Source organism: Pseudomonas sp., from assembly GCF_050739775.1.
GTDB lineage: Bacteria > Pseudomonadota > Gammaproteobacteria > Pseudomonadales > Pseudomonadaceae > Aquipseudomonas.
In genome coordinates this window covers 1-41039 of record NZ_JBOICA010000041.1, presented here as the reverse complement: position 1 = coordinate 41039, position 41039 = coordinate 1, and the positions used below count along the sequence as shown (strand labels likewise).

37 protein-coding genes and 1 pseudogene are annotated in these 41039 nt (G+C 61.7%); 21 read left to right on the top strand and 17 right to left on the bottom strand.

Translation table 11 applies throughout. The features are described 5' to 3' along the window. Positions 1–351: 351 nt before the first annotated feature. On the top strand, positions 352–954 hold the full coding sequence (locus ACRESH_RS19715; protein WP_431743547.1) for a hypothetical protein: 603 nt from the start codon (positions 352–354) through the stop codon (positions 952–954). 62 nt (positions 955–1016) lie between these two features. Here ACRESH_RS19715 and ACRESH_RS19710 read toward each other — a convergent pair whose 3' ends face one another. Next, positions 1017–1793, bottom strand: coding sequence for a TatD family hydrolase (locus ACRESH_RS19710; RefSeq protein WP_431743546.1), 777 nt, complete (start codon positions 1791–1793; stop codon positions 1017–1019). 2 nt (positions 1794–1795) lie between these two features. After that, a complete protein-coding gene (gene cra, locus ACRESH_RS19705) occupies positions 1796–2791 on the bottom strand; it encodes a catabolite repressor/activator (protein ID WP_431743545.1) in 996 nt (331 codons plus the stop codon). Between the two features lie 283 nt (positions 2792–3074). Here cra and ptsP point away from each other — a divergent pair, with 283 nt between their 5' ends. From ptsP to ACRESH_RS19690, 3 genes are read left to right on the top strand one after another with little or no spacing between them, the layout of a single operon-like run. Next, positions 3075–5933 carry a phosphoenolpyruvate--protein phosphotransferase gene (ptsP, locus tag ACRESH_RS19700; protein ID WP_431743544.1) on the top strand — a complete coding sequence of 953 codons (2859 nt, stop codon included), beginning with the start codon at positions 3075–3077 and terminating at the stop codon, positions 5931–5933. Beyond that, entirely contained in the window at positions 5934–6884 is a 951-nt protein-coding gene (pfkB, locus tag ACRESH_RS19695) for a 1-phosphofructokinase (RefSeq protein ID WP_431743543.1), read from the top strand. It abuts the gene before it with no gap. After that, a complete protein-coding gene (locus ACRESH_RS19690; RefSeq protein ID WP_431743542.1) occupies positions 6881–8617 on the top strand; it encodes a PTS fructose-like transporter subunit IIB in 1737 nt (578 codons plus the stop codon). Before pfkB ends, ACRESH_RS19690 begins: the two co-directional genes overlap by 4 nt. Here ACRESH_RS19690 and ACRESH_RS19685 read toward each other — a convergent pair whose 3' ends face one another. The 4 genes from ACRESH_RS19685 to ACRESH_RS19670 all read right to left on the bottom strand — a co-directional run bounded on the left by ACRESH_RS19685 (position 8618) and on the right by ACRESH_RS19670 (position 12413). Then, positions 8618–8848, bottom strand: a complete 231-nt coding sequence (locus ACRESH_RS19685; protein WP_157191170.1) for a DUF3820 family protein — start codon at positions 8846–8848, stop codon at positions 8618–8620. Positions 8849–8998: 150 nt separating this feature from the next. Next, entirely contained in the window at positions 8999–10492 is a 1494-nt protein-coding gene (locus tag ACRESH_RS19680) for a diguanylate cyclase (protein WP_431743552.1), read from the bottom strand. A 155-nt stretch (positions 10493–10647) separates the two neighbouring features. Further along, positions 10648–11982 (bottom strand): OprD family porin, encoded by a 1335-nt coding sequence (locus ACRESH_RS19675; RefSeq protein WP_431743541.1) that lies wholly within the window; start codon positions 11980–11982, stop codon positions 10648–10650. A gap of 206 nt (positions 11983–12188) precedes the next feature. Next, a complete protein-coding gene (locus ACRESH_RS19670) occupies positions 12189–12413 on the bottom strand; it encodes a hypothetical protein (RefSeq protein WP_431743540.1) in 225 nt (74 codons plus the stop codon). A 281-nt stretch (positions 12414–12694) separates the two neighbouring features. Here ACRESH_RS19670 and ACRESH_RS19665 point away from each other — a divergent pair. Both ACRESH_RS19665 and ACRESH_RS19660 read left to right on the top strand, forming a co-directional pair. Beyond that, positions 12695–12976: pseudogene (locus ACRESH_RS19665) on the top strand (PAS domain-containing protein); the annotation flags it as partial. Between the two features lie 237 nt (positions 12977–13213). Then, entirely contained in the window at positions 13214–14278 is a 1065-nt protein-coding gene (locus ACRESH_RS19660) for a methyl-accepting chemotaxis protein (RefSeq protein WP_431743551.1), read from the top strand. A 6-nt stretch (positions 14279–14284) separates the two neighbouring features. Here ACRESH_RS19660 and ACRESH_RS19655 read toward each other — a convergent pair whose 3' ends face one another. From ACRESH_RS19655 to norR, 4 genes are all read right to left on the bottom strand, one after another. Further along, positions 14285–15025, bottom strand: coding sequence for a YkgJ family cysteine cluster protein (locus ACRESH_RS19655; RefSeq protein WP_431743550.1), 741 nt, complete (start codon positions 15023–15025; stop codon positions 14285–14287). A 5-nt stretch (positions 15026–15030) separates the two neighbouring features. Next, positions 15031–15342: a hypothetical protein gene (locus tag ACRESH_RS19650; RefSeq protein ID WP_431743539.1), complete on the bottom strand. Its 312-nt coding sequence runs from the start codon at positions 15340–15342 to the stop codon at positions 15031–15033. A 79-nt stretch (positions 15343–15421) separates the two neighbouring features. After that, positions 15422–16321, bottom strand: coding sequence for a chemotaxis protein (locus ACRESH_RS19645; protein ID WP_431743538.1), 900 nt, complete (start codon positions 16319–16321; stop codon positions 15422–15424). A gap of 80 nt (positions 16322–16401) precedes the next feature. Further along, positions 16402–17955 (bottom strand): nitric oxide reductase transcriptional regulator NorR, encoded by a 1554-nt coding sequence (gene norR / locus ACRESH_RS19640; RefSeq protein WP_431743537.1) that lies wholly within the window; start codon positions 17953–17955, stop codon positions 16402–16404. Positions 17956–18108: 153 nt separating this feature from the next. On the opposite strand from norR, the gene hmpA reads away from it, so the two are divergent. From hmpA to ACRESH_RS19610, 6 genes are all read left to right on the top strand, one after another. Further along, positions 18109–19290 (top strand): NO-inducible flavohemoprotein, encoded by a 1182-nt coding sequence (hmpA, locus tag ACRESH_RS19635; RefSeq protein WP_431743549.1) that lies wholly within the window; start codon positions 18109–18111, stop codon positions 19288–19290. Positions 19291–19461: 171 nt separating this feature from the next. Next, on the top strand, positions 19462–19932 hold the full coding sequence (locus ACRESH_RS19630) for a phosphate-starvation-inducible protein PsiE (RefSeq protein ID WP_431743536.1): 471 nt from the start codon (positions 19462–19464) through the stop codon (positions 19930–19932). Positions 19933–20151: 219 nt separating this feature from the next. After that, entirely contained in the window at positions 20152–20652 is a 501-nt protein-coding gene (locus tag ACRESH_RS19625) for a hypothetical protein (RefSeq protein ID WP_431743535.1), read from the top strand. A 9-nt stretch (positions 20653–20661) separates the two neighbouring features. Next, entirely contained in the window at positions 20662–22077 is a 1416-nt protein-coding gene (locus ACRESH_RS19620; RefSeq protein ID WP_431743548.1) for a PAAR domain-containing protein, read from the top strand. Continuing rightward, a complete protein-coding gene (locus ACRESH_RS19615; RefSeq protein WP_431743534.1) occupies positions 22074–22469 on the top strand; it encodes a hypothetical protein in 396 nt (131 codons plus the stop codon). The genes ACRESH_RS19620 and ACRESH_RS19615 overlap by 4 nt, the downstream gene beginning before the upstream one ends. 216 nt (positions 22470–22685) lie before the next feature. Next, a complete protein-coding gene (locus ACRESH_RS19610; protein ID WP_431743533.1) occupies positions 22686–23078 on the top strand; it encodes a hypothetical protein in 393 nt (130 codons plus the stop codon). A 65-nt stretch (positions 23079–23143) separates the two neighbouring features. On the opposite strand, the gene ACRESH_RS19605 is transcribed toward ACRESH_RS19610, so the two are convergent. From ACRESH_RS19605 to ACRESH_RS19590, 4 genes are all read right to left on the bottom strand, one after another. Beyond that, on the bottom strand, positions 23144–23551 hold the full coding sequence (locus ACRESH_RS19605) for an HPF/RaiA family ribosome-associated protein (RefSeq protein ID WP_431743532.1): 408 nt from the start codon (positions 23549–23551) through the stop codon (positions 23144–23146). A gap of 178 nt (positions 23552–23729) precedes the next feature. After that, a complete protein-coding gene (fecA, locus tag ACRESH_RS19600; protein WP_431743531.1) occupies positions 23730–26069 on the bottom strand; it encodes a TonB-dependent Fe(3+) dicitrate receptor FecA in 2340 nt (779 codons plus the stop codon). Positions 26070–26157: 88 nt separating this feature from the next. After that, on the bottom strand, positions 26158–27084 hold the full coding sequence (locus ACRESH_RS19595) for a DUF4880 domain-containing protein (protein ID WP_431743530.1): 927 nt from the start codon (positions 27082–27084) through the stop codon (positions 26158–26160). Positions 27085–27089: 5 nt separating this feature from the next. Then, the gene (locus ACRESH_RS19590; RefSeq protein WP_431743529.1) at positions 27090–27584 is read right to left on the bottom strand and encodes a sigma-70 family RNA polymerase sigma factor; all 495 of its coding nucleotides are present in this window, start codon (positions 27582–27584) and stop codon (positions 27090–27092) included. Positions 27585–27800: 216 nt separating this feature from the next. Here ACRESH_RS19590 and ACRESH_RS19585 point away from each other — a divergent pair, with 216 nt between their 5' ends. The 4 genes from ACRESH_RS19585 to ACRESH_RS19570 all read left to right on the top strand — a co-directional run bounded on the left by ACRESH_RS19585 (position 27801) and on the right by ACRESH_RS19570 (position 32056). Next, complete coding sequence (locus tag ACRESH_RS19585; protein ID WP_431743528.1) at positions 27801–29771, top strand: ligand-gated channel protein; 1971 nt, start codon at positions 27801–27803, stop codon at positions 29769–29771. 73 nt (positions 29772–29844) lie between these two features. After that, positions 29845–30147, top strand: a complete 303-nt coding sequence (locus tag ACRESH_RS19580) for a DUF3649 domain-containing protein (protein WP_431743527.1) — start codon at positions 29845–29847, stop codon at positions 30145–30147. Further along, entirely contained in the window at positions 30147–31730 is a 1584-nt protein-coding gene (locus ACRESH_RS19575) for a PepSY-associated TM helix domain-containing protein (protein WP_431743526.1), read from the top strand. The genes ACRESH_RS19580 and ACRESH_RS19575 overlap by 1 nt, the downstream gene beginning before the upstream one ends. Further along, a complete protein-coding gene (locus ACRESH_RS19570) occupies positions 31730–32056 on the top strand; it encodes a DUF3325 domain-containing protein (RefSeq protein WP_431743525.1) in 327 nt (108 codons plus the stop codon). The genes ACRESH_RS19575 and ACRESH_RS19570 overlap by 1 nt, the downstream gene beginning before the upstream one ends. Positions 32057–32062: 6 nt before the next feature. On the opposite strand, the gene ACRESH_RS19565 is transcribed toward ACRESH_RS19570, so the two are convergent. Continuing rightward, positions 32063–32938 (bottom strand): helix-turn-helix domain-containing protein, encoded by an 876-nt coding sequence (locus tag ACRESH_RS19565; protein ID WP_431743524.1) that lies wholly within the window; start codon positions 32936–32938, stop codon positions 32063–32065. Positions 32939–33075: 137 nt separating this feature from the next. On the opposite strand from ACRESH_RS19565, the gene ACRESH_RS19560 reads away from it, so the two are divergent. Then, on the top strand, positions 33076–33978 hold the full coding sequence (locus tag ACRESH_RS19560; RefSeq protein ID WP_431743523.1) for a DMT family transporter: 903 nt from the start codon (positions 33076–33078) through the stop codon (positions 33976–33978). An 89-nt stretch (positions 33979–34067) separates the two neighbouring features. Here ACRESH_RS19560 and ACRESH_RS19555 read toward each other — a convergent pair whose 3' ends face one another. Further along, complete coding sequence (locus ACRESH_RS19555) at positions 34068–35039, bottom strand: 2-hydroxyacid dehydrogenase (RefSeq protein WP_431743522.1); 972 nt, start codon at positions 35037–35039, stop codon at positions 34068–34070. A 73-nt stretch (positions 35040–35112) separates the two neighbouring features. Continuing rightward, entirely contained in the window at positions 35113–36060 is a 948-nt protein-coding gene (locus ACRESH_RS19550) for a LysR family transcriptional regulator (protein ID WP_431743521.1), read from the bottom strand. A 186-nt stretch (positions 36061–36246) separates the two neighbouring features. Between ACRESH_RS19550 and ACRESH_RS19545 the strand changes: the two genes are divergently transcribed. The 4 genes from ACRESH_RS19545 to ACRESH_RS19530 form a co-directional block, all read left to right on the top strand. After that, on the top strand, positions 36247–37773 hold the full coding sequence (locus ACRESH_RS19545; protein ID WP_431743520.1) for an efflux transporter outer membrane subunit: 1527 nt from the start codon (positions 36247–36249) through the stop codon (positions 37771–37773). Continuing rightward, the gene (locus tag ACRESH_RS19540) at positions 37770–39956 is read left to right on the top strand and encodes an FUSC family protein (RefSeq protein WP_431743519.1); all 2187 of its coding nucleotides are present in this window, start codon (positions 37770–37772) and stop codon (positions 39954–39956) included. Before ACRESH_RS19545 ends, ACRESH_RS19540 begins: the two co-directional genes overlap by 4 nt. Next, positions 39946–40146 (top strand): DUF1656 domain-containing protein, encoded by a 201-nt coding sequence (locus tag ACRESH_RS19535; protein ID WP_431743518.1) that lies wholly within the window; start codon positions 39946–39948, stop codon positions 40144–40146. Before ACRESH_RS19540 ends, ACRESH_RS19535 begins: the two co-directional genes overlap by 11 nt. A gap of 10 nt (positions 40147–40156) precedes the next feature. Further along, positions 40157–41039, top strand: an 883-nt coding sequence (locus tag ACRESH_RS19530; RefSeq protein WP_431743517.1) for an efflux RND transporter periplasmic adaptor subunit, incomplete at its 3' end; no start/stop codon positions are given.

The window sequence follows — 41039 nt, the reverse complement described above, 5'->3', positions numbered from 1 at the left end:
TCGGAGCGTCCGAAGCGCCCTACCGATAGCGCTACGCAGAGGAACAATGCACAGGCCGGCGCTGGAAAGGAAACTGTCGGGATGGTGTTTGTCGTCGACAGCTGTTTGTACGTTGTAGCCAACCGTTTCGGTGCCACAGCCGCTCGTTGCTCTGATGCAGCCTCTTTGCTTATAAATCGAGCACACTGCAACAGACCCAGCGCCGAGCGCTGGTTACAAATCAACCGCGCTGCACAGGTGACCCTGCCAAGGCGCAGGCCATCATAGATCATCAGCAGAGCCTGCTCCGTTCAGGTTCTGCGCTACATACGAAGGGCAACTGATGCCCTCATTTTTTTGCTGGGGCGATGGATGAAACAAGGGCGGGTTTTGGCTCTGATGCTGATGTACGTGATCTTGACTGGCTGCGCCACCGCGCCACCCAGGGATCAGAACAATCTCTGCAATATCTTCCGCGAATACCCTGACTGGTACGAAGAGTCGCTGCAGATGCAGCAGAAGTTCGGCACGCCGCAACACGTGGCGATGGCGATCATGAAGCAGGAAAGCAGTTTCGTTCATGATGCGCTGCCACCCCGTGATTACTTGCTGTGGGTGATTCCCTGGGGGCGCGTCAGTTCGGCCTATGGCTATGCGCAAGCCCAGGACCCGGTCTGGGGTGAGTACAAAGACGGCACCGGTAATGGCGGCTCGCGGGACAACTTTGATGACGCGATGATGTTCATTGGCTGGTACACCGATGGCACCCAGAAGCAGCTTGGGATCTCCAAGTGGGACGTCTACAACCAGTACCTGGCTTACCACGAGGGGCGCGGTGGTTTCAGTCGCGGCACTTATCGCAGCAAGCCCTGGCTGATGCAGGTGGCGCGCAAAGTCGAGCAGCAGTCGAAGATCTACAGTGCGCAGCTCAAGCAGTGCCGGGCAGAGCTGGAGGACGATCGCGGCTGGTTTTAATCCGGCGTGACCCTGTGGGGAATTGTGTAGGGCTGCGGCAAGTTACGAGCTGAGACAGGTGGCTACCAGCCAAACAGCTCACAAGCATTGCGCGTACTCACCTCAGCCAACCGATCCACTTCAATCCCGATCACCTCTGCCAGCGCGGTAGCAATCTGCGGCAAATGCTCGGGACTGTTGCGCAGCCCGGCATACATCACCGGCGCCATATCCGGTGCATCGGTTTCCAGAACCAAACTTTCCAGCGGCAACTGTGGCAGCACCTTGTGCAAGCGCAGTGCTTGCGGCCAGGTCGCGGCACCGCCCAACCCCAGTTTGAACCCGAGCTTGTGATACTCGCGCGCCTCTTCAAAGCTCCCCGCGAATGCGTGAATGATGCCGCCGCGCTGGAGTTTGTAACGCTTGAGCGTGGCAATCACCGCGGCATGACTGCGGCGCACATGCAGCAGGGCGGGCAGGTTGAAATCGACAGCCAGTTGCAGCTGGGCTTCGAACCAGTGCTGCTGGCGCTCGCGGTCCAGTTCCGGCAGGTAGTAGTCCAGGCCGAATTCGCCTACGGCACACAACTGACGCTCGCCGCGCAGGCGGCTCAACCAGTCGCCCAGTTCATGCAGATGTTCCGGGCGGTGCTGGCCGAGGTAGACCGGGTGCAGGCCGAAGGCGGCGTACAAGTGCGGGTCGCTACACACCAGGTCCCAGATCCGCTGCCAGTTGTCCTGATACACCCCCAGCACCACCATGCGTTCGACACCCGCCGCCCTGGCGTTGGCCAGCAGGGCCGTACGGTCAGGGTCGAAATCCGGAAAATCCAGATGGGTGTGGGTGTCGATCAGGCGCATGGTCAGGCCTTGATGATTCGCTGTTTGAAGGTTCGACTTACGGCATGCACGCCCGATTCGTAGTGTTTCTCTTCAACCGCGGCCAGGGCCAGTTTCAGGGCTATCTCGGCCATCACACCGTGTTGCTGGGCCATGGCGTTGACCGGCAGCGGCAAAAAGTCGAGCAGCTGGTTGTCACCGAAGGTGCCCAGCTGCAGGCTGCGCGAGTCGGCCGGACGCGCCTGCAGCACGTCGAACACCCCTTGCAGCAGTACGTAGGAGGTGGTGACCAGGGCATCAGGAAGACCGCCTAGCTCGGCGAGCAGTTCGTTCATCAGGCGCTGGCCGCACTCGCGGCTGAAGGCTTCGCCCTGGTAGCGGCTGATTTTGCCGCTAAAGCCCAGTAGGGCTTCATCGAAACCACCGGCGCGGGCCTGGCTGACGCTGAGCTCCGGGCGTGCGCCGATCAGGGCGATGTGCGCGGGCTTGGTGGCGAGCAGGCTGCGGGTCAGTTGCAGGCTGGCGTTGCGGTCGTCGCTGACTACCGAGCAGAAGTGCGCCGGGTCCAGGCTACGGTCGATGGCAATGATCGGCAGGCCCTTGGCCTGCAACTGGCGGTAGCTGTCGTCACCGGCAGGCAGGCAACTGGCGACAAACAGTGCATCGCAACGGCGGGCACGGAACAGCTGCTGCAACTGGCGCTCGCTCTCGGGCTGGTCGTCGCTGCTGGCAATCAGCAGTTGGTAACCTTTGGCCCGGGCGCCTTGTTCCAGTTGCTTGGCGATGCGTGCGTAGCTGGGGTTTTCCAGGTCCGGGAGAATGAACCCCAGGGTCTTGGTGTGGCGGCTACGCAAGCCGGCAGCCTGCGGGTTGGGGGTGAAGCCATGGGCTTCGACCACCGCACGCACACGCTCCACTGTGCTGTTGCTGATGCGTTGCTGTTCGGCCTTGCCATTGATGACATAGCTGGCAGTGGTCACGGACACACCGGCCAGACGGGCGATATCGCTGAGTTTCACCGCAAATTCCTTGTTATACCGGGGCTGCTTGCACAGCCTGACCGGGGATTGTCGCCGATTCTGTGATCGAGGCGCAGACGACCATTGTCGCAATTGTCCGACAAGATGGGGCTTCATTGATCGAAGATTATCGAGTAACGTGTTCTCAATTATAGATTAAACGTTTCAGCAGGCGAATTTTCTGCCGAACCAACGCCTGCTGAGGGCCGAGAGCAACTGGCCCTGTGCTGAAACATTCACAACAATACCTCAGCACCCACCTGGTGCTGCAAAGGAGAAGGTCATGCTCGAGCTCACTGTAGAGCAGATATCCATGGGCCAGTCGGCTGTGGATAAGTCGGCGGCGCTGCAGCTTTTAGCCGAGCACCTGGTCAGTGACGGCCTGGTTGCCGAGGGCTATCTGGCCGGCCTGCAAGCCCGCGAGGCACAAGGTTCGACCTTTCTTGGCCAGGGTATTGCGATCCCCCATGGCACCCCGCAAACCCGCGACCAGGTGTTCACCACTGGCGTGCGCCTGCTGCAGTTTCCCGAAGGCGTGGACTGGGGCGATGGCCAGCGGGTGTACCTGGCCATCGGCATCGCTGCGCGCTCCGATGAACACCTGCGTTTGCTGCAACTGCTGACTCGCGCCCTGGGCGAAACCGACTTGGCCGAGGCGTTGCGCCGGGCCAGTTCTGCCGAGGCTTTGCTCAAGTTACTGCAAGGCGCTCCGCAGGAGCTGGCGCTGGATGCGCAAATGATCGGCCTGGGTGTGGCGGCCGAAGATTTCGACGAGTTGGTCTGGCGTGCAGCCCGCCTGTTGCACCGTGCCGACTGTGTCGGCGGCGGTTTTGCCGGGGTGCTGCAGCAGGTCGAGCCACTGCCGCTGGGCGAAGGCCTGTGGTGGCTGCACAGCGAGCAGGCCGTGCGTCAGCCAGGGCTGGCCTTTGTCACCCCACAGCAACCGTTGCGTTATCGCGACCAGCCCTTGCACGGTGTGTTCTGTCTGGCCAGCCTGGGCGCGGCCCATCAGGCCTTGCTCGAACGCTTGTGCACGCTGCTGATAGAAGGCCGCGGCCAGGAGCTGTGCCGCGCCACCAGCAGCCGCGTGGTGCTCGAAGTGCTGGGTGGCGAGGTGCCGGCCGATTGGCCCAGCGCGCGCATCGCTCTGGCCAATGCCCATGGCCTGCATGCGCGTCCGGCCAAGGAGCTGGCGCAACTGGCCAAGGCCTTTGACGGTGAAATTCGCCTGCGTCTGGTCGACAGTGGCCAGGCGGCAGTCTCGGCCAAGAGCCTGAGCAAGTTGCTCAGCCTCGGTGCCCGGCGCGGCCAGGTGCTGGAGATCATTGCCGAACCCAGGGTCGCCGCCGATGCGCTGCCGGCCTTGCTGGCGGCGATCGAGGAAGGTCTGGGCGAGGAAGTCGAAGCCCTGGCCTCGGTGGTGGAAGCCGCACCTGAAGTGCTACCGGAGCCTGAGCTTGTTGCCCCTGTAGCCGGTGCGGTGATCCAGGGCGTGGCCGCCGCGCCAGGGATCGCCAGCGGCCCGGCGCACATTCAGGTGGTGCGTGAGTTCGACTATCCGCTACGCGGTGAGTCGCTGCCGATCGAGCGTCAGCGTCTGCAGCAGGCGCTGGCGACGGTCAATGCCGACATCGGGGCGCTGATCCAGCGTAGCCAGGCCAAGGCCATCGGCGAAATATTCATCACCCACCAGGAAATGCTCGCCGATCCCGACCTGGCCGACGAAGTCGATCAGCGTTTGCGCCAAGGCGAAAGCGCCCCGGCGGCCTGGATGGCGGTGATCGACAACGCCGCGCGCCAGCAAGAGGCTTTGCACGATGCCTTGCTCGCCGAGCGCGCTGCCGACTTGCGCGACATCGGCCGACGGGTGCTGGCCCAGCTCTGTGGCGAGACCGACATCCCGGCGCCCGAGCAACCCTATGTGCTGGTGATGGAGGAGGTTGGCCCCTCGGATGTGGCGCGCCTGGACCCGACACGGGTCGCCGGCATTCTCACTGCTCGTGGCGGTGCCACGGCCCACAGCGCCATTGTCGCCCGCGCCCTGGGCATTCCTGCGGTGGTCGGTGCGGGCGATGCGGTGCTGCTGATTGCTTCGGGTACCTCGCTGTTGCTTGATGGCCAGCGCGGCCGCCTGCACGTGGCGCCGCCCGCCGATGAGCTGCAGCGCGCCCTGGCCGAACGTGAACGCCGCGAGCAACGCCTGCAACTGGCCCGCGCTCATCGCCTGGAGCCGGCTGTGACCCGCGATGGGCATGCCATCGAAGTGTTCGCCAACATTGGTGATAGCAAAGGCATCGAGGTGGTGGTCGATCACGGCGCCGAAGGGGTCGGTCTGTTGCGCACCGAACTGATTTTCATGGCCCATCAGCAGGCCCCGGACGAAGCGCTGCAGGAGGCCGAGTACCGCCGTGTCCTCGACGGTCTCGGCGGCCGGCCCCTGGTGGTGCGGACCCTGGATGTGGGCGGCGATAAGCCGCTACCTTACTGGCCGATTGCCAAGGAAGAGAACCCCTTCCTTGGTGTGCGTGGCATTCGCCTGACCCTGCAACGTCCGCAGGTGATGGAGAGCCAGTTGCGTGCCTTGTTGCGTGCAGCGGGTGATCGTCCATTGCGGATCATGTTTCCCATGGTCGGTCAGCTTGAGGAATGGCAACAGGCACGGGCCATGGTCGAGCGCCTGCGCGAAGAGATCAGCGTCAGCGACCTGCAGCTGGGGATCATGATCGAAGTGCCTTCGGCGGCCTTGCTGGCCCCGGTACTGGCCCGTGAAGTGGATTTCTTCAGCATCGGTACCAACGACCTGACCCAATACACCCTGGCCATCGACCGTGGCCACCCGAGCCTGTCGGCCCAGGCCGACGGCCTGCACCCGGCAGTGCTGCAGTTGGTCGACATGACCGTGCGTGCCGCCCATGCCCATGGCAAGTGGGTGGGCGTGTGCGGCGAGCTGGCGGCTGATCCGCAGGCGGTCGCCGTGCTGTTGGGGCTGGGCGTCGATGAACTGAGCGTGGCGGCGCGCAGCATTGCCGAGGTCAAGGCCATGGTCCGCGAACTGAACTATGAACACGCCCGGCAGCTTGCTCAACAAGCGCTGCTGCAGGGCAGTGCCAGCGCCGTACGGGCGCTGGTGGAGAACGATTGAATGGCCAAGATACTCACTCTGACCCTCAACCCGGCGCTGGACCTGACCGTCAGCCTTGATGCACTACACAGCGGTGCGGTCAACCGCAGCCAGGCCCAGCACAGCCATGCAGCGGGCAAGGGCCTGAATGTCGCACAGGTGCTGGCTGACCTTGGCCATAGCGTCACCGTCGGTGGTTTCCTCGGGACCGACAATTTGCAGCCCTTCGAGGCCCTGATCGCCCGGCGTGGCTTTGCCGATTGCTTTGTCCGTGTGCCGGGTGAGACCCGTTGCAACATCAAGCTGGTGGAAGCCGATGGCCGTGTCACTGACATCAACGGGCCGGGCCCGCAGGTCGATGCGCACGCCTGTGAACAACTGCTGGCCAAGCTGACGCAGATTGCTCCGGGCCATGATGCGGTGGTGGTGGCGGGCAGTCTGCCGCGAGGCCTCAGTCCGCAATGGCTGCGGCAACTGCTGGAAACGCTCAAGGCCATGGGCCTGAAGGTTGCTCTGGACAGCAGCGGTGAAGCCCTGCGTGCCGGGCTGCAAAGTGCTCCCTGGCTGGTCAAGCCCAACACCGATGAGCTGGGCGAAGTGCTCGGCAGCACGGTGCACAGCTTTGCCGAACAACAGCTGGCCGCCCGCCAACTGATCGCCCAGGGCATCGAGCATGTGGTGGTGTCTCAGGGCGAGCAAGGGGTCAATTGGTTCCAACAGGGGCGTGTGCTCACCGCCGTACCGCCAACGGTCAAGGTAGCCAGTACGGTTGGCGCCGGTGACTCGTTGCTGGCAGGCATGGTCCATGGCCTGCTCAGCGCGGATGCACCGGAGCAGACCTTGCGCCTGGCCACCGCGATTGCCGCCCAGGCGGTGACCCAGATCGGTTTTGGCATCAACGACCGGGCCCAGCTGGCGCAACTGGAGCACGACGTGCGCCTGCGCGAAGAACAACAAGAGGGTTGCAGATGAACATTGCCATCGTCACCGCCTGCCCCAACGGCCAGGTCTCCAGTGTGCTCAGTGCGCGTCTGCTGGAAGCCGCCGCGCAGCGTCTGGGCTGGAGCACCAGCGTTGAGGTGCATGATCCTCAGCAACCGCAGGGGCAATTGTCTGCGGCGGTAATCGCTGCTGCCGACTGGGTACTGGTGGTCAACAGCGGCCCGCTGGACTTGCAGCGCTTTGCCGGTAAGCGCCTGTTTCAGAGCACCCCGGCTCAGGCCTTGAGCGATGTCCAGCGCTTTCTCTGTCAGGCGGCGGAGCTGGCTGAAGTCTATCAGCAGGTCACCGATACGCTGTCGACGCCTGCCGAGCGCAGCGCACAAATCGTCGCTATCACTGCCTGCCCGACCGGCGTTGCGCACACCTTTATGGCTGCCGAAGCCTTGCAACAGGCCGCGCAGCAATTGGGTTACCAACTGACGGTCGAGACCCAGGGCTCGGTCGGTGCGCGCAATCCGCTGCCGCCTGCCGCGATTGCCGAGGCCGATGTAGTGCTGTTGGCCGCCGATATCGAGGTGCCCACCGAACGTTTTGCCGGCAAGCGCATCTATCGCTGCGGCACCGGCGTGGCTTTGAAACAGGCCCAGGCCACGTTGAACAAAGCCCTGGCTGAAGGCCGCGAGGAATCCGCCGGACAAAGCGCCAATGCCAGTGCGACGCGAAGCGAGAAAGCCGGGGTGTACAAGCACCTGCTCACAGGTGTCTCGTTCATGCTGCCGATGGTGGTGGCGGGCGGGCTGCTGATCGCCTTGTCGTTTGTTTTCGGGATTGAAGCCTACAAAGAGCCCGGCACCTTGGCGGCCGCGCTGATGCAGATTGGTGGCGAGGCGGCGTTCAAACTCATGGTGCCGTTGCTCGCCGGTTACATCGCCTACTCGATTGCCGACCGTCCGGGGCTGGCGCCGGGGATGATCGGTGGCCTGTTGGCCGGCACCCTGGGTGCCGGCTTCATCGGCGGCATCGTCGCCGGTTTTCTCGCCGGTTACAGCGCCAAGGCGATCAGCCGCTGGGTGCGTTTGCCCAGCAGCCTGGACGCGCTCAAGCCGATCCTGATCATTCCTTTGCTGGCCAGCTTGTTCACCGGCCTGGTGATGATCTATGTGGTCGGCACGCCAGTGGCCGGGATGCTTGAAGGGCTGACGCATTTTCTCGACAGCATGGGCACCACTAATGCGATTCTGCTTGGTGTGCTGCTGGGCGGGATGATGTGCGTGGACCTGGGCGGGCCGATCAACAAGGCCGCCTACGCTTTTTCGGTGGGCCTGCTGGCGTCGCAGAGCTATGCACCGATGGCCGCAACCATGGCCGCCGGGATGGTGCCGCCGATTGGCCTGGGCATCGCCAGTTTCATCGCCCGGCGCAAGTTCGCCCAGAGCGAGCGTGAAGCGGGTAAGGCTGCTTTTGTGCTGGGCTTGTGCTTCATCTCGGAGGGGGCGATACCCTTTGCCGCCAAGGATCCGCTACGGGTGATTCCGGCGAGTATCGCGGGCGGCGCGCTGACCGGGGCACTGTCGATGTACTTCGGCTGCAAGCTAATGGCGCCCCATGGCGGGCTGTTCGTCATGCTCATTCCCAACGCCATCAACCATGCGTTGCTGTACCTGCTGGCGATCCTGGCCGGCAGCCTGCTGACCGCAGTGGTCTATGCCGTGCTCAAGCGCAGTGAAGTGGTGGAGCTGGCGGTGCAGCCGGTCAAGGCCTGATCAGGGACGGCGGCGTGGGTGCTTTTTGCGCAGGGGCACCAGCAGCTCGCCCAGGCCGTTGTGATCGATCTCGTGCATCAAGGCCAGCAGCCCGCCGAGTTCACCTTTGGGAAAGCCCTGGCGGGCAAACCAGGCCAGGTAATGACCGGGCAGGTCGGCGATCAGCCGGCCCTGGTACTTGCCGAACGGCATTTCGCGGGTGACCAGCAGTTCGAGCGTTTCGGGATTCATGCAATGTGGTTCTGAAAGGGATGCGTCGAACATACCTGCAATCTGCATGAAGGCCAATGAGGACGGAGAAGAAACCGTGCTCAATGAAGGGGAGCGCGGCGAAGACCATGCCCTGGTCGAGGCGCTACGCAACAGGGCCTGGAGCCGTTCCTAGGTCGCGGTTTCGACGCGGTTGCGACCGTTGCGCTTGGCGCAGTACAGCGCATCGTCTGCACAGCCCAGCAAGGTCGCCAGATCTTGCTGGGCGCCTGGTGTGTAGCAGCCGATACCGATACTCACGGTCACCGAGGTGGTGTCTTCACCGAAAGGCGGCAGCGCCTCGATGCTGCGGCGAATGCGCTCGGCCAGGACCTGGGCACCATGACGTTCGGTTTCGGGCAAGACCACCAGGAACTCTTCGCCACCGTAGCGCGCCGCCAGATCTGCCGGGCGGCGGATGCTGCGGGCAATGGCCGCCGCCACCTTGCGCAAGGCTTCGTCACCGCCCTGGTGGCCATGGCGTTCATTGAAGGCCTTGAAGTGATCCACATCCACCATCAGCACCGCCAGCGGACGGTGGTTGCGCTGGGCCCGTGACCATTCCCGGCGCAACACCTGGTCGAGCTGTCGGCGGTTGGCCAGGCCCGTGAGGCTGTCGGTGGCGGCCAGTTCCGCCAGGTCTTGCTCGGCGCAGTGGCGGCGGCGCAGTTCGCGGCCCAGCAGCAAGGTCAGCCAGAGGATGCCGATGCACAGCACCCCGGTTGCGCAACTGACCAGCAAGGCCGTACGCCGCCAGGACTCGAAGACTTCATCGCCCGAACGTGCCACTACGACGATCAATGGCAGATCGGCAACCCGGGCAAAGGTATACAAGCGTGACTTGCCGTTGGTTGCGGAGTAGCCGCTGAAGCTGCCATTGCCATCGGCCAGCAAGCGTTTGAAATTGGGTCGGTCGGCGAAGTTGGCACCGATCGGCGTGTCATCCGGGTTACTCGACTGACGGGCCAGCAGGACGCCGTTGGTGTTTATCAGGTTGATGCTGCTGTCACTGCCGATATCCAGACGCTTGAACAGATCGGTGAAGTACGACAGGCGCAGGGCGCCGGCGGCCACCCCGGCAAACTCGCCGTTGGGGCCATCAATACGTCGGCTGAAGCTGATGCACCAGTCGAGGTTGCCCAGACGTGCCTTGAACGGCGGGCTGATCACCAGCTCCGTGCTGGCATTCTGGCGATGGGCGAGGAATACCTCGCTGTCGGCGAAATTGGCTTGGCGAGGAATCACGCTGGTGGAGTCGGCAACCACATTGCCCTGGGCGTCGAGCCAGAGGATGTGGCTTCGCACCGGCGTGGTGAAGGCCTGATTGAACAAGACCTGTTGGCGCAGTTCGGCGGGTAGCGCGCGCAGTTGCGGCTGCTTCACCGCCCAGATCAGGCCGCGCAGGGACAGGTCGTAGAGTTCGACATTGCGCACGATGTCGCTTTCGATCAGATGGAGGATATTGCTCGCCGAGCGGGTGGCGCTCTGTTCGATGTTGCTGCGCTCGCGCATCAACAGGTAGCTGACGATGGTCACGATGGCGAGCACTGCAAGGCAACTGCCCAGGTTCAGGATCAGCTCCGGATGAGACTTGTACAGGGCGGATCGCTGGGATCGGGAGGGCAAAGTCATGGTCGCTGCAGCTGAAGACCGTCAGAAGAGTCGCGGCGTGGTTACGCGGCGGCAGTATTCTAGGGGGCGCGGGATTGTCGAACAAGAACTTTGGCGGCGAACCGACAGAAAGAGCTGGCTAGAATGCCAGCTCTTGTTCCCGGGCGGGATCAGAAAATGTTCAGGGGGTAGTCGACAATCACCCGGTATTCGTCAACGTTGCGGTCGATCTGCGAGTAACCCTGGCTGCCACGGTGACTGGCCCAGCGCAGCAGGACCGAGAGGTCTTTGAGGTTGCCTTGCTGGAACACGTACTGCAGGTCGATGTCGCGCTCCCAGTGACGGGCGTTCTCGCCATCGGCGTTGTACCAGTGCTCGCCGTAGCCGACGCTGTTGGGGTCGACCTTGGTCAGGTCCAGTTCACCGCGTGAGTAGGAGACGATCGAGGTCAGGCCGGGAATGCCCTGGCCGCTGAAGTCGTAGGCATATTTGAGCTTCCACGAGCGCTCGTTGGGGCCGTTGAAGTCCGAATAGATCTGTGAGTTGTCCAGATAGATGCTGTCGCCCTGGTTGATGTAGTCGAACGGGGTGTTGCCGTTGACCCGTTGGTACACTGCGGTGAGGCTGTTGTAGCCGACATTGACGCTGAAGTGCAGGCTGTAGGTGTTGTTGTCGATGTTGCCGAGCAGCGCCTGGCCGGTGTCCTGGGTGTGGTAGAAGTGCAGGCCCGGGTTGAGGCTGACCAGGTCGTTCACCTGGTAGGTGTAGTCGAGGTCGAAGTAGTACTGGCTCCAGATGTCCTTGAGCTCGGAGGCGTACAGGCTCGACGTCAGGTTCGGCACGCCGCTCCAGGCCATGCCGGCCCAGTTCAGGTGGCGGCTTTGGCGATCATCCGGCAAGGCGCCGTAGTAAGTGTCGATACGGCGGTGGCCGCTCTGGTTGTAGGGCTTGGTGAAGCTGGCCTGGCCGGCTTCGAGCATCAGCCCTTCGACGCTGTTGTTGGTCAGGCTGACGCCACGGAAGGTCTGCGGCAGCATGCGCGACTCACCGCCGGCAATCACCGGGTTGCTCAGAAACAGGTCGCCGGCCTTGAGTTCGGTGTCGAAGGCCTTGAGTTTCACGGCGGCACCGGCGCTCGAGAAGGAATCGTGGGCCTTGCCCGGTTCCCCGTCCCCCTTGGTGTTGATCGGCAGGATGCTGGTACCGGACGTACCGCCACCGCCATCGAGTTTCAGGCCGAGCATGGCATGGGCATCCAGGCCGAAACCGAGCGTACCCTGGGTGTAGCCCGATTCGAACTTACCGAGAAAACCCTGTCCCCATTCCCGATTGTCACGCACGCCGCGGTCCAGCTGATTGCGGTTGAGGTAGTAGTTGCGTGCATGCACGTTGAGGCTGGAGCCTTCGATAAAGCCTTCGGCTTTTTCCTCGTCGGCCTGGGCATTGAAGGGGATCGTTGCAACCAGTGCAACGAACAGGGGGGTGAAGCGTAAAGCAGTGTTCACCGGGGTGGACTCCTTGAGGTGAAGGTAAGGCATTTTTTATTGTGCGAAAGATGATCGTGTTATGAACAAACGGGCCAGCAGGCTGGCACTTTTCGACACACCAAAAAAAAGCCGCTGATCATTGGCGGCTTTGAAAGACAACCGCACTGGTGCTCAAGTCACCTGTGCGGTCATCTAGGGAGTCGAAGGGAGAAACGGGGGGGCGATCAGCTCTCTGCGGCGTCACTCGAGGAAACCTGGGAAGCGGTCTGTTCTGTAGGTTTTGACGATAGCTCTGGCTGGGCGGCAAGGGCTTGGCGAGCCTGATCGTGGACGGCGGAAAGCTCAGCATTGCGAGCGACGAACGCCTGGGATTCCTCGGCCATGGCCAGGGGGGACAATAACAGGGAAGACAGGACGAATACGCTGGCAACACCCATACTGTTGGACATTTACAACAACCTTCTTGCGGAGCAAGTGTTAAGTAGGTCCGAGTAAATTAGTCGGAAATACCCGCAAGAAACAGTGACTTTTTCGAGAAGTACTATTGCGTTAAAGGTAATAGTCGCTGGGCAAGCCGGCGCTTACAGACTGGCCCGCTTTGTAGCCGCTGCTGTCAGGCTACGGGGTGGTGGCCAATTGCCAATATCCTGAGCTGGATCAAGGAATCGGGCCAATTTGTCACTAGAGTCGTACGCCCTGCCGATTCTCCCAATAACAACGAGTGCCTCCGATGAAGAGCAATATGCCTGTGACCGGTCGCAATGTGGATTATCCCGATGACGCCAATATCCTTTCCACCACTGACCTCTCCAGTGCGATCACCTACGCCAATGACGATTTCGTCAAGATCAGCGGATTCAGCCATGAAGAACTGATGGGCAGTGCCCACCATATCGTGCGCCATCCCGATATGCCGCCACAGGCATTCGAGCAGATGTGGCAGACCCTCAAGAGCGGCCGCTCGTGGATGGGGCTGGTGAAGAATCGATGCAAGAATGGCGATCATTACTGGGTCAGTGCCTTCGTTTCGCCAATCGCCAGCCAGGGCCATATGGTGGAGTACCAGTCGGTACGGACCAAGCCTAGCGCCGAGCAGATCGAAGCCGCCGAGCGTTGTTATGCACGGTTGCGTAGCGGTCGAAAGTCCTGGTGGCAGCGCTTGCCGGTGCTGGGGCTTGGCTGGCAACTGTGGGCAGGGGTAACCCTTGGGCTGGTGCTGGTGTCGGCGCTTAGTCGGCTGTTGTTGCCGGTGTTGCCCTGGCAAGGCGTACTGGAGCTGCTGTTGGCCAGTGGCTTGAGTGCGTTGGTTATTCTTGCCGTGCTCAAGCCTTTCCAGCGCCTGTGTGCCGAGGCCCTGGCCATTGCCGATAACCCGTTGAGCCAGCAGCTGTGCACCGGCAGGCGTGATGGCATTGGTCAGATCGATTTCGCCTTGCGCATGCTCAAGGGCCAGCTCGGCGCAGTGGTCGGGCGCATCGGTGATGCTTCCCGGCGCCTGGCCGGGCACAGCGGTTCCCTGGCGCAGTCACTGCAAAGCAGTCACAGCAACAGCTTGGAGCAGCAGGGTGAAGCCGACCAGATTGCCACCGCGATCAACCAGATGGCCGCCAGTGTCGCCCAGGTTGCCAGCAATGCCCAGCAAGCATCCCGGGCGGCCGATCAGGCCGAAGGTGAAACCCAGGCCGGACATCAGTTGGTGGACCTCAACCGCTGTGCGATCCAGGAACTGGCCAATTCGCTGGATGCTGCCACTGAGGTTATCCACAACCTGCAGAACCACAGCAGTGAGATTACCGGGGTAGTGGAGGTGATTCGCGCGATTGCCGAGCAGACCAATCTGCTGGCACTTAACGCCGCCATCGAGGCCGCCCGGGCGGGTGACCAGGGCCGCGGCTTTGCCGTGGTCGCCGATGAAGTGCGCGGCCTGGCGCAGCGCACGGCACAATCGACCCACGAGATTCAGCGGATGATCAGCGTCCTGCAGAACGGCGCGCGCGATGCCGTGCAGGTGATGCAGCAGAGCAGCGAACATGCCGGGCACAGTGTCGATCAGGCCAGGCACGCCGCCGGTGCGCTGGACGGCATCAGCCTGCGGGTCAAGCAGATCAGCGAGATGAGTGTGCAGATCGCCGTGGCGGTGGAACAGCAGAGCCAGGTCAGCGAGAGCATCAACCGCAACATCATCAGCATTCGCCAGGCCAGCGAATCAACGGTGCAGGTCGGTCAGCAGAGCCACCTCAGCGCTACCGACGTGGCCGCACTTGCCGAAGACCTGCGTCGCCTGGCCGCCGAGTTCTGGCGGCGTTGCCATTGAGTTTGCTCAGAAGCCGATGAAGCTGTAATGGGCGGCGGCTTCGCTGCGGACCCGGGCACCGCAGGCCTGGAGTTGTTCGCACAATTGCGGGTCGAGCACGTGCAGGGTCCAGGGGGTGATCTGGCTCTCTGTGCGCGCCTGCTGTAATGCCTGGGCCAGGGCCTGGGTGTCAGGCAGGTAGGCGGTGAAACCGTTGCCCTTCAAGGCGCTGGTGTCGATGCCCAGTGCCTGGCAGATGGCGACCTTGCCACGGATGTCGTCGCGGTCGGCCTGACGCGAGCGTTCGATCAGCTCGGCCAGGCGCCGGTCGACCGGATGTTGGCCGTGAATCAAGGGTGGGCCGCTTTGCCAGGCCTCGCTAGGGCAATCCTTGGTTTCGGGGCGCAAGGGGATGTGCGGGTTGATTTCCATCGGGTAGATGCGGCAGACCAGCGGCCGGATTTCGTAGATGGTGCAGCGGTCTTCGGCATCCAGGTTGCGGCAGCGCTCAGGGTTGAAGGCGGCGAAGGTGATCGCCACATGGGCCTCGGTGCTGCCGCAGGGCACAGGCCAGGAGCGACGCAAGGCGTGTTCACGCTGATCGGCAGGCAAGCCCAGGCCGTTGGCCAGGAAGGCTTCGATCAGGACGATGACCTGTCCGCCAGTGCCCGCCCACTGGCGGGCCTCGCTCAGGGTCAGGGGGACGTGATGGCCGGTGCAGCATTTGCCGCAGCCGGTGCAGTCGAAGCGGATATCGTGGGTTTGCACAATGTTCACGGTTTAGAGGGGGCCCATTCGGTGACGAAGGCGGCCTGGCGTTGCCGTTCGTACAGGCACAGCTCGGTGCCCTTGCGGTTGTTCATGTGTTTCTGCGGGTAGCGACCTTCGAGCAGCAGCGCGCTGTAGCCGACGCGGTCGTCGAACTCGGCGGGCTTGCCCAGTACCTTGACGTTTTTCAGGGCACTGGCGGCAATGCAGTGCTCATTCATCTGTGCGTAGTACTCATTCCAGGCCTGATCGCTGGAGGCCTGGACGAGGGTACTGAATGCAGCGCAGCCGAGCAGAGTGCAAAGGAAGGCTTTCATGACAGGTACTCGATCGACAATGGGCTCGATTGTGCCTGAGGTTCAGGCACTTGCAAGCACCGCGGTCATCGGTTGTGTGTCAGTTTTCTGCGAAGGCCATGGCCCGCGCTGCGACGATCAGGCAGTCGGTCAGCTCCGGCGAGGAGAACTTGGTCAGCACCGCGTTGGCCCCGGCGAGCCTGGCTTTTTCGCTGTTCATCGCGCTGTCCAGAGAGGTATGCAGCAGCACGTAGAGGTGCTGAAAGTCCGGGGTGTCGCGCAGGGTGCGGGTAAAGGCGTAGCCGTCCATCTCGGACATTTCGATATCCGAGACCACCACATTGATTTCCTGCGCGGTGCCTTGCAGCTCCAGCAGGGTGTTGATCGCATCCTTGGCGCTGCGCGCGGTGTGACATTCGATGCCGAGGTTGCGCAGGGTATGCACCGACTGCTGCAGGGCAACCTGGCTGTCATCGACCACCAGGATGTTAGTGGCAGCGAGCACGGCGGCATCCTCCGCGCTCAGTTCGCTGGTGATCACTTCGTGGGCGGGCGGGGCGATGCCATGAATGACTTTTTCGATGTCCAGCACCTGGACCAGGGTGTTGTCGACCCGGGTGACACCGGTGATGAACGACTTGCTGCCTGAACCATAGGGCGGCGGCTTGATGTCGGTGCTCAGACAATGAACGATCTTGCTGACCGCCTGCACATGCAGGCCCTGCTTGGAGCGGCTGATATCGGTGACGATCAGGCAGCCGCCTTGGGGATCTTCCAGTGGCCGTTCGCCAATGGCGCGGGACAGGTCGATCACCGCCAGTGAGTTGCCGCGCAGGGTGGCCACGCCTTTGACGTGGGGGTGCGACTCCGGCAGTTTGGTCAGCGCTGGGCAGGGGATGATTTCACTGACCTTGAGCAGGTTGATCGCCATCAGCTTGCCGCTGCGCAGGGTGAACAGCAGCAGCGACAGTGAGTCCGCGCGGGCATTGTGCGAGGCCATAGGCACCTTCAGGACAGATTGAATGGGGGAGATGCCGGGTTATCGACCCGCCAGCCCCTGGCTTTAATCACTTGCTCGAATCAGCGTAGACCCAGTCGCTTGGCCAAGCGACCGAGATTAGCCCGGTCCAGGCCCAATTCGCGGGCGCTGCCGGCCCAATTGTGCTGATGGCGTTCAAGACACGCCTGGATCAGCTGACGCTGGTAATCATCGAGGGCCTGGCGCAGGTCGCCGCCAGGCAGGGGCGCGTCGGTAGGTTGCGACCCCGGGTTATGGCTGAGGACCGCCTCGACGGGTCTGAGGTCCAGGTCTGTGGCGTCAAGGGTCAGGATCTTCGGACGCTGACGGTGCTGACCCAGGGCCTTGAGCGCCGAGCGGCCGATCAGGTGTTCCAGTTCACGCACGTTGCCCGGCCAGTCGTAGGCCAGCAGGGCAGCCTGGGCTTCGGCACTCAGGCGCAGGCTGCCCAGGCCCATGCGTGAGCGATTGTGTTCGAGAAAGTAGCCGCTGAGCAGCAGCACATCACGCCCGCGTTCGCGCAGCGGCGGCACCAGTAACGGGTAGACACTCAAACGGTGATAGAAATCGGCGCGATAGCGGCCGGCACGCACTTCATCGGCCAGGTCGCGGTTGGTGGCGGCGATCAGGCGCACATCGACCCGGTGCTCCTGATCCGAACCCAGTCGCTGTAATTGCCCGCTCTGCAGCACACGCAGCAGCTTGGCCTGTACCGCCAGGGACAACTCGCCGACTTCGTCGAGGAACAGCGTACCGCCGTTGGCCAGCTCGAACTTGCCGCGCCGTTCGCCGACGGCGCCGGTAAAGGCGCCGCGCACATGGCCGAACAGCTCGCTCTCCACCAGGGTGTCGGGCAAGGCCGCGCAGTTGAGGCTGATCATCGGTTTGTCGGCACGGCTCGAGGTCTGGTGGATGGCCTGGGCCACCAGCTCCTTGCCGACCCCGGTTTCGCCGGTGATCAGCACCGTCAGGTCGCTGCTGCCGACCAGCTGGATTTCCTCCAGCAGGCGCTTATGCGTTTTACTCTGACCGATCAGTTCCTTGTGTTGCTGGCCGCTGGCCTGGCGATACACCTCGGCGCGTTCGTGCTCATCCTCGGCACGCAACGCCAGGCGCTCGATGCGTTCGGCAACATTGACCGTGGCGGCAGCCAGGCTGGCAAAAGCTTGCAGGGCATCGGGCTCGACCTGCTGGAACTGTTCCGGGTCCAGTGCATCGAGGGTGATCAGGCCCCAGGGCTGTTCATCGACGAACAGCGGGCAGCCCATGCAGTCGTGGACTTCCAGGTGCTGGTGCAGGCCTTCGACCAGTCCATCGTAGGGGTCGGGCAGTTCACTGTCGCTGGCAAAGCGGGTGGGGGCACTGTTGTTGAGGATGGCCTCGAAGCGTGGGTGCTCGTTGACCTTGAAGCGTCGCCCCAGGGTGTCGGTGCTCAAGCCATCGACTGCCAGCGGTACCAGCCAATCGCCGTCCAGGCGCAGCAGCGCGGCAGCGTCGCAGGGCAGCAGGCTGCGCATGGCTTCGAGCAGGCGTCGGTAGCGTTCGCGCTCGGGCAAGTCGCGGGCCAGGTCACTGACCAATGGTAGCAAGGCAGTGAGCAGGGATTTTGCGGTCATAAAGACTCCTATTAGTCTAATTGACTATATCGCAGCTGTAGTCGTTATGACTCATTAATTTATAACCAATTGATTTATAACGATTTTAAAGTTGGCATGGAAACTGAATTAGCCAAGGCATTCATCAAGAAGCCACAGGCTCAGGAGTCATTTATGCTCAATGCCCAGGATCGTGCGATCGTCAAAGCCACTGTTCCCCTGCTGGAAAGCGGCGGTGAGGCGCTGACCACTCACTTCTACAAGCTGATGCTCAGCGAATACCCGCAGGTGCGTCCGCTGTTCAACCAGGCTCACCAGGCCAGCGGCGACCAGCCTCGGGCCTTGGCCAACGGTGTGCTGATGTATGCCCGGCACATCGACCAGCTTGAACAGCTGGGTGGCCTGGTCGGCCAGATCATCAACAAGCATGTGGCCTTGCAGATCCTTCCGGAGCATTACCCGATTGTCGGTAGCTGCCTGCTGCGTGCCATCGAAGAAGTGCTCGGCAAGGAAATCGCTACCCCTGAAGTGATTGCAGCGTGGGGCGCCGCCTACCAGCAACTGGCCGACATTCTTATCGGTGCGGAGGCCGATATCTATGCCCAGAAACAAGCCGCCCCCGGTGGCTGGCGTGGTGCGCGGGATTTCAAACTGGTGCAGCGCGTCGATGAAAGCTGCGAGATCGTTTCCTTCTACTTCGCCCCGGTCGATGGTGGCGCGATTCTCCAGGCTGAACCGGGTCAGTACATCGGCCTGCAGCTGTTCATCGACGGTGTGGAACAGCGTCGCAACTATTCGCTGTCGGCCCTGAGCAATGCCGGTCGGTACCGCATCAGCGTCAAGCGCGAAGCCGGTGGCAAAGTATCCAACTACCTGCATGAGCAACTGGCCGTGGGCGACAGCCTGAAACTGTTCCCGCCATCGGGCGAATTCACCTTGAGCGCCAGCGACAAACCACTGGTGCTGATCAGCGGCGGCGTCGGCATCACCCCGACCTTGCCGATGCTTGAAGCGGCGCTGGCAAGTGGTCGCCTGGTGCACTTTATCCATTGTGCACGCAACGGCGCGGTGCACGCGTTCCGCGATTGGGTAGATGGCTTGGCGGCGCGTCACCCGCAGGTCAAGCGCTTCTACTGCTACGCCGAAGATGATGGTGTCAGCGAACCTGGCGATGCTGTTGGCTTGCTGACTGCCGATCAGTTGAACGAATGGCTGCCCCTGGAGCGTGACCTGGATGCCTACTTCCTCGGCCCCAAAGGCTTCATGGCAACCATCAAGGGTCACCTCAAGGGCCTGGGTGTCCCTGAGAAGCAGAGCCGCTACGAGTTCTTCGGCCCCGCCTCGGCGCTGGAATAACGCGGTTTCCCGATCCTACGGTTGAAAGTGCAAGGCACAGCCAGTGATGGCTGTGCCTTGCGACGTTTGGTCGCCTTCTCAAACAGGGCGCCTGGCCTTTTTACTGCATGCAGAAAAAGCGTCATGCGTGTGGCGCATCATCCTTCCAGCCGTATCAAGGGATCCGAAATCGTGAACATCAAATGGGCAGACAAACTGCGTAAAGGCCTGCATGGCTCGGCCGACTCGCTGGGCAACCTCTGCGTCGAAGCGTTTCACTACCTGGCCTTGTTCGGCATCGGTGCGATCACCGCCTATGCGGCGGTGGCGACCTTCATCGATATGCTCAACAAGGGCGGTATCAGCGTCGATGACATCCTGCTGTTGTTCATCTACCTCGAGCTGGGGGCGATGGTGGGGATCTATTTCAAGACCAACCACATGCCGATCCGCTTCCTGCTCTATGTGGCGATCACCGCGTTGACCCGTCTGCTGATCGGCGATGTCTCGCACCATAAAGCGCCGGATGTCGGCTTGCTGTATGTGTGTGGCGGTATCTTGCTGTTGGCGTTTGCGATTCTGGTGGTGCGTTACGCCTCGTACCAGTACCCGTCGACCAAGGCTATCGATGCGAGTGGCAAGGAGATCGAGGAGAGTAAGTAACACCTGGTTAATACATGTAGTGATTGACCGGGGGATTGCGGGGTGGGTTCAAGGGAGGCGCCGAATGGAGTTTGCTAACCCGGTTCCGCTCACCCCGCCCCTTCAGGCTTCAGTGATTTCCGAGAGTGTTGTGAGACATTTCTCTATCGTTCTCGGTCGCGCTTTTATCTTTAAGTGCCGTGCTAGGTTCCGGGCTCTACTTGCCCAAGGAACCAGTACATGCCAAGGAAAGATCTCCCCGCGATCTGTTTTACCAATGCCCTGACATCACAGCTCTTGGCAGAGCTGAGTGAGCTTCCCTTTACCGATGAGCCGACATCCGCGTTCAGCCCCCAGGCGTTGGTGTTGGTCAACGAGCTTGAATGCTTCGCCCAGAACCACCCGATAGCGGCCATTTATCGGGTAGCGGTACAAGGCAGCCAGAGCCGCGATGGTGGCACCATCCGGCACGCAAGTTCTCCCTTGGAAATAACCCTTCAAGACGGCAACGTCGCATGTGTGGCGCTGGTTGGCGATGAGGTCGAATACCCAGATGGCAGCCAGGCGCGAATCGTCAGTGGCGCCGGACAGCACGCCAATTGGAACGACCGAGGCTTTGCCTTGGTTGGCAGCGTGCTGAGTAATGGTGATGAAATTATCAACACCCCCCAAGACTCGATGTTGCTCACCCAATTGACGGGCGTGCCGATGTCGGACGACTTCCTGACGGTCGAGGGGTGAAGTATGGGCATGCGCTCCAACATGTTCGGCCGGGGTGAGGGGCTTCACGGCGACAAGACCACCACAGGTGCAACCTGCCTGAGCAGCTTGCCGCAAGCTGCACATTGCCAGCGTGGCATCCTGCGCAAAGGGGATGTCACCACGCTTTGCCCGAAATGCGGTAAGTCCGGAAAGATAATCGAAGGAGATTCACGCTTCACCTTCTACGGCATTCCGGTGGCCGTGGACGGCATGATCGTGCTCTGCGGCTGTCCGCCCGGCACCAATCGGCTGGTTGCCCCCTTGGGGGAATGGATCGGCCCGGGCGGACCGGCGGCGTCCCGATCTGCTCAAACTGCTAATCGTGCGGCGGCTTCACCTACCTCGGATACTTCCCGCTTCGCGCCTGCCGCCCGCGCCGCGCCAGGCATGTCTGCAGCACCGGGGACGCTGGAACCTGGTTTCTATGTAGTGCCGCGCAGCATGTCCGGCCAGCAAGTGCTGATTGAGCTTGGCGGAGAAAGCCGCTACCTGTCGGCTCGGCTGCACCGGCTTAATCCGACCTTTGCCCAAGGCTACAAGGCGGGTGAGCTGTTCGTCATCGGTGATCCGAACAACGGCACCGCCTGTACGCGTGAGGAAGCCCAGTTGATGGCCGCTGCCGCTCAGGTCCGCGAGGCGCTGACGCCGCTCAATGAGGACGAGGCCAACTTCATGGTCCGCTACCAGGGTGTGATTGCCGGGTTGCTCAGTGGCGCGAGCCTGTCGATGGGGGTTGGCAAAGATATGCTCGACCAGGGGTTGCGGCAGGTCCAAGGCAGCTTGCGTGCGCTTGAGCAACTGCACCAACGCATGTTCAGCACCTTTGGGCATCTGAATAGCCCGGAGTTCTTCGCCTCACGTCAGCAGTTGTACCGCCAGCTGGATGCTCAGTTGAAGAGCGCGTTCCTCAACAAGCTGTTGAATCTGGGCAGTTACGACACTTTGCGGCGCGACCTGGGTATTTCCACCAAGAGCCTGGTGCACCACTGGAGCCGCGCCGGTGCGCCGGGTGAGATTCCGGGGTATGCCACGCATCTGGATCAGGTGTCGAAGACGGCGAAGTACCTTAAGTACGGCGGCTTTGTCGGGATTGCGTTAGGTGGCGGTGCATCAGTACTCAAGGTACAGGAAGTGTGTCGAGCCGGGGAAACTGAAGCGTGCAAGAAGGTCCGCTTTACTGAGGCGGGGAGTTTCTCTGGAGGATTAGGTGGTGGTATGGCTGGCGCCTATTTAGGAGGAAAGACTGCCGTGGCCGTATGTGGTGGCGCGGCCGTGGCTGGTGGAGTTGGTGTAGCCGTTTGTGGAATTGTATTCGTCGGAGGTGGAGCGCTTGCGGGCGGACTGGGCACTGGCGCTGGTGGCGAATGGCTTGGGGAATTTTTATACGAAAAGATCAATCCATGAGCGGTTTCTGGAGTACTTGGTGGGCATTCACCTTCATGTTGGCCCCGTTTGTGATCGGGTTAGCGGGCGTGGTCATGGAAACCTATTTAGCCCGCAGCCGTGACTTCGACATCATCATTGCAAGTCTTCCAAACAGCGTTTGGCTAAAGTTGCAAATACCTTTCTGGGGGACGACAAGGTTGAAATCCCGCTGCTACTTACTCAGTACAATCTGTGGCGCAATGCTCTATCCAAAGTTAAGTGTTCGCTTGGGAATGATGGACGCAGAGGATTTGCGCAACTTTCCACCACGACTGCGGCGTCGAATGTTGATCGCTTCCTGGCTGCTAATCATTGCTGCTGTCTGGCTTGCGATAGGCCTTGTCTTGATCAAGCTTTCCCCAACAAGGTGAGAGGCTGGGAGTTTTGCTGGTGCTAGGCGGTGGCGCTCTTGGTTTTTTGGCTGGGCAGGCTGGCGTTACTTATGTTTGTGGCGCGGTTCTAGCCCTGACAGGGCCAGTGGGCGGGGCTGTGTGCGGAATAGTTGGGGGCGGATCACTTGCGGGTGGGCTAGGAGGGGGAGCAGATGGCGAATGGCTTGGGGAACTCTTCTATGAGAAGGTCAATCCATGACCGGGTTCTGGAGTTCTTGGTGGGCATTCGCCTTCATGCTTGCTCCTTTTGTGATCGGCTTGAGCGGAGTAGCAATGGGCGCTTACATAGCCTGCAGCCGTGATTTCAACATCATGCTTGCAGCTCTCCCCAATTGCCTCTGGCTCAAGCAACAGATTCCTTTATGGGGCACTACAGGCCTGAAATCACGTTGCTATCTGGTAAACACCGTTTGCGCCGCGATGGTTTATCCATCGATTGGGATTCGTAGGGGGTTGTTCGATGCCGATGAGATTAGAAATTTTCCGAGATCGCTTAAGTATCGAATGATCGCATCTGTCTGGTTGACGACCATCGGATTCGTTTGGCTGTTCGTGGGGCTCGGCTTGATTAAACTTTCGGAAGGCTAAAACTTAACAGCCATAAAAAAGGCGAGCCCACCGGGCTCGCCTTTTTACCGTCTGCGTTATGTCATTCAGCTGATACTGCGAGCTTGCTCGTTCTCCAGGAACTCTGCCTGTAGCAGGCCGTCATTCTGGGCGCTGTCGACGCTCTGCTGAGCAACGGCGCGTTTGCTGCGCAGCTTGCCGTAGAAGTGCTCCAGGGCATGATTGAGCTTGATTGCGGCACCTTCGACAGCCTGGTCGAGGGATGCGCAGGTATGGCTTACGGAAATCGGTTGATGGCCTTTTGGGCGTGCCTCCATCTGGCAGCGTTTGTCATGCGGACCTGGCTTGTCGCCATTCTCGTCGCGCAGGTGGACCTCGACGCGGGTGAGGTCTTCTTCAAAACGTTCGAGCGTGCTTTCTACCGTGCCGCGGACCCACTCTTCCAGTCGGATGTTGCCTTGAATATGGTTGTCGCTATTGACTTGGATTTGCATAGTTCAATCCCTTATTCAGCTAGCTCGCAAGAGAATCGATGGGGCCTTTGCGGCCTGTGGAAACCATCGCCTCTTGACTACAAGGTCAGGCACTTGGGGCAACAATTCAAGTCCTTTTGAAAGATAAATTTCTTGTTGCAAAAAGCCCGGCGTCGGCCGGGCTTTTGCATGCGCTGGATCAGAACGCGACAGAGGTCTGCAGGTATACCGTACGAGGTTCACCGACATACTTGCCCTTGTTGTTGTCATCGAAGGAGCGTGTGTAGTACTGGTGATTGAAGATGTTCTTCACCCCGACGGCGACGTTCAGGTTCGACAGTTGCGGGCCGAAATCATAGGCCGCGCGGCTGCTGAACAGCATGTAGCCCGGGATGCGCCCGGTGCTGCCATCGGCACTTTCGCTGGAGGTATTGGCGTTGTCGGCAAACTGGTCGCTCTGGTAGGTGCTGTCCAGATTCAGCTGCCACTGGCCTTCCGTGTAGCCAACGCCGAGAGTGCCCTTGTGACGAGAGGAGAAGGGCACACGATTGCCCTTGTTAGGCCCGTCTTCACGGATTTTAGCGTCGACAAAGGCATAGGTTGCATACACATCGAAACCGGCCAGTGCAGGGTTCAGACCCTCGAGGGCGTATTTGACGCTGGTCTCGATACCCTGGTGGCGGGTTTCGCCGCGGGCAATCACTGAGTCGTTGGTCTGGTTGCTTTCGTACTGGTTGTCGAAGTTGATCAGGAACGCACCGATCTCAGCCTGCAGCAGGCCATCGTCATAGCGCGTACCCAGCTCCCAGGTGCGGGCTTTTTCCGGTTTGACTTCGCCGCTGCTGACCCGGTTGGGCATCTGGCTGTACTGCACACTACCGAAGGAGCCTTCGGTGTTGGCATACAGATTCCAGCTGTCGGTCAGGTGATACATTACGTTCAACGCCGGCAGGGCGGTGTTGTAGTCGCCCTGGTAACGCTGGCCAGTGAGCTTGTTGCTCTGCTCGGAATCGATCATCTCGTAGCGGATGCCCGGGGTGATGGTCCACTGGCCGATATCGATGCGGTCGTCGAGGAAGATTGCATGGGCTTCGGTGCTGCCGCGGGTGTCGCGGTCGTTGCGGCTGGCGGTGGTCGGCAGCTGGTTGGCGCTGATCGGCTCGCGAAAGCGCAGCTCGTGGCCCGCTTCGTTGATGTAGCGGTAGCCGACACCGACTTCATGCCAGCTCTCAGCGAGGGCGAAGCCCTGGGAGAAGCGGGTTTCGATGCCGCGTACCCAGTATTCGCGGGGCGACAGCGAGACGAAGCTGCCCTGGTTCAGGTAGCCGCTGCGCAGGGTCTTGGTGAAGAAGCTGTTGACGCTGAACTGGCGGGCATCTTCCTTGTAGTCGTAACCGAAGTTGAACATCGTCCGGCGGCCCCAGAACTTGTCCTGCAGGCGGGTCGACTGGTACGGGTCGGCATCGTAGTCGGCCACGCTCAGGCCACCGGGCATCTGCGCTTCACCCTCGTAGTACTGGGCCATGGCGTGCAGGCTGTTGGCTTCGTCGAGCTGCAACTTGCCCTTGAGGATCAGGTCGTCGATCTGCGTATCACTGTGCTCGCGCCAGTCGCCGCCGCGGGTCCCGGAGTAGAGCAGGGCGCCGCCCAGGCCGTTGTCGTTGGTGCCGCCAGCGAGCAGGTTGGCGCTGGTCTTGAAGCCGTCGTGACTGGAGGACGGGCTGGTCTGGGTCTGGAAGCCGGCTTTGACCGTCGGCTCGTCAGGAATGGCCCGGGTCACGAAGTTGACGATGCCGCCGACGTTTTGCGGGCCGTAGCGCACCGCGCCGCCGCCACGCACCACATCCACCGCGTCCATGTTGCCCATGCTGATCGGAGCAAACGACAGCTGTGGCTGGCCATAGGGTGCGAAGGGCACCGGAATGCCGTCCATCAGTACTGTGGAGCGCGATGCCAGGCGCGGGTTGAGGCCGCGGATGCCGAAGTTCAGCGCCATGTCGTGGCTGCCGGTGCCATTGTTTTCTGGCGCGTTGACCCCGGGAATGCGGTTGAGCACTTCGCGGGCGGTGGTAGCGCCGCTGCGTTCGAACTCCTCGCGGCGGATCACGTCACGGGCGCCAGCGTGTTCGAAGACGTTGTCCTGCTGGGCCGCACCCAGCCAGTCACCGACTACCGTCGAGGTGCCCAGCTCCACCGGGGCACTGGCTGCTGCCTGCGGTTGCAGGCTGAAGGCGTTTTCACCTTCGGCACGGGCTTGCAGGCCGCTGCCCTGGAGCAGGATATCGAGGGCCTGCTGCGGGCTGTACTGGCCGTCCAGGCCCGGACTCTGCACACCGCTGGTGAGCTGGGAGCCGAACGAGATCAGCACACCGCTTTCCCGACCGAACTGGTTCAAGGCGCTTTCCAGCGACATGGGGGCGATGTGGTAGCTGCGGGCTGCCGACTCTTGCGCCAGGGCAGGGACGACGGCAACGCTCAGGCCGGCACCGAACAACAGGGCGCGAAGGGCTTGGGCAAGTGGGCTCGGGCGAAGGGGCATGCAAGGGTCCTTGAGCAGGTCAAAGCAAAGGGTTCTGCCCTCTCTGTCACGCGAGATGAAAAAACGGCTCAGGTATTTTGAGCATTTTTCAGGCCCGCGCTTCGACCGTCACCCAGTAGCGTGTAAAGCGCCGAACCTGTACCGGTAAGGCGATCTCCAGCAGGTCGAGAATGCGCTCGCTGTCGGCCAGTGGATAACTGCCGGAAATCAGCAACTCGGCGACTTCGGGAGCACAGTTGAGCTGGCCGCGTCGATAGCGACCGAGTTCGCCGAGAAAGTCACCAAGGCGCATGTGTGCGGCCACCAGCATGCCATCGACCCATGCGCCGGCATTGCTGTCGAGTAACTGGGTGGCTTGCCACTGCGGACCATTGAAACGTGCTTGCAGGCCGGCAGCCAGGGTGTTGCCGGCAAGGCTGGCACTGCCCTGATGGACGCTGAGCTGGCTGTAGCGCTCGAACTGACGCAAGTTGTAACGACCCGCGTTGAGCTGCAGCAGTCCGAAATCGCTGAGCAAGCGCAGGGGACGGGCATCCTCGGCGACGGTGAGTTGTATTTCACCTTCGAGCAGGCGCACCAGGCGCTGCTGGGTATCGAAACGCACATCGGCGGCGCTACGGGTGTTCAGGTGTAGCTGGCTACCGTCGTCCAGTGCCTGGCGACGACGCTCGCCCACTGGGCTGTGGTAGTCGGCAAGCAGGGTTGGCAACGGGTTGTGCTGTTGCAGGGTCAAGCCGGCGGCGCCACCCACCCCCAGAATCAACAGGGTCTTGAGGGCCCGACGGCGACTGGCCGAACGCGGTGCCTGCAACGCCGCATGGGCCAGCGGCGAAGACAACCCACGCAGGCGCAGGTTGACCCGCTGGATATGCTCCCAGGCCCGGCGGTGCTCTTCATGGGCTTGCAGCCATTGCTGCATGGCCTGCTGCTGGCGCGGATCGAGTGCGCCACCCTGCAGTTCGATCAGCCAGTGCACGGCCTGTTCGGCCACCTGAGGCGAAAATTCCTGATGCAAGTTGTTCACCGGGCAAAGTAACAGCGCATGGCTGCCTTATTCAGGTAGCGCTTGACCGTGGCCAGGGAGATGTCCAACTGCGTGGCGATCTCGCCGTAACCAAGGCCGTCGACCTGGGCCAGCAGAAAGGCACGCTTGACCAGCGGGGCCAGGCCGTCGAGCAAGCGGTCAAGTTCCAGCAAGGTTTCGAAGATGATCGCCCGGTGTTCCTCCGAGGGCGCCAGTGCTTCCGGCAACTGCGCCAGCGCCTGACAGTAGGCGCGCTCCAGATCCTGACGCCGGTAGTGGTTGCACAGCACTCGCTTGGCCACGGTGGTGAGGAACGCCCGTGGTTCATTGAGCACTGGCGTTTCGCGGGCCTGCAGCAGGCGCATGAAGGTGTCCTGGGCCAGGTCCGCGGCGTTATCCGGGCAGCCCAGGCGTTGGCGCAACCAACCGGTCAGCCAGTTGTGATGGGCGTGGTAGAGGACTTCGAGCGAAGAAGAGGGGGCACTGGGCACCGTGAACACTCCGGCGCCAGGATGCGCAACAGAATAATAATTGTTCTCATTGTATTGTTATCGAAGGCTGCGCGGCAATCAGGCGCTGACTGGCGGTAAAAACGCAGACCGGAGAATGTAAATAACGTAAATACGCTTTACTCTCATTTGAGAGTCAATAGCATTCGCACCCTGAATGGTTTACCAAACCTTTACATTTCTCAGGGAGAGCTCCACGTGTCCCCGCTTTTCACCCGATCCTGCCTCGCGCTTACCCTCTGCTCGATTTATACCTCCCAGGCCAGTGCCGACCCCCAGAAGCCAATGGAGCTGGACAATGTGGTGGTCACCGCCTCTGGTTTCTCCCAGCAAATCAAAGACGCACCCGCGTCGATTTCGGTGATTACCCGCGAGCAGATCGAGAATAAATCCTACCGGGATGTGACCGATGCCCTGAAAGATGTACCGGGTGTAGTGGTCACCGGTGGGGCCAGCTCCAGCGACATCAGCATCCGTGGCATGGCTTCCAAGTACACGCTGATGCTGGTCGATGGCAAGCGCCAGGACTCGCGTGCAACCCGCCCCAACAGTGACGGTGCTGGTATCGAGCAAGGCTGGATGCCGCCACTTGAGGCAATCGAGCGTATCGAAGTGGTCCGTGGGCCAATGTCGTCGCTGTATGGCTCCGACGCCATGGGCGGGGTGATCAACATCATCACCCGCAAGGTGACCCCGACCTGGTACGGCGGTGTGCGCAGCGAAGCAACCTTCCAGGATCGCTCCGACTCGGGCGACTACAACAGCACCAGTGCCTTCGTGTCCGGGCCGCTGATCGAAAACCTGGTCGGCTTGCAGCTCTATGGACAGCGTTCGCGTCGCGACGAAGACCACATCACCAACGGCTTCAATGAGCAGAGCACCGACAGCGGCACGGCCAAGCTGTCGTTCACCCCCGACGAGCACAACGACATCACCTTCGAGGCGGGTAAATCCGAACAGGACCGTTATGCTCACAAAGGGAAGTCGGCGCGCTCTTCCGACAGCTTCAGCGACTATGAACGCACCAACTTCTCGATCAGTCACTCCGGGCGCTGGGACAGCATCACCACCGACAGCTACCTGCAGCGCGAGAAGATCGAGAACCCGGGCCGGCGCATGGAGCTGGAAAACACCGTGCTCAACTCCCAGGTGTCGTTCTTCAGCGATTCGCACATCACCACCGTTGGTGGCTCGTACAAGTACGAAGACCTCACCGACGAAGGCAACCAGTTGGCTGCAGCGTCCGACGTCAACCAGCTGACGCGCTGGTCCTGGGCCCTGTTTGCCGAAGACGAATGGCGCCTGACCGAAGCCTTTGCCTTGACCGGCGGCATTCGTATGGACCGTGACGAAAACTACGGTACGCACTGGTCGCCACGTTTGTACGGGGTGTATCACCCAACCGAGCACTGGACCGTCAAAGGCGGTGTGTCCAGTGGCTACCGCTCGCCGGATATCCGTGCGGCGGTGGATGACTGGGGCCAGATCACCGGTGGTGGTGGTGATCCGGCAATCATTGTCGGCAACTCCAGCCTCAAGCCGGAAAAGAGCCTGAGCCAGGAGATCGGGATGATCTGGGACAGCCTGGAAGGGTTCTCCACCGGTCTGACCGTGTTCAATACCGATTTCAAAGACAAGATCACCGAAACCCGCCGCTGCACCGACAGCACCGGCAATGCTTCGGGTCAGTGCCAGATCGGCGGTACTTCGTACAAATTCATCAGTGACCGGGTGAACGTTGATGAGGCGCAGATGCGCGGTATTGAAGCGACTCTGGACTGGGATATCACCCAGAGCCTGAAGCTTGCTACCAACTACACTTTCACCGACTCTGAACAGAAGAGCGGCCCGCAAAAGGGCAAGGCACTGAACCAGATGCCACGGCACATGGTCAACGCCACCCTGGACTGGCAGACCACCGATCAGCTGGGCACCTGGGCGCGTCTGAACTATCGCGGCAAGACTTCCGATTATCTGGGTCGCACCACCATGTCCGATGGCACACCGTCCTACACCTTTGTCGACCTCGGCGGCACCTACCGGGTGACCAAGAACGTGAAGCTGCTGGCCGGTGTCTACAACGTGTTCAACAAGGAAGTCGACTACCAGAACTATCAGACCGTGCTGGATGGCCGCCGATACACTGTTGGCGTCGATCTGTCGTTCTGATGGTACGGCCAGCGGCTTTGCTTTTGAGAATATAAATCATTATTATTAGTGCTTTTCACTAGGACTGGATGCCATGAAAAGCAAAGCCGCCCGGCTGCCCCTGAACTATCGCCTGGCTGTGACTTCGCGCTGCCTGGCCGCTGTGTTTGGTGGATATCTGTTGGCGGCCATGGCCAGCGTCTGCTTCAGCCTGCTGGCGCCGATGCCTAAAGCTGAAGCGGTAGTCAGCGGCATGATGCTGTCATTCCTGTTCTACCTGGTGGCCTTCCTCTGGTGCTTTGCCTGCCGTAGTGCCTGGCAGGCCTGGCTGGGCGTGTTGCTGCCGAGCCTGGTACTGGGCGCGATCAATGGCTTGGTCTACTGGATGAAAAACTGATGAAAGAGGGCTTTCGCCAGGCCATGGCCTGGCTGCACACCTGGACCGGTCTGATCTTCGGCTGGCTGTTGTTTGCGATTTTCCTGACCGGGACCATGTCCTACTTCAAGGAAGAGATCAATCACTGGGCTCAGCCCGAGGTGCAAGCCCGCCCGCTGGACCCGCTGGCAAGCCTGGCCCTGGCTCAGGACTACCTGCAGCAACATGCGCCCAATGCCGGCAGTTGGTTCATTCGCCTGCCGGAGGCGCGCGAGCCCGGCCTGAGTGTCGGCTGGCGCGCGGAAGGTGCCGGGCGACGCGGCTTCATCGATAAAACCCTGGACCCTGCCACGGGGGGCGAAGTCCAGGCGCGTGAAACACGCGGTGGCAATTTCTTCTATCGATTCCATTATCAGCTGGAGATGCCTTACCCCTGGGGGCGCTGGCTGACGACGTTTGCCGCGTTCATCATGCTGTTGGGGCTGGTGACTGGCATCATTGTCCACAAGAAGATCTTCAAGGAGTTCTTCACCTTCCGACCAGGCAAGGGTCAGCGATCCTGGCTCGATGGTCACAATGCCATTGGCGTACTGGTGCTGCCGTTTCACCTGATGATCAGCTACAGCAGTCTGGTGATCTTCATGTCCATGGTCATGCCGGCGAGCATCATCGCCAGCTATGGCGACAACACCCGCGGCTTTTTCAACGACCTGTTCGGTACGCCCGAAGAGCTTAAGGTGGCGGGTGTCGCCGCGCCATTGCTGCCGTTGCCGACGCTTTACCAGAAGGTCCGGGAACAATCGCCGGACAGCCGCATAGGCTGGATCGAGGTGCAAAACCCGGGCGATCAGAACGCCCGCGTACGCTTCTCCCGCCATACGGGGGATCGCATTGCCTACCAGCGGAGCGGTGGCTGGATCTTTGATGGCGTTAACGGCACGCTGCAAGGCGTCAGCGGCAACGAAGCCATGCCGGTGCTGATTGCCGGGGGCATGTATGGCCTGCATTTGGGCGTATTTGCAGGGCCCTGGCTGCGCTGGTGGTACTTCTTCTTCGGCCTGGCCGGTACGGCGGTGATTGGCACCGGCCTGGTGCTGTGGCTGGGCAAGCGTCAGCTCAAGCATGCCAAGAGCGGTACGCAACCCTTCGAGCTGCGTCTGGTGGAGGTGTTGAACATCGCCAGCATGAGCGGCTTGTTGCTCGGGGTGGCGGCCTTCTTCTGGGCCAACCGCTTGCTCCCGGTGGGATTGGAAGGACGTGCCGAGTGGGAAGTGAACAGTTTCTTTCTGCTCTGGGCGTTATCGCTGATTCACGCCATGTTGCGTCCGGGGCGCCGAGCCTGGGCCGAACAGTTGGGACTGGCTGCGCTGCTGTGGGCCGGTTTGCCGCTGCTCAATCAGTTGACCACAGGCCAGGGCTTGATCCATTCGATTCCAGCCGGCGACTGGGCTATGGCCGGATTCGACCTGACGGCGCTGGGCTGTGGCCTGTTCTTCGCCTGGGGTGCTGGCAAGATGTGGCGCCCGTCCGTGGTGGTAGCCAAGCGTGCGCCCAAGGCAGCAAAAGCGGCCAGCGCCAACCTGATCGATAGCGAGGTAAGTTGATGCTCGCCGTTGCCCTGTTCGGTTTTGCCGGCTTTGCCTGTTTGTGCCTGGCAATGGAAAAACACTACAAGGAGCTGCTCGGTGCCGCTCCCGCCGCAGTGCGTTTGCGGGCCCTGCGTATCGCAGGCTGGTTGTTGCTGCTGGTGGCGCTGTACCTGGCCGTGGGCAACAGTGGCTGGGCCATGGGCCTGGTCGAACTGTTTGCGCTGTTGATGGCGGGCGTCACCCTGTGGGTATTCTTGTTGCCCTATCAGCCGCGCCTGTTGCTTGGGCTGGTCGGGCTCAGCCTAGTGCTTGGGCCGGTGTTGGCGATGCTGCCCGGGTAAGCCAATCTAACGCCTGAAGGCCGCCCGGTAAGCACCGGGTGTTGCCCCCAGGGCCTGGCGAAAGCGGTTGCTGAAGTGGCTGGCGCTGGCAAAACCGCACTGCAGGGCGACCTCGCCCAGGGGCAGGTCGCCAACGCGCAGCAGTTGTCGCGCCATGGCCAGACGCCGGGCCAACAGGTACTGGTGGGGCGGCAGGCCGAAGCTTTCGCGGAACATTCGCGCAAAGTGGTACTCGGACAGATTGCACAGCGCCGCCAGCTCCCCCAGGCTCAATGGTTGGTCCAGATGGCCTTCGATGTACTCGCTCAATTGCCGGCGCTGGTGCGCGGCCAAGCCGCCTTTAAGGCGCAGCCCCTGACGCAGGCCGACCTGGCTGAGCACGGCATGGTCGAGAATTTCGTGGGCCAGGGTGCTGGTCAGCAGGCGTTCGCCTGGTTCGTCCCAGTCCATTGCGATCAGTTGATGAAAACGCCGGGCTTGCTCGGGATCGTCAAGGAAGGTTGCCTCCTGCAACTGCAGTTCACGGGGTTCGCGGTCGAGCAGGCTGATGCAACCGAGGGCGAACTGTTCCTGGCTGATGTACAGGTGCGCCAGGCGGATCGAGCCGTTGACCACCCAGTTGGACGCTGAGCCGGCGGGCATGATGCACAGTTTATTCGGTGCGCCTTTGTGTGCGGGCTGTTCGCGGCGGAACGTGCCGGTACCGTCGGCGATGTAGCAGGACAGGGTGTGGTGGCTCGGTGCTTCGTAGTCGCGGGCGTCGTGACGGTTGTTCCATAGGGCTGCTGCCAGGCCGTCACCCAGGTGCGCGCTGTGCTCCAGGCGGGCATGGGGTGAGTCGTGCATGGCTTTGAAGACTTGCAGTTGGTCCAACGGGGTCATGAGCGATACCTCTGGCCGTCATCCTACTCCGCTGTGCAATGCCTGACAGCAGCGGGTGAGGCAAAAGCGCAAGAATCTGCAAGCGCGCACAGCACGTTCGGCCTGAGACTGAAGGCCTGGATGCGAGGAGCGCTGCCATGAACCTGTCGTTGTACCTGCTGACCGTATTGATCTGGGGCACTACCTGGATCGCCCTGAAACTACAGCTGGGCGTAGTCGCCATTCCCGTGTCGATTGTCTATCGCTTCGCTCTGGCCGGGCTGATCCTGTTCGCCATCCTGCTGCTCAGCCGTCGCCTGCAACCGATGAACCGGCGTGGTCATGGCATTTGCCTGGCTCAGGGGTTTTGCCTGTTCTGCGTCAACTTCATGTGTTTCCTGACGGCTAGCCAATGGATTCCCAGCGGCCTGATCGCCGTGGTGTTTTCCACCGCAACCTTGTGGAACGCGCTCAATGCCCGGGTGTTCTTCGGCCAGAAGATCGCCGCCAATGTTTTGGCTGGGGGTGCGCTAGGGTTGTGCGGGCTTGGCTTGCTGTTCTGGCCGGAGCTGGCGGGCCATGCGGCGAGTCGTGAAACCCTGATCGGCCTGGCCCTGGCGCTGCTTGGCACCTTGTGCTTCTCGGCGGGCAACATGCTGTCCAGTTTGCAGCAGAAGGCCGGCTTGCGGCCAATGACCACCAACGCCTGGGGCATGCTCTATGGTGCCGGGATGCTTGCGGTGTATTGCCTGTTCAGCGGCATTCCTTTCGATATGGAATGGAATACGCGCTACATCGGTTCGCTGCTGTACCTGGTGATCCCGGGCTCGGTGATCGGTTTTACCGCCTACCTGACCCTGGTCGGGCGCATGGGGCCGGAGCGGGCGGCTTACTGCACGGTGTTGTTCCCGCTGGTGGCGTTGAATGTGTCGGCATTCTACGAGGGGTATCAGTGGACGGCGCCTGCGCTGTCTGGGCTGGTGCTGGTGATGCTGGGGAATGTGCTGGTGTTCAGGAAGTCCAAGCCTAAGGTTGTTACACCGGCTGTTGTCTTGAGATAGCGTTTGTTTGTTATGGCCTCATCGCCGGCAAGGCCGGCTCCTACAGGGCGCTAGCCTTGCCGGCGATGAGGCCGGTCGAAATAGCAGGCTTACTTCCACACCTGCGGATTGACCAGATCCCGCGGCCGCTCGCCAAGCAGAGCACTGCGCAGGTTATCGATGGCCCGGTTGGCCATGGCTTCACGGGTTTGCGCGGTAGCCGAACCGACGTGGGGCAGGGTCAGGGCATTGGGCAGCTGGAACAGTGGCGATTCAGCCAATGGTTCCTTTTCATACACGTCCAGCCCGGCGCCGCGGATGGTGTTAGTGCGCAGGGCTTGCACCAGCGCCGCTTCATCCACCACCGGCCCACGCGATACGTTGATCAGAAAGGCACTGGGCTTCATCAACTGCAGCTCACGGCTGCTGATCAAGTGTTTGGTCTGGGCGCCAAGCGGCACCACCAGGCAGACGAAGTCGGCTTCAGCCAGCAACTCATCCAGGCTGCGGAATTGGGCGCCGAGTTCCTGTTCCAGCGCGGTCTTGCGCGAGTTGCCGCTGTAGATGATCGGCATGTTGAAGCCAAAGCGCCCACGGCGGGCAAGGGCCGCACCGATGTTGCCCAGGCCGACGATCCCCAGGGTTTTACCGTGCACATCGCTACCGAACTGCGCCGGGCCGACGGTGGCCTGCCATTGCCCGGCCTTGGTCCAGGCGTCGAGCTCGGCGACGCGCCGGGCGCAACCCATGAGCAGGGCGAAGCCGAGGTCGGCGGTGCTTTCGGTCAGTACGTCGGGGGTGTTGGTCAGGGCAATGCCGCGCTCATTGAAGTAGTTAAGGTCGTAGTTGTCGTAGCCCACCGACACACTGGACACCACCTCCAGCTTGCTGGCATTGGCAAGCTGCGCCTGACCGAGCTTGCGACCAACGCCGATCAGGCCATGGGCTTCGGGCAGGGCTTCGTTGAACTGCGCACTGATATCGCCGAGCTTGGGGTTCGGCACGATCACGTTGAAATCTTGCTGCAGGCGTTCGACCATCGCCGGGGTGATGCGGCTGAAGGCAAGGACGGTCTTTTTCATCGGCGAAATCTCTGCGGACGATGGAGAATGGGTAGCACGCTATCATTCTCCACCGCCTCTGTGCAGCAAGATTTCAGTTGGCGATGAGCAGCTCGTGGGTCTTGAGGTCTGCTTCGTGGGCGGCGAGGATTTCCGGCAACGAGTTGCGCAGGTATTCAACCCAGGTCTTGATCTTGGCATCCAGGTACTGGCGCGACGGGTAGATCGCGTACAGGTTCAGCTCCTGCAAGCGGTACTCAGGCATCACCCGCACCAGGGAGCCGTCACGCAGCCCATCGATGGCCGAGTAGATCGGCAATACGCCGACGCCCATGCCACTGCGGATCGCGGTTTTCATCGCGTCGGCCGAGTTCACCTGGAACGGCGCCTGGGTGATGTTGACTACCTCCTGGCCTTCCGGGCCGTCGAACAGCCATTTTTCCAGCGGGATCACCGGGCTGACCATGCGCAGGCAGGCGTGATTGAGCAGGTCACTGGGTTTGTGCGCAATGCCGTGGCGTTTCACGTAGTCAGGCGATGCGCAGACGATGCTGTAGGTGATACCCAGGCGTTGGGACACGAAGCCCGAGTCGGGCAGCTCGCTGGCCAGCACGATGGACACGTCATAGCCCTCGTCGAGCAGGTCCGGCACGCGGTTGGCCATGGTCAGGTCGAAGGTCACATCCGGGTGGGTTTCGCGGTAGCGGGCAATGGCATCGATGACGAAATGCTGACCGACGCCGGTCATCGAATGCACCTTCAGTTGCCCGGCCGGGCGGGCATGGGCGTCACTGGCCTCGGCTTCGGCTTCCTCGACATAGGTGAGGATCTGTTCGCAGCGCATCAGGTAACGCTTGCCGGCTTCGGTCAGGGCGATGCGGCGGGTGGTGCGGTTGAGCAGGCGAGTTTGCAGATGGGCTTCAAGATTGGAGACCGCCCGCGAGACGTTGGCGGTAGTGGTATCCAGTTGCACCGCCGCGGCGGTAAAGCTGCCGACTTGCGCTACGCAACTAAAAGCACGCATGTTTTGCAGGGTGTCCATGGGTCGCTCTCAAAGTAGACGACAAATTGTGACATGAAGTAACCGAGCCGGTCTTCAGACTAAAGCCGGATTATCGCTGTTTTCGTAACAAAGATTCGCAGTAATACACGCTTATCGTCAGTGCGCCAGCCCCCTAGAATTGCCTCTCCAAGCGTCATCCACCTTCTACGTCGGGAATTCGCAGCTGTGCCGCGTCGCATCATCAGAGCGCTGAATGCGCTCAGTGTCTGTGCCTTTAGCTTGACCTTGAGCGGCTGTATCGGAACCTGGGGCATTGCCCCGCAAAGCAAGACGCTGCAAGCCAATACCCTGACCACCATTGAGGCGATCCGCTCGGCCGCCCGTGACGCCCACTGGCCTGACCAGCAGTGGTGGCGCGCTTATGGCGATCCACAACTGGACCGCTGGATTGCCCTGGCCGTCAACGACAGCCCGAGCATGGCCATGGCCGCCGCCCGGGTGCGTGAGGCCAAAGCCATGGCCGGGGTGGTCGAGTCAGCCGAGAAACTGCAGGTCAACGGCGAGTCGACGCTCAAGCGCCACAACTGGCCGGAAGACCAGTTCTACGGCCCGGGGGCCTTGTCCGGGGCCAACACTTGGGACAACAACGCCGCTCTCGGCTTCAGTTATGCGCTGGACCTCTGGGGCCGCGAGCGCAATGCCAGTGAACAGGCCGTGGACATGGCCCATATGAGCGCGGCGCAGTTGCGCCAGGCCCAGCTGGAGCTGCAGAACAACATCGTCAAAATGTACATCCAGCTGTCCCTGCACTTTGCCCAGCGCGATATCGTCATGGCCGAACTTGCGCAACAGGAGCAGATCCTGGTCCTGGCCGAACGCCGCCTGGCCGGTGGCATCGGCACCCATTTCGAAGTCAGCCAGGCGCAGACACCGCTGCCGGAAACCCATCGCCAGCTTGATGCGCTGAATGAAGAAATCGCCCTGGCGCGTAACCAGTTGGCGGCGCTGGCGGGTAAGGGTCCAGGCGAGGGCGCGCAACTGCAGCGTCCGCAGCTGGCCCTCGGTGCCGCCTTGAAGCTGCCGTCGGCCTTGCCCGCCGAGCTGGTCGGCCAGCGTCCGGACGTGGTTGCCAGCCGCTGGCAGGTCGCAGCTCAGGCGCGCGGTATCGACGTCGCCCACGCCGGCTTTTTCCCCAACGTCGACCTGGTCGGCGGGCTTGGCTTCATGGCCACCGGTGGTGGTCCGCTGGAGTTCCTGACCGGGCGCAAGTTCAACTACAACGTCGGTCCTGCCATCAGCCTGCCGGTGTTCGACGGTGGCCGCCTGCGCTCGCAGCTGGGTGTTGCATCGGCCGGTTATGACATCGCCGTGGCGCGCTACAACCAGACCGTAGTCGAGGCGCTCAAGGGTATTTCCGATCAGCTGATTCGCCGCGAGTCGATGAAGGAACAACAGCACTTTGCTGCCGAGTCGGTGGCTGCGGCGCAGAAGACTTACGACATCGCCATGATCGCCTTCCAGCGCGGCTTGACCGATTACCTCAATGTGCTCAACGCCCAGACCTTGCTGTTTCGCCAGCAGCAGATTCAGCAGCAGGTCCAGGCAGCTCGGCTGACCGCGCATGCCGAGCTGGTCACTGCCCTGGGCGGTGGGCTGGGTGCCGGTAATGACGTGCCGAGCGAAGATAAACAACAGGCGCCGAAACCCCCGGCGACCCTGGCAATCTTCGATAAGCCGGGCCACGCCGAATGAGCGCACTGACCCTGCCGTTTCGCTGGCTGGCAAGCCTTGAGTGGCGCCGTGGTTTCTTTGAGTGGGCACGCACCGACGGGGTGACCTGGGTCTACATCTTCAAGGTCCTCAGCGCCGCGTTCCTGACCCTGTGGCTGGCCATGCGCCTGGAGTTACCGCAACCGCGTACGGCGATGATCACGGTATTCATCGTTATGCAGCCGCAGAGCGGGCATGTGTTTGCCAAGAGCGTCTGGCGGCTGCTAGGTACCTTGGCCGGCTCGTCGATGATGATCGTGTTGATCGCGCTGTTTCCACAGAACACGGAACTGTTCCTGCCGAGCCTGGCGATCTGGGTGGGCCTGTGTTCGGCCGGTGCCATGCGCTATCGGACCTTTCGTGCCTACGGTTTCGTACTTGCCGGCTACACCGCGGCGATGGTCGGATTACCCGCCCTGGAGCACCCGGACGGCGCCTTCATGGCGGCAGTCTGGCGGGTGCTGGAAATCTCCCTGGGGATTCTGCTGTCGACTCTGGTCAGCGCTGCGATCCTGCCGCAGTCGGCCGGCGCGGCGATGCGTAATGCCTTGTACCAGCGTTTCGGAGTCTTCGCCGGTTTTGTCGTCGAAGGCCTGCGGGGCGACAGCCAGCGCGATCGTTTCGAAAGCAGCAACGTGCGCTTTATCGCCGAGGCGGTTGGCCTGGAAAGCCTACGTAATGTCACCGCCTTCGAAGACCCGCACATGCGCCGACGCAACGGCCGGCTGGGGCGGATGAACAGCGAGTTCATGGCTATCACCACGCGCTTCAACGCCTTGCACCAGTTGCTTGAGCGCCTGCGTCTGCGCGGTCCGCTGCAGATCGTCATGGCAATCGAACCCGGCCTCAAGGCATTGAGCGAACTGCTCGATGCCTATGCCGGCCGGGCGCTGACCAGCGCCGATGCCGCGCGCCTGGCCGAACAACTGGCCGCCTACAAGGAAGGCTTGCCGGAGCGGGTGCGCAGCTTGCGCGGCGCCTATGTCGAGACCGGGCCGAGCGATGCCGATCTACTCGACTTCCATACCGCCTACGAACTGCTGTACCGCTTTGTCGATGACCTGCACAGCTACGCCCTGACTCACGCGTCGCTGGCTGAGCACAACCATGCCCGCGAGCAGTGGGACGAACCCTATGTGGCACAGACCAACTGGATGGTATCGCTGGCCGCGGGTTTGCGCGCTTCGTTGATCTTGCTGGTGCTGGGCAGCTTCTGGATCCTCACGGCCTGGCCGAGCGGGGCGATGATGACCTTGATCGCCGCCGCCACCGTGGGCTTGTCAGCGGCTTCACCGAACCCCAAACGGATGTCTTTCCAGATGGCCTGCGGGACGTTGATAGGGGCCTTTGTCGGCTTTTTCGAAACCTTCTTCGTGTTCCCCTGGATCGACGGCTTTCCCTTGCTCTGCCTGGTGCTGGCGCCGGTCTTTGTGTTGGGGGCTTTCCTGGCTTCGCGACCCGCTTATGCCGGTGTCGGCCTGGGCTTGCTGATCTTCTTTGCCACCGGTTCAGTGCCGGATAACCTGACGGTCTACAACCCTTACAACTTCATCAACGACTACATCGCCATGGTCATCGGCATGCTGGTATGTGCCGCTGCCGGGGCCATCATCCTGCCGCCGAACAGCCGCTGGTTGTGGAGCCGCCTGGAGCAGGACTTGCGCAGCCAGGTGCTGTTCGCCATCAGCGGTCGCTTGCGTGGCCTCGGTTCGGCCTTTGAAAGCCGCAGCCGCGACCTGCTGCACCAGGCTTATGGCCTGGCCGCCGGTAAACCTCAGGTACAGAGCAACCTGCTGCGCTGGATGTTCCTGGTGCTGGAGGTGGGGCACGCAATTATCGAGTTGCGTAAGGAGCAGGCGATCCTGCCGGTGCACCCGTGTTATGCCGAATCGCAACCCTGGCGCCAGGCAATCCGGGTCATGGGCCGGGCCCTGGCGCGGTTGTTCCTGCAACCGAGCACGAGCAACCACGAGCGCGCCTTGGTCGCGGTGGACCACGTCATCAGCCGCGTGCAGGCCACCGACGAACCCTTTGCCCGGCATTTTGACACCTCGGCCCTGCGCCGCGTGCAGAGCTACTTGCATTTCATCCGTACTTCGCTACTCGACCCCCAGTCGCCGCTGGCCGCGCTGGCCCCGGCCCAAGGACTGCCCCATGCCCCGTGAAATCGCCTTCCATGGCGTCTACATGCCGACCATGACCCTGATGTTCCTGTTCGCCGCCGGGCTTGCCTGGGGCCTGGACCGGTGTATCGCAAGCGTCGACGGCTACCGGTTTTTCTGGCATCCGGCGCTACTGCGCCTGTGCCTGTTTATTTGCTTGTTCGGATCCATCGCCCTGACTTTCTACCGTTGAGCCCCTGTTGATGAAAAAGTTTTTTAGCCTGATCGCCACCTTGCTTGTGCTGGCTGCTGCCGTGATGATCGGCCGCCAGCTCTGGGTGCACTACATGAACACGCCCTGGACCCGGGACGGGCGGGTACGCGCGGACATCATCAACGTTGCCGCCGATGTGCCGGGCTATGTGGTCGATGTCCCGGTGCGCGACAACCAGTTGGTGAAGAAGGGCGACCTGCTGCTGCAGATCGACCCTGAGCATTATGGGGTGGCGGTCAAACAGGCCCAGGCCCTGGTTGCCTCACGCAAGGCCACTTGGGAAATGCGCAAGGTCAATGCCCACCGGCGTGCCGACATGGACAACCTGGTGATCTCCCGCGAGAACCGGGACGACGCCAGCAACATCGCCAACTCGGCGCTGGCCGACTATCAGCACGCCCAGGCGCAACTGGCGGCCGCCGAGCTGGACCTCAAGCGGACAAAGATCCTGGCTACCGTCGGTGGTTACGTGACCAACCTCAACGTGCACCGGGGCGACTATGCGCGCACTGGTGAGCCGAAGATGGCGGTGGTCGACAAGGATTCCTTCTGGGTCTACGGCTTCTTCGAAGAGACCAAGCTGCCGCATGTGGAAGTGGGGGACCAGGCTGACCTGCAGATGATGAGCGGTGAAGTGCTCAAGGGCCATGTGGAGAGTATTTCCCGCGGCATCTACGATCGCGACAACCCGCAAAGCCGCGAGCTGATCGCCGACGTCAACCCGACCTTCAACTGGGTGCGCCTGGCCCAGCGGGTGCCGGTGCGGATTCATATCGATGAAGTGCCGGAGGGCTTTTTGCTGGCGGCGGGGACGACCTGTACGGTGGTGGTGAAACCATCGCGGGGCAAGCCCGCTCCCACCGCTACTGTGG

Bases quoted from the DNA above. Each gene is read 5' to 3' on its own strand.
- ACRESH_RS19560 (WP_431743523.1), top strand. From the start codon at position 33,076: ATGAACCTGTCGTTGTACCTGCTGACCGTATTGATCTGGGGCACTACC.
- ACRESH_RS19540 (WP_431743519.1), top strand. From the start codon at position 37,770: ATGAGCGCACTGACCCTGCCGTTTCGCTGGCTGGCAAGCCTTGAGTGG.
- ACRESH_RS19575 (WP_431743526.1), top strand. From the start codon at position 30,147: ATGAAAGAGGGCTTTCGCCAGGCCATGGCCTGGCTGCACACCTGGACC.
- ACRESH_RS19650 (WP_431743539.1), bottom strand. From the start codon at position 15,342: ATGAAAGCCTTCCTTTGCACTCTGCTCGGCTGCGCTGCATTCAGTACC.
- ACRESH_RS19570 (WP_431743525.1), top strand. From the start codon at position 31,730: ATGCTCGCCGTTGCCCTGTTCGGTTTTGCCGGCTTTGCCTGTTTGTGC.
- ptsP (WP_431743544.1), top strand. From the start codon at position 3,075: ATGCTCGAGCTCACTGTAGAGCAGATATCCATGGGCCAGTCGGCTGTG.
- ACRESH_RS19625 (WP_431743535.1), top strand. From the start codon at position 20,152: ATGCCAAGGAAAGATCTCCCCGCGATCTGTTTTACCAATGCCCTGACA.
- ACRESH_RS19580 (WP_431743527.1), top strand. From the start codon at position 29,845: ATGAAAAGCAAAGCCGCCCGGCTGCCCCTGAACTATCGCCTGGCTGTG.
- ACRESH_RS19670 (WP_431743540.1), bottom strand. From the start codon at position 12,413: ATGTCCAACAGTATGGGTGTTGCCAGCGTATTCGTCCTGTCTTCCCTG.
- pfkB (WP_431743543.1), top strand. From the start codon at position 5,934: ATGGCCAAGATACTCACTCTGACCCTCAACCCGGCGCTGGACCTGACC.
- ACRESH_RS19685 (WP_157191170.1), bottom strand. From the start codon at position 8,848: ATGAATCCCGAAACGCTCGAACTGCTGGTCACCCGCGAAATGCCGTTC.
- ACRESH_RS19615 (WP_431743534.1), top strand. From the start codon at position 22,074: ATGAGCGGTTTCTGGAGTACTTGGTGGGCATTCACCTTCATGTTGGCC.
- ACRESH_RS19550 (WP_431743521.1), bottom strand. From the start codon at position 36,060: ATGGACACCCTGCAAAACATGCGTGCTTTTAGTTGCGTAGCGCAAGTC.
- hmpA (WP_431743549.1), top strand. From the start codon at position 18,109: ATGCTCAATGCCCAGGATCGTGCGATCGTCAAAGCCACTGTTCCCCTG.
- ACRESH_RS19645 (WP_431743538.1), bottom strand. From the start codon at position 16,321: ATGGCCTCGCACAATGCCCGCGCGGACTCACTGTCGCTGCTGCTGTTC.
- ACRESH_RS19690 (WP_431743542.1), top strand. From the start codon at position 6,881: ATGAACATTGCCATCGTCACCGCCTGCCCCAACGGCCAGGTCTCCAGT.
- fecA (WP_431743531.1), bottom strand. From the start codon at position 26,069: ATGCCCCTTCGCCCGAGCCCACTTGCCCAAGCCCTTCGCGCCCTGTTG.
- ACRESH_RS19605 (WP_431743532.1), bottom strand. From the start codon at position 23,551: ATGCAAATCCAAGTCAATAGCGACAACCATATTCAAGGCAACATCCGA.
- ACRESH_RS19565 (WP_431743524.1), bottom strand. From the start codon at position 32,938: ATGACCCCGTTGGACCAACTGCAAGTCTTCAAAGCCATGCACGACTCA.
- norR (WP_431743537.1), bottom strand. From the start codon at position 17,955: ATGACCGCAAAATCCCTGCTCACTGCCTTGCTACCATTGGTCAGTGAC.
- ACRESH_RS19710 (WP_431743546.1), bottom strand. From the start codon at position 1,793: ATGCGCCTGATCGACACCCACACCCATCTGGATTTTCCGGATTTCGAC.
- ACRESH_RS19715 (WP_431743547.1), top strand. From the start codon at position 352: ATGAAACAAGGGCGGGTTTTGGCTCTGATGCTGATGTACGTGATCTTG.
- ACRESH_RS19535 (WP_431743518.1), top strand. From the start codon at position 39,946: ATGCCCCGTGAAATCGCCTTCCATGGCGTCTACATGCCGACCATGACC.
- ACRESH_RS19610 (WP_431743533.1), top strand. From the start codon at position 22,686: ATGACCGGGTTCTGGAGTTCTTGGTGGGCATTCGCCTTCATGCTTGCT.
- ACRESH_RS19555 (WP_431743522.1), bottom strand. From the start codon at position 35,039: ATGAAAAAGACCGTCCTTGCCTTCAGCCGCATCACCCCGGCGATGGTC.
- ACRESH_RS19620 (WP_431743548.1), top strand. From the start codon at position 20,662: ATGCGCTCCAACATGTTCGGCCGGGGTGAGGGGCTTCACGGCGACAAG.